Consider the following 56,631-nt stretch of genomic DNA (forward strand, 5'->3'; position numbering starts at 1 on the left):
CGCTCGGCGTGCCCTGGGGGGGGGCGGTGGCGGGCGGGGGGGCCGGTCCCTCGGGGGGGGGCGGGCGCGTCGGGGGGGGGGTGGGCGGCTCGTCGAGCGGCTCGTCCGCGGCCTCGGTGAAGGCATCGGCCCACCCGCGCGGCTCAGCGTGATGTGCCTGCTCCTGGTCGGCCTGCTCGGCGTCGTCGAGGGAGACGACCGCGGTCTCGGCGGTGACCGGATCATCGAAGGGGCTGGCGAAGACCGGCGGCTCGGGATGGTCGGGCTCGAAGATCGGCGTCATGCTGCTACGCGGTTGCTGGTGGGCGAACACCGACCACATCCCGGCATTCGCGGAGCTATTGTTCCCCGATTCGGTGCCCGAGCTGGTCAGCTCCTGGATCCGGGTCGCGTCGGCGCGCAAAGCCGGGCGTTCGGTCGGCAGATCGCCGTCGAACAGCCGCTGCAGGCTCTGCCGCAACACGGTGAGCTCCGCCCGTAGGGCCGCGAGTTCGGACGCGTCGGCGCCCACTTCCTCGCGTACCCGCGCCTCCACGCCGAGTTCGTACTCGCGCCGCGCGGTGACCTCCCGCTCCAGCTGCAACTCGTAGACGGTCTGCAGATCGCGGACCTTCGCCTTGTCGATCGTCGCCTCTTTGCGGTACTTCGTCGCAGCCAGAGCGCCGATTGCCGCCGCCCACAGGGCCGCGACCAGACCTACCCGTACGAACTCCACGCTGTTACTGAAAATCAGGAAAACGCTGGCAACCAGGCCGAGCAAGATCAAGACACCGACGGATAATTTTCCCGCGTCGTCCCGCCGTCGACGGGAAGTGCTGCTACGGGAGGGTGAAACCATGCCAGCCAGGGTAGCCAATAGCTCGTGCCGAGCCCAGATTCCGTTTTGTGATTCGGCTCGGGAAACTAGCTAGGTAGTTGCCGCATCATCGGTGGGATCCTCCGGCGCCCGGCAGCAGTACTCCAGCCACAGGGCCGCAGCAACCAAAGCGACGCCTGCCAGCATCCCGACGATCGCACCGGGGCTGTCGGCGGCGGCCGCGCGCAGCGTGCCGCGCTGCGGGAGGACCCAGCACAAGAAACCGAGCCAGATGCCCGCGGCGATCGAACCCACCTGAGCCGACGCCTTGGCCAACGCGACGGCGCGGGCCGCGGTGATCGGATGCAACTGGTGGCGGCCGTCCCCGATCTCGTGGTCGTTGACCCGCGCCCGGATGACGAAAGCGAGCACCGCTTCGATGGCCGCCACCGGGTACAGCGAGGCACCCGCGAAGACCGAGATCGGCGGGAAGCTGTCATAGGCCACCCGGGTGGCGATCCACGCGACGAGCGCGGCGATCAGCACGTTCGCCACGACGTCGAGGATGCGAGTCGGCTTCAGTTTCACGACGCCTCGCCCGTCAGCGAGAACGCGGTGCGGCGCACCCCGGTGCGTTCGGCCGGATCGATCCGCGCCAGCAGATCCGCCACGGCGCGTGGTACGCCGTCGACCTCGAGGACCGCGTCCGGCGCCACATCGAGCCACGGCACCAGCACGAAAGCGCGCCGGTGCGCCTGCGGGTGCGGCAGCAGCAGATCCGGGTCGGCGCTGCGGCACGCGACCGCCTGCCCGTCGCGCAGTTCGGCGCACCACACCACGTCGACGTCGAGTGTGCGTGCGCCCCAGCGCACTTCGCGAACTCGTCCCGCGGCCTGCTCCAGCTCCTGGCCGCGGCGCAGCCAGTCCGCGCAGCCGAAAGCCGGATCCTCTACCAGCACAGCGGCGTTGAGATAGTCCTCTTGCGGGACACCACCCCAGGGCGCCGTGGAGTACACGGCCGAGACGGCCAGCACACGATGGCCGAACCCGTCCAGGACACTGCGCAGATGCGCGAGCCGGTCACCCAGATTCGATCCGATGGACAGCACAGCACGGGTCATCGGCGTGCCTCCGCGGCACACGGCACGGTGAGAATGGCCGCGCCGCAAGGTAGCTCGCTCATTCGGCGGGCTCCTCCCGGTGCCGGGAGGTGACCACCCGCACATCGGCGAACGTGTGCGGAATCGGCGCGGACGGCTTGTGCAACACCACCTCGACCCCCCTGATCCGTGGATCGGTCATCACGTCGTCGGCGATCTCCGACACCACCGTTTCGATGAGATCGCGCGGCTCACCCTGAACGATGCGGACCGCATGCTCGGCCAGCGCGCCGTAGTCCACGGTGGCGGCCAGATCGTCGGACGCCGCGGCCACCGCGAAATCCATCCAGACCGTCAGGTCGACCAAGAACTCCTGACCGTCGCGACGCTCGTGGTCGAACACACCGTGATGCCCGTAGGCGCGCAGACCGCGCAATTCGATGCGGTCGGCGCCGCGCCGGATCAGCGGATCACCCGGCGGCGCATCGTGTTCGGCGTGGACCGGGGATCGGCTCATCGTTGAGCTCCTTGCGCACTGGGTCGGGCGGTGTCGTGCTGTGCGGCGCGCTGCCGTGCGGCATTGCGCCACGCGTCGGTGACCGTGATGGCGTCCAGCGAAGCGCGCACGTCGTGCACGCGCACGCCCCACGCGCCGTGCAGTGCGGCCAGCGCCGAGATGGTCGCGGTGGCCGTCTCCCGGCCGCCCGGTGGACGCGGACCCGCCTCGTCGGCGAGCAGCGAACCGAGAAAACGCTTGCGCGACGCGCCGATCAGGACCGGCAGCCCGTGCGCGACCAATTCGGGCAGCGCGCCGAGCAGTGCCCAGTTGTGCGCGGAGTTCTTCGCGAAGCCGAGACCAGGATCGAGGATCAGCCCGGACAGGTCGACGCCCGCTGCGACGGCCAAGTCCACCTGAGCGGTCAGTTCGGCGAGCACCTCCGCGACCACGTCGTCGTAGTGGTCCGCCGGCCCGGTGTGCCGGTAGTCGGCGCCCGCCCGCCAGTGCATTAGAATCCACGGAACCCGCGCGGACGCGACCACCCGCACCATGTCGGCATCGGCGCGGCCGCCGGAGACGTCGTTGACCACCGACACCCCGGCTTCGATCGCCGCGGCGGCCACGGCGGCGCGCATGGTGTCCACGCTGGTCGGCACGCCGGCTGCGACCAGCCCGCGGATGACCGGTACCACCCGCGCGGCCTCGGTCGCCGCATCGATGCGGACCGCGCCCGGCCTGGTCGACTCGCCGCCTACATCGATGATGTCCGCGCCTGCGGCGTGCAGCCGCACACCGTGCGCGATGGCCAATTCGGGGTCGAGGTAGCGCCCGCCGTCGGAGAACGAATCGCTTGTGACGTTCACCACGCCCATCACGGCGCAGGAGCGCCCGGCGCGGGCGAACCCGCGCACCGGCGCGGTGGATCGCGCTTCCGTCCGCGCGGTGGCAGTGTCCTCGCTGGTCGCGCCGGTCGCCACGCGCCCAGCGCCGCTCGGTTCGGACACCGCGGGCCCGTTCACTTCCGGAGGATCAGATCGAGCGCCTCGGCGCGCGAGGCGGCATTGGACTGCAGCAGTCCGCGCACGGCGGAAGTGGTCGTACTCGCGCCCGGCTTGCGGATGCCGCGCATCGCCATGCACAGGTGCTCGGCCTCGATCACCACGATCGCGCCGCGCGGGTCCAGTTTGCGCATCACCGCGTCGGCGATCTGGCTGGTCAGCCGCTCCTGCACTTGCGGGCGCTTGGCGTACAGGTCGACCAGCCGGGCGAGTTTACTCAGACCGGTGACCCGGCCGTGCGGGCCCGGGATATAGCCGACGTGAGCGACGCCGTGGAAGGACACGAGGTGGTGCTCACAGGTGGAGTACATCGGAATGTCCCTGACCAGCACGAGTTCCTGGTGACCCTCGTCGAACGTCGTGTTGAGCACGGAATCCGGTTCCACGTAGAGCCCGGCGAACGTCTCCCGATAGGCGCGCGCGACCCGGGCGGGCGTCTCGAGCAGGCCGGGCCGATCCGGGTCCTCACCGACGGCGAGCAGCAATTCCCGCACCGCCGCTTCGGCCCGCGCCTGATCGAATGATCTGCCCGTTTCCAGTGCGACGGGGCCGGGCTCCGTCACGCCGATGTCGACACCGTTGTGTTCAGCACTGTCCGCTTCGGCGAGGGTATAACCACCGCCGTACTCGTTGGCCGACAATCGAGGACACCTCCAAACTTCCGGGGTGCCGGCAATTTCTCGGCACCCCCACGATGGACGAGCCTAATCGTCACCGCTCAGTGACGACCGTTCGGTCCATCCCAATCGCCGTTGTCGCCCTCACCGTTCGGATCGGTCCGGCGCGGCTCGTCATAGCCGCCGCGATCGCCGTACCCGTCCCGGTCGTAGCCGCCTTCGGGCGCACCCTGCGGACCCCACTGCTGGTAACCGTGCCGCGGCTGCTGCGGGTCGCCCCAGCCCGGCTGACCGGGCTGCGGCTCGTCTCGCGGCGGCCAGCCGGGGGCCGACCAGCCCGCCGGAGCGCCGTAGTCCGGCCGCGAACCGTGCGTACCCTGACGCGGATACGCCGGCGCAGGCGCCTGGGGCAGCGGGTAACCCGACGCGGACGGGCGGCCGTACTGCGGCGGAGCGCCATAACCGCTCTCGTGCGGGGGGTATCCGTTGGCCGGCTGCGGCTCGCGCTGCGCGGACGCGGCGACCGGCTCGGCCACCGGCTCCGGCGGCCACGACTCACCGCGCTCGGCGGCCAGCTCGCCCGGGGTCTTCACCGGCGGCTTGTCCGAGGGGACGCGGTCGCCGAAATCGTTGAACGCCGTGATCCGCGGGCGCTTGTGCACCGACGCGAGGATCTGCTCGAGATCCTTGCGATGCAGGGTCTCCCGCTCCAGCAGTGCGGTGGCCAGGTCGTCGAGCACGTCGCGGTACTCGTTCAGGATCGCCCACGCCTCGGTGTGCGCGGCCTCGATCAGGTTGCGCACCTCCACGTCGATCGCGCCCGCCACCTCGTGCGAGTACTCCGAAGCCATACCCATCGAGCGGCCGAGGAACGGATCGCCCTGCTCCTGGCCGTAACGGACGGCGCCGAGCCGGGCGCTCATGCCGTACTCGGTGACCATCGCGCGCGCGATCTTGGTGGCCTGGTCGATATCGGAGGACGCGCCGGTGGTCGGCTCGTGGAACACCAGTTCCTCGGCCGCGCGGCCGCCCATCGCCATGACCAGGCGGGCGATCATCTCCGAGCGGGTCATCAAGCCCTTGTCGTCCTCGGGCACCGTCATGGCGTGGCCGCCGGTGCGGCCGCGGGCCAGAATGGTGACCTTGTAGACCGGCTCGATGTCCGGCATCGCCCAGGCGGCCAGGGTGTGGCCGCCCTCGTGGTAGGCGGTGATCTTCTTCTCGTGCTCGCTGATGATCCGGCTCTTGCGGCGGGGGCCGCCGATCACGCGATCGACCGACTCCTCCAGCGATTCGCCGGTGATCACCGCGCCGTTCTCGCGCGCGGTGAGCAGGGCGGCCTCGTTGATCACGTTGGCCAGGTCGGCGCCGGACATGCCGACGGTGCGCTTGGCCAGGCCGTCCAGGTCGGCGTCCGGGGAGATCGGCTTGCCCTGCGAGTGCACCCGCAGGATCGCGCGGCGACCGGCGAGGTCGGGGTTGCCCACCGGGATCTGCCGATCGAACCGGCCGGGACGCAGCAGGGCCGGGTCGAGGATGTCGGGGCGGTTGGTCGCGGCGATCAGGATGATGCCGGTGCGGTCGCCGAACCCGTCCATCTCGACCAGCAGCTGGTTGAGGGTCTGCTCGCGTTCGTCGTGACCGCCGCCGAGGCCCGCGCCGCGCTGGCGGCCGACCGCGTCGATCTCGTCGACGAAGATGATGCAGGGGCTGTTCTGCTTGGCCTGCTCGAACAGGTCGCGCACCCGGGAGGCGCCGACACCGACGAACATCTCCACGAAATCCGAACCGGAAATGGTGAAGAACGGCACGCCGGCCTCGCCGGCGACGGCGCGGGCCAGCAGGGTCTTACCGGTGCCGGGCGGGCCGTAGAGCAGGACGCCCTTGGGGATCTTGGCGCCGAGGGCCTGGTAGCGAACAGGGTTCTGCAGGAAGTCCTTGATCTCGTAGAGTTCCTCGACCGCCTCGTCGGCTCCGGCCACGTCGGCGAACGTCGTCTTGGGCATGTCCTTGGACAGCTGCTTGGCCTTCGACTTGCCGAAGCCCATCATCCCGCCGCGCCCGCCGCCCTGCATGCGAGCCATCACGAAGATGAACAGGCCGAGCAGGATGACCATCGGCAGCACGAACAGCAGGATCTGGGTGAACCAGCTCTCCTGCTTGACCACGGTGTTGTAGGGCGCGCCGGAGTTCCTCACGGCCTCGAAGACCTGAGCGGAGGTCTCGCTGCCGCCCGGATACTTCGCGATGATCTTGTCTTGCCCGCCGGTGGCGTCGTTGCCGTCCTTCAGCTCGATGCGCAGCTGCTGCTCGCGATCATCGATCTGAATGTTCTGGACGTTGCTCTTGTTCTCGAGCTGGCTGAGGGCAACCGAGGTATCGACGCTCTTCCAGCCCCGCGTGTCGTTGCCGAAGTAGCTGAACGCATAGATCACGAGCAGAATGCCCGAGACTATGGCCAGGGTGCGAAACACTGTCTTGCGGTTCATAGAGCGTCGGCCGGGGCGGCCAGTCCTTTCCGGTGTCTCCGGTTCTTGCCTAGCGATGCGTCTGGCGCGTCCGGTTCCGCGGGGGTTCGGATGCGGACAAGCCACGTTACCGCGTACGGTCTACTCGATACATCGCGCAGTTCGGCTGCAGGGTGCAGTTAACGAGGTAAACGGCCGGGGATCGACAGTGGTTCCCGATGTCTCCGGTCCGGCTTCCTCCAAGTGGCAACAATCATGGCATGTTCGGCCTATCGTGAGCGACGACACAACATCGCGGCGCGAGCGACGGGCACGTAGGCGGTAGCTCGCACACCACGAAGGCCCCGGGAGCGCCGCAGACCAGACACGAGCGCAGGGGGTATGGACATAGTCGAGTTGAGGACACCCACAGCGATACTGCGTCACGGCCGCGGCAGGTTGATCGTTTTGCGCCCCGGGTCCGACGGCGAGCGTGTGCTCGATGTCCCGGTCTCCGATCTGCTGAAGGTCCGGCTGAATCGGCGCGCGGACGACTCGGTCGTCATCGAGATCTATCTGCGCTACCCGACGCCTGTGCTCACCGGCGTGCCCGCGGACCGTACCCCGCTGCCGGTCCTGATCGCCGAGCACGACGTTCCGGCGGCCACCGAGATCGTCGACCGGATCAACGCGCACATCATGGCCACCCAGCGCATCGACGTCGCGGCGCCGGATCTGTGCCCGCCCGCACCCACCTGGGGCCGCGGCGGTCCCACCCGCGCTGACGTGGAGCGGGCGACGCGCAGGATGTCCCCGCGCCGCGAGGCGAAGCAGGCGATAGCTGCTCTGCATCGTTACGTGACGCCGGAGGAGTACGTCTTGGAGACCGCGATCGCGGTCGCCCACCCGCCCGCGGGCAACGGCCCCGGTCTGCTCGCCGCGACCACGGCGCGGCTGCTGTTCATCTCCATCGGCGACGGCCGCTACGCGCACGAACTCCCGATTCCCGTGGTCGTGTGGGCCCGGGTCACCGACACCCCTACCGCGGGCCGCGGCGAGATCGGTCCCGGACGCGGCGCGACCGGCATAGAGGTGCACGACGGCAGCCGGACGCTGCATTTCTCGGGCGCCGACCGCGCCGACACCGAGCGGGTCACCTGCGCGGTGAACTTCGCGGTGCGCCGGGAATCCGCCGACGGCGCCGCGGGCTCGGCCGATCCCGGTGTGGCCCAGCTGTACTCGGAGTGGGAACTGCTGGTCGAGCGGCACTCGCTCGGCATGGTCGACGACGCCCAGTTCCAGCGCTACGGTCGCGGAATCCTGCGCTCACTCCCCGACGGGAACTGAGTTCAGCGCGATCCGCCGCCACGGGCTGGTCGGGCGCAGCCACAGTCGCAGCAACTCCTTGCGGCGGTCGACGCCGCCGTTCTTCAGCTCTGCCAGGTCCTCGCAGGCCTGCCAATAGGTCCAGCCGGTGAGATAGGCGTCGCCGAACTGGCGCCAGTTGCGGTACTTGCTCTGCGCCAGCGGCAGGGCGCGCGCCAGATAGCTCCAGGCCGCGTCGGCGTCGAGGTACCCCGCCGTGTAGGCCATCCTGGCCACCGCGACCACCCGGGCCAGATCCCAGGCGTGGATGTCGCTGGGCAGCGGCCGGGTCAGATGGTCGGTGAATCCGATCTTGATCGCCTGCGACCAGATGTCGTAGTCGCGGACCAGCGCCTCCGGGTTGTCCATCCCGCGGAACGCGCCGACCTGCCGCAGAAACGCCCGGTGCCGGTCGGCGCGCTCACCGAAACGATCGCGCTCGCTGGCGTTGATCGAAGCCGTCACCAGCGGGTGCACCAGCGCGTAGAGCGGGGCGTGCATGCCGTCGAGCAACTGCTCCATCGAAGCCTGCGCCTCGGTGCCGTCGGTGATGCCCCATGCTCCGGTGAGCGTATCGATGGCAAGCTCGCGCCGATCGCCCAGCGGATGCGCGCGTTCCGGGCCGAGCAGCAGCGCGTCGTGGAAGGCGTCCCAGCGCGCCGAGTAGAAGGCGCCGAGGGCCAACGCCCGCAGTTCGTCGTCGGATACCGCGGCACCGGACCAGTGGTCTTCTTCCCGCTCGTCCAGCTCCGCGTACGGAAAGGTCGTCAAGGTGGGTACACCGCGCGAAGACATGCCCCGATTGTTCCCCATCCCGTACGGCGGACGCGTGGTATTCGCGGATGGGCGCTGATGTCCCCGGTGCGCACCGATGGCGCGTCCGCCGGGCGAATGGATTCGGGCCTCGATGACTTCTTGCCCTGACGCATGTCGTGATCTGGGGCTAGTGTGCTCGCATGTGTAGAAACATCACCGTCCTGCGTGGTCTGGAACCTGCCGCAACCGAGCAGGAAATCTATGCCGCCGCACTGCAGTACGTGCGCAAGGTCGGTGGCGTGTCCGGCCTGAGCTCGACCACCAAATCGGCCGTCGACAAGGCCGTCGCGGCCATCGCGGAGGCGACCACCACCTTGCTCGCCGAGTTACCCGATCGCCGGGTGGCGCCGACCACCGAGCCACCGCTGCGCCGCATCGCGGCCCGCGAAGCGGTCGGGGGCGAGTAGCCGGCGGTTCAGGGCAGGGCGTCCGTGCCGTAGACGGCGACGCACACCAGCGCGATCTCCAGCGGCAAGCCACGCTCTTCGATCGGATGTCCCAGTAGCTGTTCGATCCGCTGCACGCGGTAGCGGACCGTGTTCTTGTGCACACCGAGTACTTTCGCGGTGGCCTCCGGGCTGCGTTGGCTGCGCAGATAGGCGTGCAGCGTCTCGCGCAGCCGCGCGGCGTGCGCGTCCCGGCCGGCCAGCGCGACCAGTTCCCGCTCGACCAGCCCGCGCATGGCCGCTTCGTCCGCGCCGGCCAGATAGGCGATCTCCACCGTCCGATACCCGGTGACCCGCAGGCCGCCCGCGGGCGCGCGCTCGGCGACCTGCCGCGCGGCGACCGCCTCCCGGTGGCTACGGCGGAAACCCGCGATTCCCCCGGCAGGCACGCCGAACGCCACCCGCACCGGCGCCGCGATCTGCGCCGCGGCCAGCCGTTCCACTTCGCCCGGCGCCGCGAGTTCGGCGCCGTGTTCCCCGTCGTCCGAACCCGCCCACGCCCACATCGCGCTGGCCCCGGACGGGACGGTGAGCACTCGCGCGCAGCCCAGGGCCGTGGCCAGCCGCGCCGCGACCCGGTCCAGCAGACCGGTCGCCTCCGCGTCCGCACCGGCGGGCTCGCCGGTCGGCTCGTCGGTCCACAGCACGAAGGCCAGATGCCGCTGGGAGAGGCGGTATCCGAGCCGCACCGACGCCTGCTCGACCTCCACGTCGTCACCGTCCAGCAAGGCCCGCACGGTCTCGGCGCGCCGGTTGAGCGCGGCGCGCAAGACCTGTTCGCGCTCCTCCATGTAGGTGTCGGTGAGCAACTCGACCGAGGTGCTGATCCATTTGGTGGCCCGCTCGAACAGCCGCAGCAGCACCACGCGCTCGAGTTCCGGCGTGGCCCGCCGCTGCTCGACGATTTCGGTCATGTAGTCCAGGACGGCTTCCATGCCCACGTGATAGACCCGCAGCAGCAACCGCAGTTCGAAGCCGCGCCGGGCCACGCTGCGCGCGAACGCGTGTGCCTCCTCCGGCAGCGAGAACTCGAAGGCGTCGCTGGCCAGGCGGCTGAGCACGATCCTGGCGTGCGCCCGGGTGCTGGCCGCGAGGTCGCGGCGCATATCGCGATCGGCGAGTTCGGGGATGCGCGCGATGATCACGTCGTCGAGCCGGGTGACGATCCGCTCGAGTGCCTCCGCGCGCGTCGTCTCGTAGACGTACTCGGCGAGCCAGTCGCGCACTTCGTCGGGAGCCGGGTTCGGCCGGACCGCACCGCCCCCCGACGGACCACCGGTCATCGCCCTCTCCTCCGGCTCGGCGAATATTTCGCCATCCTTTGTATCAAGAAAACAAAATCACCCATTTTCCTTGACAATCTGGGCCAAGAAACTCTGAACAGATTGTGTCACGATCATAGTTCAGTGGCCTGCCTCACAGCAGTCAGCAGACCGCGGTTCAACACAACGTCAGTGGGAGAACAGCAGTGACCAACACCGAACCAGCGCCCGCGACCGAGGCGCAGGCACGCGAGACGACCGCGAAGAAGGACGGCCCCGCCGTCATCGAGGTGCGCAATCCCGGCACAGGCGAGGTCGTCGGCACGGTGCCGGACGAGACCGCGGACGCGGTCGCGGCCAAGGTCCGCGAACTGCGGCTGTACCAGCCGGAGTGGGAGGCGATCGGCCCCGAAGGACGCAAGGTCTGGCTGCTGAAGTTTCAGGACTGGTTGATCGACAACACCGATCGGCTGGCCACCGTGCTGCAGTCGGAAACCGCCAAGCCTCGGGTGGACTCCCTGATCGACCCCGGCTTCGCGACCGATCTGATCGGCTACTACGCCCGCCGCGCGGCCAAGTTCCTGGCCGACGATCACCCGTCGCCGCACAGTCCGCTGGCCCGCGTCAAGCGGCTGACCACGGTCTACCGGCCCTATCCGGTGGTCGGCGTCATCACACCGTGGAATTTCCCGCTGGCCATGCCGGTGATGGACGTCTTCCCCGCGCTCGCCGCCGGCGCGGCCGTCATCCTCAAGCCCTCCGAGGTAACCCCGCTCTCGGCGCTCGAACTGGCCAGGGGCTGGGCCGAGATCGGCGCGCCGCCGGTCTTCGCGGTGGTCACGGGGGCCGGCGCGACCGGAGGGGCGGTGGTCTCCAACGCCGACTACATCCAGTTCACCGGCTCCACCGCGACCGGCCGCAAGATCGCCGCCGCGTGCGTGGAGCGGATGGTGCCCTACAGCCTGGAGCTCGGCGGCAAAGACCCGGCCATCGTGCTGGCCGACGCCGACCTGGATCGCGCCGCGCACGGCATCGCCTTCGGCGGCATGTTCAACTCCGGCCAGGTCTGCATTTCGGTGGAGCGGGTGTACGTCGAGGCGCCGGTGTACGACGAGTTCGTCGCCAAGCTCACCGCCAACGTCCAGGCGCTGCGCCAGGGCCTCGACGGACGCGATTCGAAATACGACGTGGGAGCGCTGGCCAACGAGAATCAGGCGGCGATCGTGCAACGTCACGTCGAGGAAGCCGTCGCGGCGGGCGCCAAGGTCCTCACCGGCGGCAAGCGGGCCGGCTTCGGCACCGCCTTCGAGCCGACCGTGCTGGTGGACGTCGATCACACCATGTCCTGCATCACCGAGGAGACCTTCGGGCCGACGCTGCCGGTGATGAAGGTGGCCGACGAGTCCGAGGCGATACGGCTGGCCAACGACTCCGTCTACGGCCTCTCGGCGTCGGTGTGGACCGGTGACAAGGAGCGGGGCGAGCGGATCGCCCGGCAGCTGAACGCCGGCGCGGTCAACATCAACGACGTCTTCGCCAACCTGTTCAGCTACGCCCTGCCGATGGGCGGCTGGGGCCTGTCCGGCGTCGGGGCAAGGTGGGGCGGGGCGAACGGCGTGCGCAAGTACTGCCGTCAGCAGGCGATCACCGCGCCGATCCTGCCGACCCAGCAGAAGGAATTGTTCTGGTACCCGTACTCGATGCCGAAGCTGCTGTTCGCACTCGGCGCGATGCGTGCGGCGGGCGCACGCGGGCTGCGCCGCCTCGACCTTCCGGCCCTGCTGAAGCTGAAGGGAGACGACAAGTGACCGAAGCGAAGCAGATCCGCGGCAAGGTCGTCGTCATCACCGGTGGAGCTCGGGGCATCGGGCTCGCCACCGCGACCGCGCTGCAGGCCCTCGGCGCGCAGATCGCGATCGGCGACATCGACGAGACCACGGTCAAGGAGTCGGGCACGGCGCGCGGTTTCGAGCTCTACGGCAAGCTCGACGTGACCGATCAGGATTCGTTCGACGGTTTTCTGGACGAGGTGGAGCGCACCCTCGGCCCGATCGATGTGCTGATCAACAACGCGGGCATCATGCCGACCGGCAGGCTGGTGGAGGAGCCGGAGCCGCTGACCCGGCGCATCCTGGACATCAACGTCTACGGCGTGATCCTGGGTTCGAAACTGGCGCTGCGCCGGATGCTGCCGCGCGGCAGCGGGCACATCATCAACATCGCCTCGCTGGCCGGCGAGGCACACATCCCCGGTCTGGCCACCTACAACGCCAGCAAGCACGCGGTGCTCGGATTCACCGACACGCTGCGGGAGGAGTACCGCGGCACGGGCGTGCGTTTCTCCTCGGTGCTGCCCACGCTGACCAACACCGAACTGGGCTCCGGAGTCACCGCGCCCAAGCTGATGCGTGCCGCCGAACCGGAGGAAATCGCCGACGCCGTCGCGAAGCTGATCGTCGCGCCGAAGTCGAAGGTCAGGGTGACCGCGGTGGCCGGGTTCATCTCCCAGTTCGTCGGGCTGCTGCCAGAGGCGCTCGGGGACGGCATCGGCCGGGCGCTCGGGTCCGGCCGCGCCTTCCTCGCCGATGTCGACGCTGACAAGCGCAAGGCGTACGAGGAGCGCGCCCGCGGCGTGTGAACACTTGCGGAGCCGAGGCGCCGCGGCCGGGGTTCGTCTCGGTCGCGGCGCCTCGCCGTGTTCGGGGACCCACAGTGGCCGCCATGCCGAAGAGTCATGTGAGGAATATCACCCGAGGTCTCGATTACATCGACCATCCGCTCTGCGGCAAATTCTCAGCCGGTAGTCGGCGACCGGAAAGGTGTCCACAATCCGCCACAAAGCTTCCCCGAGTGACCCCATCTCTGCTGGTCAACTGCCCAACTGAGGTAGCTCTGCGGTAGATGCTGCGCGCATGCCGAGAATTCGCCAACCGATTGATGCGCAGCACCATCACAGGCAATATGCTGTCTCTAACAAACCTGCCGACTGTTTCGGCACCCGTATCCGAACTTTTCGGCCTGATAAGGCTGGAAATTCCGGACTGATTCTGATAGCAAGGGGCTATGGACCCGCACTTGCGCGACCTGCGGTATTTCGTCGCCGTCGCTGAGGAACTGCATTTCACCAACGCCGCTCAGCGGCTGCACATCGCTCAACCCACCCTGTCGCGTCAGATCCGTCAGCTGGAACGTCAGCTCGACGTGGTCCTGTTCGACCGCAACCAGCGCAGTGTCGCGCTGACCGTCGCGGGCAAGGAGCTGCTCGAAGGCGCCCGCAAGATCCTGGAGCTGTGGGAGGTCACCAACGTCTCGCTGCAGGAGGCGGGCGAGGTTCTCCGTGTCGGCATCCAATCCGCGCTCGGTCGCGGCCTGCTCAGCGATCTGGAGAGCGCGAGCGGACATCGCCTCGCACTGCACGCCGCTTCGTGGACCGATCCCTCCAGCGGGCTGGCGGGGCGCCAGGCAGATCTCGCGCTGGTCTGGCTTCCGCTGCCGGATCAGAGCCGCTACCGCTGGCAGGTGCTGCGCACCGAACCGCGCTGGGTGCTGCTTCCGGAGAACCACCCGCTGGCCGTATCGGAGACCATCGAGTTCGCCGATCTGCTCGACGAGCCGTTCGTCGCGCTGCCCACCGAAGCCGGTGCGGTGCGGGATTTCTGGCTCGGCAACGACGGACGCGGCGGCCGACCGCCGAAAATCGGCGCCGAGGCCGCGACCGCCGAGGACAAGCTGGAAGCCGTGAGCCTCGGCCTCGGCGTGTGCCTGCTCGCCGAGAACAACGTGCCGATGTACCGCTGGCCGGGGCTGACCGCGCGTCCTCTGTCCGGGCTCGCCCCGTGCGAGCTCGCCGTAGCGTGGCGGGCCGACGACAACCGGCCGACCATCCTCGAGTTCGCCGGCCGGGCCGTCGACGGCGGGTTCGCCGCCCAGCAATCACCGGTCAGCGTCTGAACCTGCCCGGCGTGGGTTCGGGAACGGTGCGCTCCCACGGGTAGCGGGTCTCCAGCTGCGCGGCCAGCCGTAGCAGGGTGGATTCGCTGCCGGGTGGCCCTGCGAGCTGGGCGGCCACCGGGGTGCCCGACCGGGAGTGCATGCCCATAGGGACGGACGCGGCGGGCCAGCCGACCAGATTCCACAGCGGAGTGAAGGGGGCGAACCGTGCGCCGGCGAGCAGAGTGGCAGGCCGATTGCGGAGGTGCCAGGCCCGCACCGGTGGCGGCGGGGCGGCGAGCGTGGGAGTGATCACCACGTCGTAACGCTCGAAGAACTCCAGTAGTCGCGCCTCGACCCGATCGATCTGGGCGGGCCGCGCGAGCCGAAACCGATGCACCGTTCGGCCCAGGGCCAGTCGACGTCGGGCGCTACGGGACAGCCGGCCGGGCTCGGGTAGCGCGGGAGCATCGCGTGCACCGAGGGCCAGCCATCGTAGGGATGCCGCGAACAGCGCGTTTCCGTACGGTAGCGCGGTCGGTTCGACCAGATGGCCCGCCGCCGCGGCCACCGAAGCCGCTCTGCGGGCCGCGGCCGTCCAGTGCCGGTCGACGCGCGTCAGGCGAGAAGGTGGATCCACGGCCAGTCCGATCCGTAGTCGGGCGGGTGGATCCACCTCGGCTAGGTCCGGCCGCGCCGCCAGCACCGACAGCGCCAGCGCGGCGTCGTCCACGCTGGTCGCGAGGACACCGCTCTCGACCAGTCCGGACCAGGCGCCCGCACCGGGAACCGTGTACTGCCCCGGCTTGATCCCGAAGACGCCGCAGCAGGCGGCGGCGACCCGCACCGCGCCCAAGCCGTCGCAGCCGTGCGCCACCGGGACCAGCCCGGCCGCGACGGCCGCGCCGGCCGCGCTTCCCGCGTTGCGTGCGGGGTTCCACGGATTGCGAACTACAGGTTCCGTGCCCGCACTCGTCATCCATGGGCTCAGCTCGGGCGACGTGACGAGGCCGACGACCACCGCGCCCGCGGCGCGCAGCCTGGCCACCACCGGGTGATCCTCGGCGGCTGCTGGGCCCCACGGCACCGGCTCGCCCGCGATCGGGACGCCGTGTTCGACCGCGACCGGGACCCCGGCCAGGGGTAGCAGGTCGAGGTCGTCGCGTTCCATCAGGCCGACCGACTCGGCCATCGCTTGTTCGGCCCGCAGGACGCTGAACGCGTTGCGTCCGCGGTCCGCCGCCGAGATCCGCGTCCCGGCATCCGCGGCCACCTGGCCGGGGTGCAGCAGGCCGTCGCGCACGCAGGCCGCGATCGTCGCGGCCGGGCCGCGTTCGAGACCGGACTCGGCGCTCTCCGGCCGCGCGTCGGCAGCGGCCCCGAGCGGCCGCACAAGGACCGGTTCGCTGGTCTTCGCATTCGGAATGGTTGTTCGCGGCACCGCGCGTCCCGCCGATATCGAGCCGTCCGCCACGATTGCGGCCTCGTCAGACATGTGCTGGTCATCCCCCGTCGCGTCGTTGTCGAAATCGGGTGATCCACTGTCGTGCCGCAAGTTATCATTTCGAATACGGCACGGGGGATGATGGTGTGGGGTGTGGCGGAAAATTCCGGCCATCCGACAACGACCGATGCGGATTCCGCGGCGTCCGCCGAGCCACTAGGTCCGAGCATGAGTGCGAACTCTGGAAGAAGATCCGATCCCGACACAGGTGTTTCCACCCGTCCGAGGGGTGGCGACCTCTCGCATGCCGAATCCGACGCGGTTGCGGCGTTCTCGGCGGCGTGGAAATCCACCCGGCGCCCACCGCCGATCGCCGAATACCTGCCCGACGCCACCACGTTGCGCCGCGAGGCATTGCTAGAGCTGATCCGCGTCGACTTGCGCCATCGCTGGTTGCGTGGCCCGGGGGCGGCCACGAGCCCCACACCGGAACCGGGCACGCGGCTGCGCTTGACCGATTACTGCGCCGAATTCCCCGAACTCGCGTCCGGCGATATTCCGGCCGGTCTGGTGTACGAGGAGTTCGTCATCCGCCGGCAGAGCGGCGAGCGGGTGGATCCGCGCGAATGCCTGCGCGAATATCCGCGGCAGGCGGAGCAACTGCGCGAGTTGTTGAACGCCGACGAGATCGATCAGAGCACCCGCCGCGCGACCCCGGAGGATTCCCCCCGGACCGTCCTGGCACGTCCCGATTCCGTTCTCGCCGCCACCGCATTGAACCGAACCGCGGAGTCCGATCGTGATTCCGAGGTGACCAGAACGACCGCCGCCGATCTGACGGGCACGGCCGCCGCGCCCACTGCGATCGGGACCGGGCCGGGTCGCGCCGACCCGCTCGACCGCATCGAGATCGGTCAGCGCATCGATGACTTCGATCTGCTGACCGGTCTGGGCAGTGGTGCGTTCGCCCGGGTCTTCCTGGCACGGCAGCGCTCGCTGCAACGGCTGGTCGCGGTCAAGATCTCCTTGGACCACGGCACCGAGCCGCAGACGCTGGCCCAGCTCGACCACGACTACATCGTGCGGGTCTTCGATCAGCGGCTGCTCGACGACGCCGAAGGCGCAGCACGCCGGCTGCGGCTGCTCTACATGCAGTTCCTCCCCGGTGGCACGCTGCTGGGCGTACTGCGCTGGGTGCGCGCCACCCCGCCCGCCGAGCGCAGCGGCCGGCTCCTGCTGGACGCCGTGGACGCGGCCATGGAGGAGAAGGGCGAGATCCGGCCGACCGACTCCAGTGTGCGCGCCGAGATCGCGAAGCTGAGCTGGCCGGAGACGGTGGCCTGGCTGGGCCGCAGGCTGGCCGAGGCGCTGGATTACGCCTCCTCGCACGGCGTGCTGCACCGCGATGTGAAACCGGCCAACGTCCTGCTCACCGCCGAGGGCGTGCCGAAGCTGGCCGACTTCAACATCAGCTTCAGCCGCAACGTGGAGGGCACCAGCCCGGTGGCCTATTTCGGCGGCTCACTGGCCTACATGTCACCGGAACAGCTGGAGGCCTGCCACCCCAGCTTCGGCCGCAGCGCCGCAGACCTGGACACCCGCGCCGACATCTATTCGCTGGGCGTGGTGCTGTGGGAGTTGCTCACCGGCGCGAAACCCTTCGACGACCGGACGGCGGGCGCGGGCAACCAAGGCGACGACACCACACTCGAGGCCATGCTGGAGCGGCGCAGCGCCGGCCTGAACGAGGCCGCGCTGGAGCGAGTACCGGCCGACTGCCCCGCCGCCTTGTGCCGCGTACTGCGGACCTGCCTCGCCCCGGATCGGGCCGACCGCTGGTCCAGCGGCACCATCCTGGCCAGGCAGCTGGAGATGTGCCTGGACGCGCGCGCACGCGAGCTGGTCGACCCGGCACAGAACAGCTGGCGGCGGCGGCTGCGCCCGCACATCGTCCCGGTGGCGCTGGCGGCGATGGCGCTGCCGAACGTGCTCGCCTCGCTGTACAACATCCAACACAACCAACACCTGATCATCAGCCGGATGACCGAGGACGCCCAGCAGACCTTCCTCATCATCACCGGCGTGGTGAACGCCATCTTCTTCCCGACCGGCATCGGCCTGGTGCTGTACATGGCGAGATACGTGCTGACGGTGCCGCGTGGCCTGCGCAAAGGGCGCCGATACGATCCGGGGACTTTGCGGCGTGCCAGACGCGACGCGCTGCTGATGGGCGACCGGGCCGTGGCCGTGGCCTTTTCGCTGTGGGTGCTGGCCGGACCGGTCTTCCTGATCGCGCTGCAGGTGTCGACCGGGGAGATATCGGCGCGCTCTGTGGTGCACTTCTTCTCCTCGTTGGTGGTGTGCGGTGCGATGGCGGTCGCGTATCCCTTCTTCCTGCTGACCTTCTACATGGTGCGGTGCGTCTATCCGCTGTTCCTGCGGCACGGTGACATCAGCCCCGAGGACGCGGTCTGGCTGCGCGGCCTGGACCGGCGCTGCAACGGGTACCTCGCGGTGGCCGCCTCGGTACCGCTGCTCGCGGTCGCCGGAGTGACCTTCCTGCCCCCGTCCGATATCCCGTCGGTCATCTTCGCGGTCCGGTTGCTGTGCGTGGGCGGCATAATCGCGTTCGTGGGGACCTACCTGATCTTCCGTGCGCTGGAAGCGGATCTGCGGGCGCTGGAGCGGGTGGTCGATCCCGAAGCCGCCGAAACGGAGCCCGCCGAGGGCAGGCCCGCCCGAGCGACCACGACCGCCGCGGAGACCACCACGTGAGCTTGCCCCGCACCCATGCCGTCGCCCGGTTCTCCGCCGACTGGCAGCGCAGTCTTCATGACGACCGGTTGCCACCGCAGATCCGCGACTATGTGCCGGACGGCACGCAGGTTCGGTTGGCGGTGCTCATCGACCTGATCCGGGTGGATCTGCGGCGACGCTGGGAACACCAAGGGCTCGGCAAACGCATCGCGGAGTACCGCGAGGAGTTCGCCGAACTGGCGGACAGCCCCGAACTGGTCGATCTGATGTGCGACGAATTCTTGGCGCGCCGCGAACGCGGGCCGCTGCCGTTGGAGGACTTCCTCGCCGAATACCCGGACCTCGCCGGCGCGGTCCGCGAACGCCTCGCCGATTTCGCCGCCGACGACGCCGGTATCGACGCCGAGTCGAGCGAAGCCGTCGCCGCGCTGGCCGACCTCGCGCCCGGGCTGCGGATCGACGACTTCGACCTGATCACCGACTTGGGCGCCGGGCTGCTCGGCCGCGTCTTCCTGGCCAGGCAGCGTTCCATGCAGCGGCTGGTCGCCGTCCGGTTCTCGGCGGGCCGGGCGGGCGCACCACGCACGATGGCCCAGCTCGACCACGCCCACATCGTGCGCGTCTTCGACCAACGGGTGCTCAGCGCCGACGCCGCACGCACCCTGACGGTCGCCGGTCCGCCCGCGAACGGCGGCCACGCCGTCGCAGGCACGTCCGACGCGGAGGCGACCATCGCCGCGCCACGGCCCGCCCGCGACGCGACGCTCACCGATTCGTCCGACCTCGAAGCCACCGTCGCGGCGCCGCCGGGCCGCCTCAATGACGACGCGACCATCGCCCGGCCCAGCGCTCGCCAGCCCCGACGAACCGGCGCAACTCCCAGCCGACGACCCACGGACGACCCGACAATCGCCCAGCCCGGCACTCCCCACACCCGACGAACCGACGCGACCCCCAGCCGACGACCCACGGACGACCCGACAGTCGGTGCATGCGCCGCGCGAGAAGACAGTGACGACACCGTCGTCTCCGGTACTCGCCGCGGCGGTGCCCCGATCTCCGAGCACGATGCCGGCCGATCCCGCCGATCGGGCGAGGGCACAGCGGTTCTCGCAGCACCGGACGCGACGGCGGTCGACCGGACGATCGATCCGGACGCGACCATCGCGAGCCCCGCCGACCACGGCGGCTCCGCGCCCGGCCGACCGCCGCTCGTACCGGATTCTCCAGCGACCGTCCCCCCGCGCCTGGTCTACATGCAGTACCTCCCCGGCGGCACGGCGGTCGGGCTCCTCGAGCAACGCCGTCGCGGCCCGGTGACCGACGGCGGCGCGCTGCTGCTGCGGGCGCTGGACACCGCCATGGAGGCCAAGGGCGAGATCCGGCCGTCGGATTCCAGCGTTCGCGCCGAAATCGCACGATTGACCTGGCCGGAGACCGTGGCATGGGTGGGCAGGCGGTTGGCCGATGCCCTGGACTACGCCGAGCACCACGGCGTCCTGCACCACGACATCAAACCGGCCAACGTGCTGTTCACCGCGGAGGGCATCCCGAAGCTGGCCGACTTCGCCCTCGGCGAGGGGGCCCGCGCTTCGGCGCCGCACGGTCCCGGCGCGACCGGTGCCCTGGCCTACCGCTCCCCGGAGCAGCTGGCCTGCTACCTCGATCCCGGCGCGCCCGCTCCCGGCAACGGCAGCGACGTGTACTCCCTCGGCGTGCTGCTGTGGGAGATGCTCACGGGCGCGCTCCCGTTCGACGATCCGCCGTTCACCGATGGCCCCGCCACCGAAACGTACGCGGCGATGCTCGCGGTGCGCCGCCGCGGCGTCTCGCCGGAGGCGCTCACACGCCTGCCGGAAGAAACCCCCGCCGCGCTGCGCCGCGTACTGCTGGACTGTTTGCACGCCGATCCGGAACATCGCTGGCGCGGGGGCGCGGAACTCGCGGGCCAACTCGACCTGTGCCTCGACGCGCGCGCTCGCGACCTGGTCGATCCCCCGCCCGACAGCCTCGCCTACCGAGCCCGCGGGTGGCTGCTCCCGGTCGCGGCGCTGTGCGTCGGCGTGCCGAACGTGCTGGCCAGCTTCTACAACATCCAGCTGAACCAGAGCCTGATCATCGACCGGATGTCGGCCGCCGACCAGGAGAAGTTCGCGGCGGTCGGATTGATCAACAATCTGGTCGCGTTCCCGGTCGCCGCACTGCTGTTGCTGTTCATGACCCGGCGGCCGCTCACCATCGCGTACCGCCTCGGCCGCGGTTCCGGGTACTCCGCGCGCACGCTCGCGAAAGCGCGCCGCGACACCTTGCTGATGGGCGACTGGGCGGTGTGGATACCCTTCGGCTTCTGGCTGGTCGCCGGGATCATCTGGCCGCTGGGGCTGGCCTCTTCCGGCGTCGCCCTTCCGCGCGGTACCTTCCTGCATTTCTTCGCGGCGCAGGTGGTGTGCGCGGCGATCGCATTGGCCTATCCGTTCTTTCCGATCATGGTCTACGCGGTGCGCTCGATCTATCCACAACTTCTGGTGCGCGGCGGTATCGGCCGCGACGACGAACGCCAACTGCGCGCGCTGGCCAGGCGCGGCAATCTCTATCTCGGTGTGGCGGCGTCGGTTCCACTGCTGGGCGTGGCGAGCGCGACCTTCGTCGAGGCCACCGACCTGGAGCTGGTGATCGTTCCGGTCCGCGTGCTGAGCGTGGGTGGCATCCTGGCATTCGTGCTGACCTATCGACTGTTCCGGCTCCTCGAAGCGGATCTGCTCGCGCTGGCCAGGGCGATCCCCCAGCGTCAGCGATGACCACACCGCGCCCGCTGGGGCAGCTGGTGAACCTGTCGCACGTGCACGATCCGGTCACCACCCCGCTGTACCCGGGCGATCCGGAATTCCGCGCCGACGTCGTGGCCACGATCGCGAACGACGGCTATTACCTGCGCTACATCCAGCAGGGCGAACACACCGGAACCCATTGGGGCGCACCGATTCATTTTCGTGCCGACGGGCTGGCCGCGCACGAACTGGAGCTGGACGATCTGCTGCTGCCCGCGGTGCGGATCGACGTCCGGCAGCGCTGCGCGAACGATCGCGACTACGCGATCACGGTCGACGATCTGACGCGATGGGAGGCGCAGCACGGCCGGATTCCGGACGACGCGGCCATAATCGCCTGGACCGGCTGGGACGCCAAGTGGGGTACGCCGGAGTTCATCGGCACGGGTGAATCGGCCGGTCGGCAACCGGGTTTCGCGGTGGAGACGGTGGAATGGCTGCTGCGCGGCGGCAGGCTCGGCCGCCGTGGCGCGCTCGGCATCGATACGTTCGGCCCCGACGTGGGCGCCGACGAGTCCTACGCGGTGTCCAAGCTGCTCTACGGCGAGCACCGGATCAGCTTGGAATGCTTGGCGAACCTGGCCGCGCTGCCCGCGACCGGGGCGTGGGTGCTGGTCGGCGGACCGCTCTACCGCGGCGGTTCCGGTTCCCCTGCAACGATCTTCGGCATCCTCACCGGCTGAGTCTCAGCCGCCGTAGACCTTCGGATCCAGGGTGCCGATGTAGGGCAGGTCGCGGTAGCGCTCCGCGTAGTCGAGGCCGTAGCCCACCACGAACTCGTTCGGGATGTCGAAGCCGACGTGCGCGACTTCCACGGGCGTGCGTAGCGCGTCGGGCTTGCGTAGCAGAGTGACCACCTCCAGCGACGCCGGATTGCGGGTGGACAGGTTGCGCTTGAGCCAGGACAGCGTGAGCCCGGAGTCGATGATGTCCTCGACGATCAGGACGTTGCGACCCGCGATGTCCTTGTCCAGGTCCTTCATGATGCGCACCACGCCGGAGGACGAGGTCGACGATCCGTAGGACGAGACGGCCATGAACTCCATCTGGGTCGGGATCGGCAGGGCCTTGGCCAGGTCGGTCATGAAGAAGATGGCGCCCTTGAGCACCCCCACCAGCAGCAGATCGCCCTCTGCAGCGTCGGGCGGATACCGCTTGGCGATGAGTTCGGCCAGCTCCTGGGTCTTGGCGGCGATCTGTTCCTCGGTGATCAGCACCGACGCGATGTCGTCCCCGTACACGTCAGCCGGATTCCCTTCCGTGGTGGTGAGCCCGTTGGGCCGGTTGGGTCTGCTTCATCGGTCCGATGCCATCCTCGCCCAGCCGCAGTGTCAGCCTGCCACGTTCGCGCCCGGCGACCAACCTGCTATCCGGACGTCCTCCACCGACCGCCACGCCGCCCTGCCCGCGCCAAGCCGTAACCAGTTCGTCGACTGCCTGTAAATGCTTAGTGGTCAGGGCTTTCGCTCCATTGTCGAGCAGCCATGCCCGAATTGCCCGTTTGCGAAGGGCGGCGGGCGCAGTGGCGAGGGTCTCGATCACCAGCGCCTGCCCATCACTCGCGGTATGCCGCAGCTCGGCGGCGAGCGCGTCCAGGACGGCGCCGTCCTCCTGCAACTGCTCGGCCGTGCGCGCCAACGCCGGAGCCACCCCGCCGCCGAGGATCCGCTCCAGCAGTGGCAATGCCTCGGTGCGCAGCCGGACCCTGGTGAACTGCGGCGCCGCGTTGTGCGGATCGTCGTGCGGTGTCACGCCCAGATCGGCGCACATCTGCCGGGTGGTTTCCCGGCGTACGCCGAGCAACGGCCGTCCCCACGGCTGCGTACAGGCGGCCATCCCTTGGATCGAGCGGCCACCCGAGCCTCGCCCGAGTCCGAGCAGCACCGTTTCGGCCTGGTCGTCGAGGGTGTGCCCGAGCAGCACCGGCAGGCCCGCGCGTGCCGCCTCCAGCGCGGCATAGCGCGCCCGGCGCGCGGCGGCTTCCATACCGCCCTCGGTGCCGACCTCGACCGCGAGTACCCGGGCGGACCGGCAGCCCAAGGCAAGAGCCTGTGCCGCCGCCGCGGCGGCGACCGCGCCGGAACCGGGTTGCAGGCGATGATCGACCACCAGAGCGTCGACCGCGTGCGTCTCGACCACCGCCGCCGCGGTGAGCGCCAGCGAATCCGCGCCACCGGACAAGGCGACCGCGACTGCCCGGTCTTCGGCTTCGCGCGGCCCGAAACCGCTCAGCCACTCCCGGACGGCCCTGCGGACGGCAAGCACTGCCGCGGTCTCCGGCAGCCGCCGCGCGGTGCCGGTCGCGGGCGCGGGCCCTCGCGCGGGACCGGATGACCCGGTCTCGAACCCGAAGCGCCCGGGTGTCGTTCCTGGCGCACGCCCCATGGGCGCAGCCTACCGGCCGATCGTGCTGCGTGATCCACCGCAGGGCCGGGAACCGGCGCGCTCGCCCAAGCCGACACGCGCTCGATCCAGCGCTGCGGAACCGGCATATTCACCCAGGCCGACACGCGCTCGATCCAGCGCATCGGGCCGGCATACTCGCTCAGGCCAGCACGCGCTCGATCCAGCGCTGCGGATGCTCGATCTCGTCGGTGCGCGGCAGGGTGTCGGCATCGGTCCACACCGTGTTGAACCGCGTCATCCCGACTGTGCCGACCACCTCGTCCACGAACTTCTTGCCGCGCACGTATTGGGCGACCTTCGCGTCCACGCCGAGCAGGGCGCGCAGGAGGCGTTGCACCGGGTTGGTCGGACGCCTGCGCCGCTGGTCGAACGCGGTGCGGATCTGCTCGACCGACGGAACCACCGCCGGACCGACCGCGTCCATGACGTGGTCGGCGTGCCCTTCCAACAGGGTTCCGAGCATGAGCAGCCGATCCAGCGCCTCGCGCTGCGGCGGCGCCTGGGTGGCGCGCAGCAGGCCGACCACACCGCGCGCGGCCGGGTCGTCGGAGGCCGCCCCGCGCCGACGGTCGCGCACCTCATCGACCAGCCGGGACAGCATCTCGCTCACCGGCTCGTCCGCGACCTCGCCGAGTACCTCGACGTTGGCGCGCATGTAGTCGCCGAGCCAGGGGGCGGAGGAGAACTGCACCCGATGGGTCACCTCGTGCAGGCAGACCCAGAGCCGGAAGTCGCTCGGCGACACACCGAGCGCCCGCTCGACGGCCACGATGTTCGGCGCGACCAGCAGCAAGGTGCCGTCCGATCCGGTGAACGGGTCGTACTGGCCGAGGATCGCGGTGGACAGGAAGGCGAGCATCGCACCCGCCTGCACACCGGCGGGTTTGCCCGCGAGAAGCGTGCGTTCGGGCCGCGCCGCGCCGGTCCCGGTGAGCTGGGCCATCGACTCGGCCGCGGCAGTGATCCACCCCGGCCGGTCCACGATCCTCGCCGCCGGAACCGGCCGGTCGTCCAGCAACCCGCTGACCTCACGTACCGGCGCTTCGGCCCGCACGGAGGAATCCGCGAGTTCGGCGACCACCTGTTCGGCCGAATAGCGCGACGTGCGCGGACCGGCGGGCACCAGGGCGGAACCGGTTCGCGCGGCCAAGCGCCAATCGACCACGCCGGACAGACCCGAGCGGACCTTTCGCCGCTCGTCCGCACCGGCGGAGCCGAATCCGGCTGTCTCGGAACCTTGCTGGGTCATGATCAACCACCCGTCAGGAGCATCCACAGTTTCGCAGCGTGCCTGCGATCGCGTCCAACGCGGGCCTGCTCGCCTCCGGCGGTCGATCGTTCGACATCAGAGCGAAGGTCAGCACCCGCCCGTCGGCGTCCAGCACATACCCGACCAACGCGCTGGACACCGACAGAGTTCCGGTCTTGGCCCGTACCCAGCCCGCGCCCTGACGGTCCCGGGCGACGTAGCGGCTGGTCAGTGAGCCCGTGGCGCCCGCGACCGGCAGATCGTCGAGCATCGGCGCCAAGGTGGCCGCGACCTGGTCGTTCTCCGGCTTGGCCTTGGTGCCGGCCGGTTGCACGGCCGTGGCGCCGGTGGGCTCGGCCGCGGTCGCCACGACCCGGTCGAGCAACCGCGCGGGAATCCGGTCGTCCACCGAAAGCCCACTGCTGTCGTGCATATCCAGGCCGGACAGATCGAAACCGGCCTTGCTCAGCGCCGCGCGCACCGCGGTGACCCCGCCGGTGAACGACGCGTCGCCGCCGGTGGCCGTGGAGATCTCCCGTCCGATCGTCTCGGCCAGCACGTTGTCGGAGTGCACCATCATGTCGCGCAACCGGTCGCGCAGCGGCGCCGAGCGCACGGAGGCGATCTCGGCCGCACCGGCGGGCGCGACGCCCGCGCGCACTCTGGCCGGGTCCAGCCCCAGATCGGCGGCCAGTCGCCGCCCCGCGTCGAGAGCGGGCGTGGCGGTGCGCGGCGAGTACTCGACGAGCGGTTGCAAGCGGCCGCCGTCGATCATCACCGGCTCGATCGGGGCGATGGAGCCTTCGGGGATGTCCACCGGGTCCCAGCCCTGCGCCATGGTGGGCCCGGTGTAGGCCGAGGTGTCGACGACGATCGTGTCCACCGGACGTCCCGCCGTCTTGATCTGCGTGACCAGGTCGGACATACGCGGCCCGTTCGGGTAGTACCCCTTGCCGTCCGGTTGCGCGGTGAGCGTCGGATCGCCGCCGCCGACCAGCACCAGTTCGTTCGGCGCCGAACCCGCGACCACCTTCGTGGTCACCCGATGCTCGGCGGGCAGCGTGAGCAGGGCCGCGGCGCCGGTGAGGATCTTCGCGGTGGACGACGGGATCATCGGCCGGTTCGCGTCGCCGCTCCACAGCACCATCCCGCTGTCGGCGTCGGTCACCTGGCCGGCGAACGCGCCGAGATCCGGATTGGCGATCACCGGAGCGAGCGCGGCGGCGATCTTCGCGGGGCTCGGCGCGGAATCGGTGGACCGGGCCGGACCGATCTGCGGGGACGGTGCGACCGGAGCGGGCGGGGCGGCGATGGTCAGACCGCCGTGCCGGAACTCGTCGGTCCACGGCCGCACCGCGAGCAGTGCCACGGCGGCAGCGACGATCAGGACGACCACCGCGCTCGAGATCCAGATCCACCTGTTGCGACGCCGCCGGGCGGCCAGCCCACCGATGTTCTCGTTGCCACCAAACACGTCGCCGCCGCTCTCCTGACCGATTCCCGCAGCAGCCGCCTGCCGCACCCATATCCCCGACGCCCACACTATCCTCGTTGCGCAACCGTTCCCCCGAACAACCTGGCGAGTCGGCACACTCCGCAGCGGCCGAGTCGGCAGTCGCCGAAAAGCAGCCGAGTCGCCGAACTCGGCACCGATGCACGAAGGAGATGGCGTGGAGTTCGACGTCACCATCGAGATCCCCAAGGGTTCCCGGAACAAGTACGAAGTCGATCACGAGACCGGCCGGGTCCGGCTCGACCGGTTCCTGTACACGTCCATGGTCTATCCCGCCGACTACGGCTACATCGAGAACACCCTCGGCGAGGACGGTGACCCGCTGGACGCGCTGGTCCTGCTGCCCGATTCGGTGTTCCCCGGCGTGATCGTGGAAGCCCGTCCGGTCGCGATGTACAAGATGACCGACGAAGCGGGCGGCGACGACAAGGTCCTCTGCGTGCCCGCGGGCGACCCGCGCTGGGACCACATCCAAGATCTGAAGGATGTGCCGGAGTTCGAACTGGCCGCGATCAAGCACTTCTTCGAGCGCTACAAGGACCTGGAGCCCGGCAAGTTCGTCAAGGGTTCGGAATGGGTCGGGCGGGCCGAGGCCGAGGCCGAGGTGGAGGCGTCCATCCAGCGCCTGAAGGACCAGGGCGGGCACTGAAAGCCCTCGGGCACAACGAAAGCGGGGAGTCCGGTAGGTACGGACTCCCCGCTCTGCTTTCCTGGCACGAAAGATGAAAAGGGACACCCGGAAACCGGATGCCCCTTCTCGGCGTCAGGTGGCTCAGTAGTAGATGTACAGGTCCCAGCCGTCCCAGGACTCGATGCACTCCCAGTAGTAGCCGCCGGTGCTCGGCGACTCGCCGTCGGCCCGGCAGGCGTACAGCGTGGCGTAGGTCCCGACGTAGGTGCCGCCGTAGGCGACCTCCTGGTAAACCGGCGCGGCCGAGGCCGAAGCAGCCGTCGACACCCCGGCGACGGCTGCGGTGGCCAGCAGACCAGCGGCGAGGAAAGACTTGATACGCATTGTTCTTGCTCCTGAATGCGAGGCGAAATTTCCGACGTCCCAAACGATATGGACGATCGGCGCCTCACACAGCCACCCCTAGGGTGATGGCAAGGCAACCCTGAGGCGAATCACCTTGCCCACCCTCGATACCCACCCTCGGGTGCTCGGACGGCGCACTCACCGGGGTACGGGCGCGCCGCCGGTATCACTGGCCGCGGAATTCGGGCGCGCGTTTTTCGAAGACGGCCTTGATCGCCTCGGTGAGGTCCTCCGAAGGCAAGAACGCGGAATTCCACGCGGAGACGTAGCGCAGGCCCGCCGCGATCTCGTCCTTACGCCGCTGATCCAGCACGTCCTTGACGCCCTGCACCACCAGCGGCGGGTTCGCGGCGATCTCGCGCGCGGTGGCATGCGCCGCGTCCAGCACCGCCTCCTGATCCGCGAAGACGTCGTTGACCAGGCCGATCTTCTCCGCGCGTGCGGCGTCGATGTCCTTGGCGGTGTACGCCAGCTCCCGCAGGTGCCCCTCGCTGATGATGCCGGGCAGCCGGTGCAGCGAGCCGACGTCGGCGACGATCGCGACCTTGGCCTCACGCAGGCTGAACTTGGCCTCCGCACTGGCATAGCGGATGTCGGCCGCCGCGATCAGATCCAGTCCGCCGCCGATGCACCAGCCGGACACCGCGGCGATCACCGGCTTGCGGCAGTCCGCCACCGCCGTGATCGAGCCCTGCATCTTGCGCAGGCTGGTGAGGAAGTCGGTGCGCGGCGCGGCCAGAGCGCGGTCGGCCATCAGCGGACCGAACGTGCCGCTCATCGCGGGCAGGTCCAGACCGTAGGAGAAGTGCTTCCCCGAGCCGGTCAGCACGATCGCGCGCACCTCGGGATCGGCGTCCAGCGCCTGGAACACCTCCGGCAACTCGCGCCAGAAATCGGGACCCATCGCATTGCCCTTACCGGGGCCGATCAACGTCACCTGCGCGACGTGATCCTTGGTTTCGACGGTGAAAGCCTGCCAATCTGTCATTTGTACAGCGTATCGAGACCACACCGGGCCGGTATTCCGGCCCGCGCGACCTCGGTATGCGAGGATTCGCCGTGCAGCCTCGCGATATGTAAATCCTGTGCAAACTAGCGACGGCGCACTGGTTCCCGGCAAGGGATACAGCGGATCATGGTCGAGTCAGCAAACCTCATCTGTCGGTTTCCGGAGGACACCATGCTGATGCATCGGGGAATCGGCCTGGGCCGATTCAACGGTTTGCCGCGCGGCCGCGCGATTCACGCCCTCTACGAATGCTGCTGCATCGTGACGTGGGCAGCAACGCTGGCCGACGCTCGCCCCTATCCGGATCGGGACGCGCTGCTGAGCAAGGCCGATGCCGAACTGCTCGCGTTGTCCGGGCAGGACGTCGACCGCGCCTTCGAAGCGATTGCGCACGAACCGGTCTCGTCACGCGACCCGGGTGAACTGGCGCGGATCACCCGCGAGCGAATCGCCGGAATGCTCGGGCCCGCCGAGGGCTATCCGGAATACTGAGCCCGCAGCGCGACTTGCCCGGCGTACCGACGGCAATCGCTCTACCCTGGTGAGATGCGCAGGTCGTCATTGCCACCGGTCGCCTGCCGGGTCGCGGACACCCTCATCTCCCGGGGTCATCACGGTCTCATCGTCGCCCAACCGGAACCGACCCACACCGCCGCGGACGCCGCGCGGGCACTCGGCGTCGACCTGGGGGCGATCACGAAATCACTGGTGTTCCTGCTCGACGACGACCCGGTGCTGTTGCTGGTCTCGGGGGCGCATCAGGTCGACTTGGTGAAGACCGGCGCGCGCCTGGAGGGGACGCTGACCCGCGCCCCCGCCGATACGGTGCGGGCGGTGACCGGTCAGCCCATCGGCGGCGTCGCACCGGTCGGTCACCCGACCAACCTGCCCACCTGGGTGGACAACGCGCTGGGACGCCACCGGGAGCTGTGGGCCGCGGGCGGGCATCCGAACACCATCTTCCGCACGTCCTTCTCGGAGTTGCTGCGGATCACCGCGGGTCTTCCGATCGACGTCGACTGACTCGGAATAGTCGCGGCGAGCCCGATACCGGCACGAGTGCGACCCACGCCACCCTCACGGCGGAGAGTCCGGGCGTAGGTTCGTGAGGTGACCGAAGCACCACGGCCCGAGACGGAACTACAGATCCCCGATGATCTGAGCGGCATCACCGCGGAGCAGTATCGCGCCTCCATGCGCCACTATCCGGCCGGCGTCACCGTCGTCACGCTGACTTCGCCGCAAGGGCCCGTCGGCTTCACCGCGACCTCCTTCGCCTCGTTGTCGCTGGATCCGCCGCTGGTGTCGTTCAATATCGCGCACACCTCCTCCAGCCTGTCCGCCATGCTGGACGCCGAGTCGGCCGTCATCCATTTCCTCGGCGAACACCAGCAGCACCTGGCTCACCGGTTCTCCCGGACCGCGCAGGAGCGCTTCACCGACCGTGCCCTGTGGACCACCCTGGACACCGGCGAACCGGTCCTGCACGGCACCCCGATCTGGATGCGCGTCACGGTGCACCAGCTCATCCCCATCGGCGACCACACCTTCGTCGTCGGCTTGGTCACCCGGGTCCACGACAACACCGACGAGAAGCCCGCCGCCGCGCCACTGCTGTACTACAACGGGCGCTACTACCGACCGATCGCCCTGAGCGACTGACCCGAGTTCGCAACCCGCGCGGATCGGGAAACCGCGGCTTCAGCCGACCAGGCAGGGGGCCGCGCCGGTGGGGGCGGTGGAGGTGAAGGGGCGCGTTTCGGGGATGGGGTTCCAGACGCCGTTCTCGGCGGCATAGTTCCACGTGGGGCCCGTTCGCGCGAGAGTGGCGATCGCCTCGATCAGGCGGTCCACGTCGGCGGAGGTGGTGCCGAGGCCGATGCTGGCGCGCAGTGCGCCGTCCAAGCCGAGGCGGGTGAGCAATGGGTGGGCACAGAAACGTCCGTCGCGCACACCGATGCCGTGTTCGGCGGAGAGATAGGCGGCGACGTGGCCGGGGGCGAAATCGTCCAGGGTGAAGGCGACGATGCCGACCGAGTCGGGGCTATCGATCCAGATGCGCAACAGCTGGACGCCGGGAATCGTGGCCAAGCCGTCGCGGAGACGGTCGGCGAGCAGGTGTTCGTGCGCGGCAAGGGTTTCGGCGTCGATGGCACAGAGCGCGTCACAGGCGGCGGCCAGCGCGGCGGCGCCGAGCACGTTCGGCGAGCCTGCTTCGTGCCGCTGCGGAGCGGGTGCCCATTCGGCGGCGTCGCTGCGCACCTCGCGCACCGCGCCGCCGCCCGCCAGGTAGGGCTGCGCCGCGTCGAGCCAATCCCGCTTGCCCACCAGCACACCCGCGCCGAACGGCGCGTAGAGCTTGTGTCCGGAGAACGCCAGGTAGTCGATTCCGGTGTCGCGCAGGCTGATCCGCCGATGCGGGGCCAACTGGGCCGCGTCCACCAGGATCCGGGCGCCGCACTGATGCGCGATGGTGGCCAGCCGCTCCAGCGGAAGCACCTCGCCGGTCACGTTCGATGCGCCGGTCACCGCGAGCAATGCGGCGGGCCTGCTGCACAGTTCGGCGACCAGCCTGCCGATGGTCTCCTCGACCGTGTCGGCGGCCTGCACCACGCGCCTGCCCCGCCTGGTCCATGGCAGGAAGTTGGCGTGGTGTTCGATGTCGAGCACCACGGTGTCACCAGGGACGCAGGAGGCGAGCAGGTTCAGCGAGTCGGTGGTGTTGCGGGTGAAGACCACCACCTGGTCGTCGGCGGCATCGAGGAACCGGGACACCGAACCGCGAGCGGCTTCGTAGCACTCGGTGGAGATCCGCGAGGCGTAGCCCGCGCCGCGGTGCACGCTCGCGTAGTACGGCAGCAACTGCTGTATACGGTCGGTGACCTGCGTCAATGCGGGCGCGCTCGCGGCGTAGTCGAAGTTGGCGTAGGCCGCCGTTCCGCCGTGCACCAGCGGCACACGCAGTTCGTCACCGGATACCCGGGCGAAGGCGGCACAGGGGTTGTCGACAGCAGTAGTCATCACGTGAATCCCGTCGGCTCAGGGACCCGCGATCGAATGATTCGTCGAGTCCGCGCTTGCCGCGCCCGGTTGGGCGGCGGCCGGGTCGTCACCCGGAGCACCCCACCGCGGAGGAGGGTTGCCGGCCAGCAAGCCGGGGCTTTGCGCTGGCACTCGTGACCAGACCCGAGAGTGGCAGAAGCGCCCCGGCGCTGTCAACCACATTCCGCCCGAGTCCCCACGAGCACCGCGTGGACATAACCACCACGCGTCGGCCATTACAAGCACCCCTACGACGACAGGCGAGCCGCGCCCGCCTCGGGATTTCGCACGCCCGCCGGCAACCGGCTCCCGCTCTCGGGCGGGCCCGCCTCGGTTCGCCCGGCGGTTACCGCCGGGCCGGTCCGCCGCCGATGCGACTCGACGCCGGCTCCGGCGCCCCGCTCGTCTCCGTAGAGGCAGAGCTTCTCCGGCGCCATCCGTATCGAACGCGCTGAGCCCGATCGCGGCGGCCCGCTACGGCTCCCTCCATGACCGGCCGGAGCGAGCAGCCTCCCCACGCACCCCGTTGTCGGCGCCCTCGCGGGAACCAGTTCGGGATCACTGTGATGAGCCGAATCACACCCCCGGTTCAGCGATCTTCTGGCGAACACGACAGGCGAGTCGCCAACCAGCAATTTGCCTTGCCGGAGTGGCGAATATCTATCCCACCTGCAACAACACGCACCGCGCCTGCCGATCCGGCATCCGGTCCGGTGAACAACAAGCGACGACAACCCCGAGTACCGTGGACAGCTGGCCATAGCGCTGTTTGCCCTTTGGTAACCCAGCTATGACACAACAACGGGAAAGTGTGAGGCAAGTCGATGGGAGGTGCGCAGAGCACCATGCTCGAGACAGACGTCGACGCGCCGGCGGGCCCGTTGTCACGCGGCGATCGCGCGCCGGAGGCCAGGACGCTCGTCGACATCCTGACCGCGACGGCACTCGCCCATCCCGACGCCCCCGCCATCGATGACGGTCACCTCGTGCTGTCCTATCTGGAACTGGTCGTCGAGATCGAGAAGATCATGGCCCGTCTCGCCACGGCGGGCGTGCGGCCGGGCGATCGGGTCGGCGTGCGCATGCCGTCGGGCACCCGCGGGCTCTATGTGACCATCCTCGCCATCCTCTACGCAAGCGCCGCTTACGTACCGGTCGACGCCGACGACCCGGACGAGCGCGCGCAGCTGGTCTTCGGGGAGGCGCAGGTCACCGCGATCGTGACCGCCGATGGCATCGAGACCACGGCCGCGGGCATTCGCGCCGCGGAGCAGCAGCGCGAGCAGACCTGGTCGACGCTGCCCGCTCCCGGCGACGACGCCTGGATCATCTTCACCTCCGGTTCCACCGGCACGCCGAAAGGGGTTGCCGTCACCCACCGCAACGCCGCCGCCTTCGTCGACGCCGAAGCCGACCTGTTCCTCCACGACGCCCCGATCGGTCCGGGTGACCGGGTTCTCGCGGGCCTGTCGGTCGCTTTCGACGCGTCCTGCGAGGAGATGTGGCTGGCCTGGCGCAACGGCGCCTGCCTGGTGCCCGCCCCGCGTGAGCTGGTGCGCACCGGAGCCGATCTCGGTCCGTGGCTGGTGCGGCGGGAGATCAGCGTGGTCTCGACCGTCCCGACCCTGGCGGCGACCTGGCCGGTGGAGGCGTTGGAGGCGGTGCGCCTGCTCATCTTCGGCGGCGAGGCCGTCCCGCCGGAACTCGCCGAGCGACTCGCCGGGAACGGTGCTGCGGCTCGCGAGGTCTGGAACACCTACGGCCCCACCGAAGCCACGGTCGTCGCGTGCGCCGCGCGCTTGGACGGCCGGTGGCCGATCCGGATCGGCCTGCCGCTCAACGGTTGGGACCTGGTCGTCGTGGACCAGGCGGGTAATCCGGTGGCCGAGGGGGAATCCGGCGAACTGGTGATCGGCGGCGTGGGACTCGCCCGCTATCTCGACCCGGTCAAGGACGCCGAGAAGTACGCGCCACTGCCCTCCGTCGGCTGGGAGCGGGCCTACCGCAGCGGCGACCTGGTTCGCAACGACAGCGCCGGACTGATCTTCCTCGGCCGCGCCGACGATCAGATCAAGCTGGGCGGGCGGCGCATCGAACTCGGTGAAATCGATAACGCCCTGCAGCACCTGCCGGGAGTCACGGGCGCCGCGGCAGCCATCCGGACCACCACGGCGGGTAACAAACTTCTGGTCGGCTATCTGACCGGACCCGGCCCGGACTTCGATGTCAAGGCCGCCCGCGCCGTCCTCGGCGGACAACTTCCGGCACCGCTGGTGCCCAGGCTCGCGGTGGTCGACGAGCTACCCACCCGCACCTCCGGCAAGGTCGACCGCGACGCGCTGCCCTGGCCGCTGCCGAATGCCACCGAAGACGACGACGACAACGACCTGACCGGCACCGCGCAGTGGGTCGCCGGACTATGGGATGCCATCCTGGGCGCCGAGGCCGGCGATCTCGATGCGGACTTCTTCGACCTGGGCGGCGGCTCCCTCGCGGCGGCACAGCTGGTCAGCGCCTTGCGCGAACGGTATCCGCAGATCGCCGTCGCCGACGTCTACGACCATCCTCGCCTCGGCGCGCTGGCCGAGTTGCTGGAGCAGACCACGCCCACGGTGGCCGTCGCCGAACGGACGGTGCGGCCGACGCCGCTGCCCGCGCAAGCGACGCAGGTGCTCGCCACCATCCCGCTCACCACCCTGACCGGACTGCAGTGGTTCACCTGGCTGGCGATAGTCGGCAATATCGCGGCCTGGTCGGGTTCGCTGCCCTGGCTGCCCCAGCTGTCCTGGTGGTGGACGCTGGTCGCGTTCCTGCTGTTCATCTCTCCGCCCGGCCGCATGGCGATCTGCGTGGCCGGCGCGCGGCTGCTGCTGCGCGGCATCCGGCCGGGCAGCTATCCGCGCGGCGGCTCGGTGCATCTGCGGCTGTGGGCGGCGGTCCGTCTCTCCGAGGCCAGCGGCGCCGAGAACCTGTCCGGAGCGCCCTGGATGGTGCCGTTCGCCCGCGCCCTCGGCGCGAAGATCGGCAAGGGTGTCGACCTGCACAGCCTCCCGCCGGTGACCGGCATGCTCGAACTCGGTGACGGGTGCAGCGTGGAGCCGGAAGTCGACCTGTCCGGCTACTGGATCGACGGCGACGTGGTGCGTCTCGGCCCGATCACCATCGGCCCAGGGGCGGTGGTGGGCTCGCGCTCGATCTTGTTGCCCGGCACGAAGATCGGCAAGAACGCCGAGGTGGCGCCCGGCTCCGCGGTTTCGGGCAAGGTGAAGGCGGATCAGGAGTGGGCCGGTTCGCCCGCGGTGAAGGTCGGCAAGGCCCAGCACCGCTGGCCCGCGCACACGCCCGATCGAGCCCGGCACTGGGTGGGCATCTTCGGGATCACGTCGATGGCATTGGCCGCCGTGCCGATTCTCGGTATCGGCGCCGGTGGCGCGTTCCTCGCCTGGTTCGTTCGCAATACCCGCACGCTCGCGGGCGGCGCGGCGCGCGCGTTCGCCGTGCTTCCCGTCGCGACTCTGCTCAGCCTGGGTGTCTACGCCGCGACGACCGTCATAGCGGTCCGGCTGCTGAGCATCGGCCTGACCGAGGGCTACCACCCGGTGCGCAGCCGGGTGGGCTGGCAGGCATGGGCCACCGAGCGGCTGCTGGATTCCGCGCGTACCTTCCTGTTCCCGCTGTACGCCAGCCTGCTCACCCCCGTGTGGCTGCGCTTGCTCGGCGCGAAGGTGGGTAAGAGCGTCGAGGCGTCGACCGTGCTGCTGCTGCCGAAGTTCACCACCGTCGCCGACGGGGCGTTCCTCGCCGACGACACCATGATCGCCGGTTACGAACTCGGCGGCGGCTGGCTGCACATCGGGGAGGCGAAGGTCGGCAAGCGCGCCTTCCTCGGCAACTCCGGGATGACCGCGCCCGGCCGCCGTGTCCCGAAGAACGGGCTGGTCGCGGTGCTGTCGGCAGCGCCGTCCAAGGCGAAGCCCGGCTCGTCCTGGCTGGGCAGCCCACCGGTCCGGCTGCGCCGCGCCGCGGAGAACGCCGATACCGCGCGTACTTTCGACCCGTCCGCGCGCTTGCGCATAGCCCGCGGCATCGTCGAAACCTGTCGCTTGATCCCGGTGCTGGTGACCTTCGCGATCGGGCTCGGTGTGCTTTTCGCCATCGCCTGGCTCGCGCAAACGTTCGGCCATCTGGCCGCAGGGCTGCTCAGCGGGCTGGTACTGCTGGCAGCCGGCGCTGTCGCGGGGGCGAGCGCGGTAGCCGCCAAATGGTTGCTGGTGGGGCGGATACGCACCGGGGAACATCCGCTGTGGAGTTCGTTCGTCTGGCGCAACGAGGTCTCCGACACCTTCGTGGAAACGGTTGCCGCCCCGTGGTTCGCACGCGCGGCCACCGGAACGCCCGTCCTGAACCTCTGGCTTCGCGGTCTCGGCGCCCACATCGGGCGCGGGGTATGGTGCGAGTCCTACTGGCTACCGGAGGCGGACCTGGTGACTCTCGGCGATGGCGCGACCGTGGAACGCGGCTGTGTGGTGCAGACCCATCTGTTCCACGACCGGATCATGGCCATGGACACCGTCACCATCGGTGCGGGCGCCACCCTCGGTCCGCACTGCGTGGCGCTGCCCGCCTCGGCGCTCGGCGACGGCGCGACCATCGGCCCGGCTTCCCTTGTCATGCGCGGTGATTCGGTGCCCGCCTCGACGCGCTGGTGGGGCAACCCGATCGCGCCCTGGTTCACGGGCGACCCCGGGGCGCGCTGATGACGGGCAAGTTCTACGAAGCCCCCATCGACGAGTACCTCCCGCAGAACGGCAACCGGGGGTATCGGGTCACCCGGTACGAGCTGGAACTGGCCTACCGGGTTGCCGCCAACCGACTCGCCGGCCGCGCGGCGATCACCGCGGTGACCACCGAAGTGCGAACCAGGTTCGCGCTCGATCTCGCCCAGGCGCTCAGCGTGTCGAAGGTGTCCGTCAACGGGATCAAGGCCGCGAAATTCGCCCATCAACACGGCAAATTGATCGTCACGCCGCAGCAGCGGATTCCGGCGGGCGGCGTGCTCGCGCTGGTGGTGCAGTACGGCGGCACCCCGAAACCGGTGCGCGGGCCGTGGGGCGAGGTCGGGTGGGAAGAACTCACCGAAGGCACGCTCGTGGCCAGCCAGCCCAACGGCGCCGCGTCCTGGTTCCCCTGCGACGACCACCCGAGTTCCAAAGCGAGCTATCGGATTTCGATCACCACCGATTCGCCGTACTACGCGGTAGCGAACGGAACCCTGCTGCGCAAGCAGACCAAGGCCAGCCAGACCACGTGGGTGTACGAGCAGCCCGAACCGATGTCGAGCTACCTGGCAACCATCCAGATCGGTCACTATCGCAAGCACCGCATCGGTTCCTCGCACTCCGTGGTGCCGATGCATGCCGTGCTGCCACCGCGGCTGCGCGCCAACTTCGACCACGATTTCGCTCGTCAGCCGCAGATGCTCGAGGTTTTCAGCGAGAAGTTCGGCCCCTATCCGTTCGAGGACTACACCGTGGTCGTCACCGACGACGAGCTGGAGATACCGATCGAGGCGCAGGGTATCTCCGTTTTCGGCGCCAACCACTGCGACGGCAGGCGCGGCGCCGAACGGCTGGTCGCGCACGAGCTGGCCCATCAATGGTTCGGCAACAGCCTGACCATCCGGCAGTGGCGGGACATCTGGCTGCACGAAGGTTTCGCCTGCTACGCGGAATGGATCTGGTCGGAGGCCGCGGGCGGACCCACCGCCGACCAATTGGCCCGCGCCGCGCGGCACAATTTGTTCCGCGAGCCCCAGGACATCGTCATCGGCGATCCGGGGCCGCACCGCATGTTCGATGATCGCGTCTACAAGCGGGGCGCGCTCACTCTGCACGCCCTGCGCCTGGAACTCGGCGACTCGACGTTCTTCGACCTACTCCGGGAGTGGACTATCCGCTACCGTCACTCGTCGGTGACCACAGAGGAGTTCACCGACCTGGCGGGGCACTACAGCCTGGTGTCCCTGCGCCCTCTGTGGGACAGCTGGCTGCTCGCCGAGCGACTACCGCAGCTGCCGCCTTACGGCGGCGCGTAGCGGCTCGATCAGAACACCAGATAGCGCGCGGCGAGTTCCTCGACGAGCGGATCGTCCTCCGCGACGTTCGCCAGCGCGTCCAGATCGGTTTCCACGGCGATCTGCCGAGGATCGTCGTGCTCGGTGTCCCGCGGATCCTCGATGAGCTGGCGCAGCAATTTCTCCCGCACCCGGGTCTTCAGCGAATCGTTCATACCTGGGGGTGCCCCCACATCGGCGTGTTACACGGGTGTGAACAGGGTCCCCCACGGCGTATTGCGCACGACGGTGTAGATCGCCAGCAAGGCGAAGAATGTCCACATGGTGGTCCGGCTGATCGACGGCAGCCGCATCTTCTGCCCACGCCAGGCCTGGCGCGTCCAGTCCGTCACCCACACCGCGAACGCCAGGACCAGCGGAATCGCGAGCAGGTTACTGTGCATGGCATCGAGCACGTGCCCGTCGGTGAGATTGTGCACGGCGCGCATCCCGCCGCAGCCGGGGCAGTACCAGCCGGTCAGCGCGTAGACCGGGCAGGTGCCGTAGGAGCCTTCGACGTGCGGGTCGCGCACATGCAGCAGCACGCCGACGCCTACGCCGACTCCCGCGACGAGGAGGGGAAGTCCGATGCCGCGCCAACCGGTCCTCGGCTCGGATCGCAGGTCCGTCGCGGGGCCGGGTGCAGGTTGCGCGATGTCCACGAAGTCAACCGTAACCGTGTGGCGATCGGGGACGCCACAGTAGCGCCGCCTATTTCGGCTGCGCGAATCGGAGCACGTTGCCGGACGGGTCGACCAGCTCGAACCCCGGCCCACCCGGACCGTCCTCCGGGCGACCGGGTTCGGCATAGCGGTAATTCTCGGCGCTCAGCTCGGCATGCCAGGCGAAGACGTCGCCGACCGCGATCCACACGACGCTGCCCGGCGTGCCGTCCCCGTGGTGCTCGCTGAGGTGAAGCGTCGCCTCGGCCCGGGAGAGCTGGGCATAGAGCGGGAACTCCGCGCCGAACCGGTGCTCCCAGTCGACCGTGAAGCCCAGGTAATCCCGGTAGAACTCATAAGCCCGCGCGACATCGAACATGCGCAGGACGGGCACCGGCGGGGCGAAGTGCATGGCGGTCATGCCGTGATCTTGGCATCGCACCGCGACAAGTCCGATACCCCGCGCAACGGTTCATTCCGAAATGATCTTTTGCGGTAGCGATTCCGGGGGTACTCCCCGATATACACCAGGAATGCCGTCGTGCAGCGCTAGCACTAGCAAGCACTTTGCTTGCACTGTACGGTGACGGTGGACACAAAGGAGTGCTCATGCTGGCGAAGTCGATGAGGACGCTGGCGGACGCGCACAACGGTGCGCTGACCGCCGACTACCGTGCCGGACTGCGGTCCCGCACCTTCCGGACCGCGTCGTTGAACGCGCCCACCGCCCGACACGCGGTCATCCCCGTCACCACCAAGGACGGCGCTCGCCTGCGAGTACACGCGTACGGTCCCGCCGAGGGCGATGTCATCGTCCTGATCCACGGCTGGAGTTGCAGCATCGAGTACTGGAACCCGCAGATCAACGCGTTCGCCGACCGGTATCGCGTGGTCTGCTACGACCAGCGCGGCCACGGCGCGAGCGAACTCGGAAGGTCGGTTCCCAGCAAAGAGTCGCTGGCCGACGACCTCTCGGTGGTCCTGAAAGCCACGCTCCGCCCCGGGCAGCGGGCCGTTCTGGTCGGCCACAGCATGGGCGGAATCACAGTGCAGGCGTGGGCCGCTCGCTATCCGGAGCAGGTGCGCAAGCAGGCCGCCGCCGCAATCCTGTTGAATAGTTCCTCGGGCAACATCCGCTACGACACCGATCTGCTTCCACTGCTGAACAAGCCGCTGACGCTGGCGGACCGGCCGATCACCGTGCTCGGCGCCACCGTGCGGATGCCGATGATCGTCGCGGAGACGCTGCTCACCGCCCCCGTCCCGCTGCCGGGCGGCTGGCCCGTCAGCGCGCTGCTCAAGGCGCGTGTGATGACTCCGCACGCCACCGCCGACCAAGTGGAATTCGCGCTCGGCATCGTGCGCTCCTGCCGCCCGCTCACTCGCGGCAGGCACGCCGCCGCGCTGGCCGACATGGACCTCGCCGAAGCCGCCGCTTCACTCACCGTGCCCACCACGGTGATCGCGGGTGCGCACGACCGCTTGCTGCCCGAACGTATGTCGCGCCGCATCGCCGACGCCCTCGCCGAGAGCGGCCATTTGGCCGCTTACCACGTGTGGCCCACCGGCCACCTGGGCAATATCGAAGCCGCCGACCGCTTCAACGCGGAATTGGCCGCTATCGCCGAGACGGCCCACCTGCGCTCGGCAGCCGCGGGCTGACCTGGAGACCGATCTCCTGGGCCGGTCGACGACGCCCGGTCCAGGGGCAACGATCTCCCGCGAGGGTGGTCCGATCGGTCTCCGGTCTGCTCGTCGCCCCCTTTCGGTTGCTAACTAGATACTGCACCGACAGCTCTTCAGGAAGCCATCTGTCCCTCACCTCGAATTTCCGGCGTTTCTACGCCGAATTCCCTGCGTTCAGCTAGATCGCCGGACACTCTCGTTAACATTCGGCGAACTCGAGTCGACTCAGAGGGCAGACAGTTCGGGTTCCGACGAAGGGAGCAGCGGTGAGTGTCTGGCGTGGCGTGGCGGTCTTGGCTCTGGCGATCGGCGCATCGGGTGTGATAACCCCGGCGGCCTCCGCGCTTCCCCTCGGCGTCCCCCCTGCGCGAACGCTCTGCGGCGGTGACGGTGCCGGCATCGGCATGATCGCCGCCTTTTACGACCCCGACCGCAACTACTCCGGTGTTCCGACGCTGTGGATCCACCCGGAGTTCGTCTTCACACCCAGCCGGCCCGGCGGCTCCTGCGGCGTCACGGTCACCGTTTCCTGGCGGAACTCCGATACGGGCGTGCTGGGGACCCTTCCCCCGATCCGGGTCGACGACAGCACCCCGGCCGAGGAGAACGTCGCAGGCTCGTGGATACCGGTCGGCATTCCCTCCGGCCTCGGCCGAGTGGAAGTCCTGATCGCGACCGACTCTCCCCACGTACCGGGCAAGGGAGTCTTCGTAGTCACGTAGTCCTGGCGCACCGCCTCCGACACGACCGGTCGGTTTCCGGAGAGGTCCGAACGCTTGCTCCGAGCGCGATCTCGGCGAGTGCCGGGGCGGGAATGAAAATATCGGCCGAGCGGTAGAACAACACATGAAACTCGATGACGACGCCCGCGCACTCATCGGGCCTGGTGCCGACGCGACGCTTGTGACCATCAATCCGGACGGCAGCCCCCAGGTTTCGGTCGTCTGGGTGGCATTGCAACCGACACCGGACGGCGATGAACTCGTCACCGCCCATCTCGGCGTCTATCAGAAGATCCGGAACGTCCGCCGCGACCCTCGCGTCGCGGTGACCATCCTTTCCCCGGAACGGGGTGAGGTTATGCGCCCGTATCTCTCGATCGCCGGCACCGCGAGGGTCGTCGAGGGGGGCGCACCGGAGCTGCTCGAAGAACTCGCCAAGACTCTTGCCGGTCCGAACGTCGAGTTCCCCCCGGCAGATGCCCCGCCGGGATACCTCACCCGGATCCGCATCGATAAAGTCGGTGGCATCGGACCCTGGGCCTCCTGACGCCGCCGCAGGCCCCGTGCTCCGGCTGAGCCGAACTCAGCCGGAGCGACGGCGTAACTTCATGCGCCGCACCCATTGCGCGATAGCCGCCACGGCCGAGAACATCGCCGTCGCGCCCGCCAGCAACGCGGTGCTCGTGAGTTTCGCGGTGGAGAACTCCACTTTCCGCAGTCCCGGCAGCGGGTATTGCCCGTTGCCCGAGGCCCATCGGATCACGTAGCCGACCTGAGTCCCGAGATCGGTGGGAGGGCCGGACCCGATCATGGAGCGCAGCTCCGGTCCCTTTCCATTCAGATAGACCAGCGTGAAGGCGATGAAGAGCGCCGCCGCCACCGCGGAACCGGTCGTCAAGCGAGCAAGCGCTTCAGTGCGGGCCCAGAGATTGATCACCGCGGCAAGGACGGTGAGGAAGATCGCGATGGTGGCGAGAATGGCCCACTTGCCGCTGAGGTTGGAATGCGCCGGCGGACTCTTCGACCAGAGGCCGACGAGCGTGGTGGTGATATGGGTCTGGCCGAAGGCATTGCTCCAGATGGTGCCATCGGGCCCTCCGGTGGTGAGCCACGGCTTGAACAACAAAGTGAAGGTGATCAAGCTCCCCACCGCGGCACACAGGAAGCCCGCGTTGTCCCGGAGCGAGATCACCAGCGGCCGCATCAGCGCCCGTAGTTTCTCGACGGCGACTCGGCGTTTGCGGGCACCCTCCGCTGACCGGCGCGGTGCGGCTGCCTGTCGATCCTTGCTCGTCCGCCACGGAGTCGGCTGCACCATTTCGCTAATCCCTGTTCGTTGCATCGATACTCGACGGCCCGTCGGATATCGGCTCACTGATCAAGGACGTGGACACTTGTCCCACCGAAGCGGGCTTCTGCCCGGCATCGACTTCCGGAGCCTGCGAGGCGCTGCTTTTCGAGCCGCCGCCGGGCGCGTCGGATGCCGTTTCGGTGGGTTTCGCCACCGACAGTGGGTCCGCGATGTCCTCCAGCGACTGCCCTTCGGCATCGACTCCGAAGAACCAGGCGACCAGACCGCCGACGATCATGAATCCGGCACCGATCAGGTACCCCACCGTGAGCGGGAAGCGGTCGGGATCCGGGTTGTCGGCGCCGCCTACCAGGTGCCCGAACAGGAACGGGGCGACCACCCCACCGGCGCCCTGCGCGATGGCGAAGAAGAACGAGATGGCCTGTCCGCGCAGTTCCAGCGGGAAGATCTCGCTGACCGTGAGATAGGCAGAGGAAGCGCCCGCCGAGGCGAAGAAGAAGATGACGCACCAGAAGATAGTTTGCGTGGTGGCGTCGAGCATGCCCGCATTGAATGCCCAGGCGGAGACGAAAAGCAGGAAACCTGATATCGAGTACGTCGCGCAGATCATCTTCCTGCGGCCGATGCTGTCGAAGAGCGGGCCGAGCACCAATGGGCCGATCAGATTGCCGACCGCGAAGGGGAAGAAATAGTAACCGGTGTGATGGGCCGGCACGTTGTAGAAATTGATCAGCACCAAGCCGACCGTGAAGAAAATCGCATTGTACAGAAATGCCTGGGTGGCCATCATCGTGAATCCGAGGAAGGAACGGGAGGGATACCGGCCGAAGAATATCCGGCCCATCTGCACATAGGAGAGCCGATCGGTGTCCACGATATCCAGAGCTTTGCTCTGGTCGACCGGGGGGAGTTCGATTCCTCGGCTCCGGACCTGCGCTTCGATCTCGTCGACGGTCCGCTCGGCTTCGTCGGCCCGCCCATGGGTGAGCAGCCAGCGAGGACTCTCCGGGATGTGCCTGCGCAGGAAGATGATGACGAGCCCGAGAACGGGTCCTATGAAGAATCCGAGTCGCCATCCCCAGCCGGTCGGGATGAAACGCTCGTTGAACAGGATCAGACTGGCTGCCGCCCCCAATGCCGCACCACCCCAATAGGTGCCGTTGATCGCGATGTCGACCCGGCCCCGATACTTCGACGGCATGATCTCGTCGATCGCCGAATTGATCGCCGTGTATTCTCCGCCGATTCCGGTGCCCGCGATGAAGCGGAAGAAATACAACGACCACGCATTCCAGGAGAAACCGGCCAAGCCACTGCCGATCAGATAGATCGCCAGGGTCAGGATGAACAGTTTCTTGCGGCCGAGCCGGTCGGTGAGGCGGCCGAAGACGAGTGCGCCGACGACTTGGCCGGCCAGGTACCACGACGCCATCGCGCCGACCTGACCGGAGGTGAGATGCAGCGTTTCGGCATCCTGCAGCGGTCCACCCATGCTGCTGACGATCTGGATCTCGATTCCGTCCAGAATCCAGGAGACGCCCAGCCCGACGACGATGAGCCAGTGGAAGCCGGTCCACGGAAGCCGGTCCATCCGGGCGGGAACCAGACTTCGGACTACCTTGGTTCGGTTTTCCGACACTTGATGATCACCTCGATTTCAGAAGAAGCCGGTTCGTCCGCGGGCCCGCATGGTCGTCGGCCGGATCGGACCGCATCGGCGCCGGGCAACGGTAGGTCCCCGCGGGAGGTAAGCCTCGATCACGTCTCGGCCTCTGCACTGGCGTCGCTCCTCACCACCCCGAGCGAACCTGGTTACGCCAGGGTTACATGAATATTGGTTCGTTGTGAATTGTGCCACCATATGGCGGCTCATTGAAGCCGCAACATATTCCCGGCTCCGCGAAGAGACGTTTCAGCAGGTGATGGTTCGAGGTCCGGTCGCAGGGTCCAGTGGCGGCGGGCCACCCCCGAGCGCGGTGTCCTCAGGCCGAGATCAGGGCGTCGAGCCCTGAGATGGGAGGTAGCGCGTGGATGGCGAGGACGGCGGTGTCGTCTTCCACTCCAGGGCCGAAGGATTCGAGCAGTTGTCGGACCGCCTCGATGCCGCCGGAGGCGGTGACCGGCGCCAGCGCATGAGCGAATTCCAGAAGCGCGCGGTCGCCGTAACGATCGCCGTTCGCCGTAGTGCGGGCTTCGGTCAGCCCGTCGGTGTAGAGAAGAAGCGTGTCGCCGACCTCGAGCCGCTCTTTCCTGGTGACGATCTGGGCGTGCCGGATCGCCCCGATGAGCTGACCGCCCCAGGTGTGCATTTCCTCCACGCTTCCGTCGGAGCGCAAGAGCAGGGCCGGCGGGTGCCCGCCGCCTGCCAAGGTGATGTCGCAACCCCCGCGATCGGGTGTGGGCTCGATCAGTCCGAAGATGATCGTGCAGAACCGTGGATTGTGGCCGTGGTGTCGCTCGGTGAGCGTGGTGTTGAGCATGTCGAGGACGGCGGCCGGATCCTGGGTGTAGGCGGTGGCCGTGCGCAGGGTATAGCGGGACAAGGAGGTGAGGGCCGCGGCGGGAGCGCCTTTGCCGCAGACATCGCCCAAGAACATCCCCCAACTGCCGCCGGTGATCGGGAACAGATCGTAGAAGTCGCCGCCGACCTCGTCGGCGGAGGCGATGTGGTAGTACGCGGCGACCTCGAGGCCGGGAACCTCGGGTAGTTCGGGTGGTAGCAGTGTGGTCTGCAGAGTGGCGTTCAGACGCTGGAGACGTTCACGCTCCTGCTCGGCTTCCCGCCGTGCCCGCAGCAGCTCGGTCTCGTAGTCGCGGCGCTCACGGGCATCGAAGATGGTGGTGCGGATCAGTAGCGGTTGTCCCTGGCTGCCCGTTTTGACCAGCGAGCTCACCAGGACGGGTAGTCGGCGACCGTCGGTGGTCTTCATCTCCAGGGCGATGCCGCGGATCTGCCCCTGCATGCGCAGCAGTGGAGCGAAATGGGTCTCGTGATAGAGGCGGCCACCCACGGTGAGCAGGTCGGAGAAGTGCTTACGGCCGACCAGTTCGTCGCGCCGCCAGCCCAGCCAGTCGAGCAGTGTGGCATTCACCTTGGCGATGCGACCGTCCAACGAGGTGGAGAGGTATCCGCAGGGCGCGTTCTCGTACAGGTCCTCGGCGCTGTCCTCGAGCAACGCGGCGAATGCCGCGTCGTCATCAGTCCCCGCTCCGAGAGCACTGCCACAGTCTCGGTCGCCCGCGGCGCCCGTCATCCGGTCTCGGCGGCGAAAGCGGCTATGGCGGCGGCGGTCTCCGCCGGAGCACTGAGCTGGGGACAGTGGCCGGTCGCCGTCAGCGTGACCAGTCTGCTGCCCGGAATCCGCTCGTGGACGAAGGCCCCGACCTCGAGTGGGGCGATAGCGTCATCGGAACACTGGAGTATCAGAGTCGGTACACCCACCGCCTCGAGATCGGCCCGGTTGTCGGCGAGGAAGGTGACGCGGGCGAAGACGCGCGCGATCTCCGGGTCGGTACGGCAGAAACTGTTGTTGAGTTCCTCGGCCAGTTCCGGGCGGTCGGGGTTGCCCATGATCACCGGCGTTATCGCACCCGACCAGCCCAGATAGTTCGCATCGAGCGCTTCCAGGAGTTCCTCGATGTCGGCGGCGCTGAAACCGCCCCGGTATCCGGTGGCCGGATCGTCGATGAAGCACGGCGAAGGAGCCACCAACACCAGTCCGGCGAAGGCCGCGGGCTCGCGGGCGGCGGCGAGCACTCCCATCGTCGCACTCACCGAGTGCCCGACGAAGATCACCGGCCCCAGATCGAGTTCGCGAAGCAGCGCAAGCACATCCTCGACGTACCCGTCCATGCTGGAATAACGCTGCGGGCTCCACGCCGACAGATCCGAGCGGCCCGCACCCACGTGATCGAACAGCACAACGGTGAAGTCACGCTCCAGCACCGGGACGACCAGCCGCCACATGTGCTGGTCGCAACCGAAGCCGTGGGCGAGCACGACCACCGGTGCACCGGTCTTGCCGCTGACGGTCACATGGTTCCTGCTCAGCACCTTCACACAGACACCTTCGCAGAAAACTCGCGCGAACGCCCGCCGCCGGTCGTTCTGCCTGGCAGCGGGAAGGTGCCCGCCGTCTGCGCAAGCCCGACCGGGTGAGCGCATCGGAGCGGATCGCCGCTTCGTGAGCCGGTCACTACGGAGCAGGCGGCGCGCACGCCGTGGACCGCGGTGCACGCGTGCAGCGTCAGGTCTGGGGTGGCCAGCGCCCTCGGCCACCCCAGACCCAACACCTTTCAGTGTGCGAAGAACGCATGCTCTGACGGCGGAAATTTGCAGGGTTTGCGCACCCAATAACCGGGCCGGCTCAGATCGCGAATATTTCCGACCGAACGACTCGATACCGGGCGTGCCTGCGGCCCGAACTACGTTTCAGCGCGCGGATGTCTCCGGCGGGAGCCCGGACGGTCGCTGGGTTCGCGTCGCCTCCGCGGCAGGCGCCTCTCCGGTGAGACGTCCGGTCCGGCTCATCCCTAGGAACATCGAACCGAGGCCGAGCAGTACCGCGAATGCGCCGGCGACCACGTTGTTCCAGATCGTCGATGTCGTATCAACGTCGCCGCTGACCACCCAAGGAGCCAGGATCGTCCACAGGCCGATCAGTGGCGCGGCCCAGACGATGCCGTGGGTCCGGCCGTATACCGAGGCGAATCCGAGGGCCAGCATCGCCAAGGCGATGCCGACGACGAGGTTGTTGACGGTCAACGTCGAAAAGCCGTTGAATCCCACAACCCACGGGGAGATCGCGATGTAGAGCCCGGTCAGGAACATCAGGCCGGTGACCGCTTGGGCGTCGGGCGCCTCCGAGGCGCGCTCGTACTTCTCCCGCAACTCCACGATGTCGGGATGCCGACTCATCATGGTTTCACTACTCATATTCTCCACCACCCTTCAGACGTAGTGGCGAATCGAAGCTCTCCCGAGCCGGGCAGCCCGCGATCGGTCCCGCAACGCGGCCCGTCCTGATCGCCGCTCACTTCTATATCACTCTGTGATAGTATCACTTCATGATGCATGAGTCGATGCCATCACCCGAACATCCCAGCGACCAGGAGTATTCGCGACTGCTGGCGTTCCGGGCCGGGCTTCGCCGGCTCCTGCGTTGGAGTGAGCGTCGGGCAGCCGAAGTGGGACTCACCGACACTCAGCATCAGCTGCTACTGGCGATCCGTGGGCATTCCGCCCTGGACGGTCCCAGCATCGGAGACATCGCCGGCTACTTGTCCGTCCGCCACCACAGCGTGGTGCAACTGATCGATCGCACCGAGCAACTCGGTCTCGTCGCCCGCAAGCGGGGGCAGAGCAACGACCGCCGCGTCGTCCACCTCACGCTGACCGAGGCAGGCAAGGAAACCTTGGCCCTCCTCGGCGCCACCCATCTGGAAGAACTCCGGCGACTGACCCCACTCCTCGGCGCGCTCGACGACCTGCCCGCCGTGCCGCAGGCAGGATGAGCACGACCGGCCACCCGAGTCGGTGCACCGCTGAACCGGTGTTCATCGCAGGGTGAGCGGGGTTTCGGAATCGACGTGGGTCAGTTTCTGCGGGTTGCGGACGTAGTAGAGGCCGGTGATGTGGGTGTCCTCGACGCGCATCGCCATGACGCCGTCGAGTTCTCCGTCCACATACAGAGCCAGTGCGGCGCTGCCGTTGACCGTGGTCGCCTCGACGGTGAGCGCGACGTCGTTCCCGGTGAGGCCGCCGACGATGAAACGGGCCACCTTGCCCGCACCGATGATCGGACGCGGTGTGGCCTGCTTGATACCGCCTCCGTCGCTGATCGCCACGACGTCGGGTGCGAGTACGTCGAGCAGGCCTCGCAGATCCCTGGTCTCGAGCGCGCGCCGGAAGCCGCTTCGACCTCGCGCGGGGTGACCGAACGGCGCGGTCGCCGGGCTTCGACGTGGCGACGGGCGCGGTGGGCGATCTGATGGACGGCGGCGGGGGTCTTGTCGACGGCGGCCGCGATCTCGTTGGTGCGATTCGCGCCGACCCGCCGTTTCGCCGCTGTTCGAGATTCGGCCGACCGGATTCCAGCTGAGAAAACGAGTGCTCGCGGACAGCGGCGTTGCCCCGGCCTGGCGCACACCAAGGCCGCTGCCGTCGCCGCGAGGCCGCGGAAGGAGGCCTGGCTTCGCGTGGAACCGCCGAGGCATCGAACCCGACGTCCCCACGAGCCCGAAGTCCGACGACCGTAAGTGGCACTCGCGCCGGCGCTCTCGGTGACAACGGACGGCGCCGACCCGGTTGCACCGAGAGCTCCGCATGCCCGGCGCCACACGCCGCTCAGTCGTCGAATTCCGAAGGCGCATCGAGATCTACCGGCAGAACTCGGGGCCGACCGCAACTCTGTAACGTGTTGCGGCGTAACGCCGAATGATCCCATGACTCAGCCCGTACAACACTTTGGAGTTCATATGCGAACCTCGGCTCGAGCGATAGCGATGTGCCTGGCCGCTCCCGCTGTGGCAGTCGTCCTCACGGGAATGGTTACCGGAACGGCTGCCGCCGAGCCCGGCTGCTCAGGATCGATGAACGGCCCATGGTCCTACAACGGGACCTGCCAGGGCGATGCGGGCAGCTACCGACTCGAGATCGACTGCGTCGGATACGACTTCACCGCCAATCCGCCGATCTTGGGCCAGTACACAACGCGCAAAGACCTGCCTGTCGGACAGGCGGGCACGGTGGCTTGTTTCGGGCCCAACTGGTCCAGCGCCGGATGGGGAGTCGGCGCGCGCATCTTCCGGCTCTGACTCGAGAAGATCCGACGACCGCCCGCAGGCCGGCCTCCACTTTTCGACACCGCACCATCAGTGACCTACGACACCTGACCGTCCTGTTACGGAGCTCGGGTCGCCGGCGTCTTGTTTTCGTCCGATAGACGACGAGAAGGCGAGGAGCCGACCATGAGCGGGCCCACCACACACAAGACAGTTGCGCTGATCACCGGCGCGAACAAGGGGATCGGCCGTGGGGCCGCCGAACAGCTCGCCGCGCTGGGTACGACGGTCCTGCTCGGAGCCAGGGATCCGCGGCGCGGAGAGGAGGCAGCGGCGGCACTGCGCGCGTCAGGCGGCGACGCGCACGCCATCGTCCTGGACGTCACCGATCCGATCACCATCGGGGAGGCGGCAAAGCGGATCGCGGAGCGTTTCGGACGGCTCGACGTGCTGATCAACAACGCCGGAATCACCGGCTCCGGGCAGGTCTCGCCGCAGGACGCCTACGATCAAGTGCCCAGTACTGTCGACCTGCAGATGGTCCGGACGGTGTTCGAGACCAACGTTTTCGGGGTGATCGCGGTGACCAACGCAATGCTGCCGCTGCTGCGGCGGTCGTCGGCGCCGCGCATCGTGAATGTCAGCAGCCACGCCGCTTCGCTCACCCTGATCAGCGACCCGAACGGCCCCTTCGCGGGGTTGCTGCCGTCGGCCGCCTACAGCCCTTCCAAGTCCGCGCTGGCCGCGCTGACCGTCAACTACGCCAATGAACTACGCAAGGACGGCTTCCTCGTGAATGCCGCCTGCCCGGGCTACGTCGACACCGACAGCAACAATCACACCGGGTTCCTCACGGTCGCGCAGGGGGCCGCGGTTCTGGTGCGCCTGGCCACGCTCGACGCCGACGGGCCGACCGCGGGCATGTTCAGCGAGGACGGCCCCGTGCCCTGGTGAAGCCGAATCGGACCGGTGCGACAGCCCGCACAGCGCGGGCGCGACCCTGACCAACGACGGGTGATCCATGGCTTCGCTCCGAGGAGAGCTTGTCTTCTGTCCGGGCGTGCACGCGCAGGCGCTGTCAGCCGAGGTCGTCGCGTACCTCGATCCCCAGCGACTCCAGAGCCGGCCGCTTGTCGTGGAGTTGACTCCGCAACTCTCCCGCAAATTGCCTCGGAACAGGAGATCAGTCGACGCCCCGCCCCCCGTTTTCGCACGAATTCATCAACGCGGCGACTTCTGGAGTGCGGGGAAACAGCGTAGTATTCAACTAGGTCGGGACTGTATCTGGAGCCCTATCATGTTCAAGAGAAAGAATTCACACACGAAGTTCGCCCGGTTGGCGGCTGCCACCGGTATAGCCGCAGTTGCTGCGATTCCGGTCGTCGCATCCGCGGCGCAAGCGCCTACCGCGCAAGCGACCACGCCCACGTCTGCAACCCAATTCGTCGACAGCCCTGGTTGGGGTAACGGCGGCGGTTGGGGTCGCGGCGATGGTTGGGGTCGCGGCGGCTGGGGTCGTGGCGACGGTTGGGGTCGCGGCGGCTGGGGGAATGGCGGCTGGGGTAACGGCGGCTGGGGCTGGGGGAATTGGTGGAACCCACCCGGCTGGGGTGGCTGGGGCAGCTTCTAGCGCCGGTGACCGAGCCCGGACACGCACAGCGTGCCGGGCTCGGTTGCATCGAGTACCGATCATGTGAAACCAGATTCGACCAACCGGGCTGGAGCTGGTGACGTTGAAAATCGTGTGTGTCGGTGGCGGGCCGGCGGGCCTGTACTTCGCTATTTCGATGAAGCGGCGCGACCCGGCCCATGACATCACGGTGATCGACCGCGATCCCCCCGGGTCCACGTATGGCTGGGGCGTCGTGTACTGGGACGACCTGCTCGATATTCTGTATCGGAATGACCCCGACAGCGCCCAGGCGGTGCGTGCCGGGTCGGTCCTATGGCGGGAACAGGCAATCCATTTACGGGACGACCAGACCGCACATTTCGGGGGCTACGGGTTCAGCATGGGGCGCGCGGCATTGCTCGACGTACTTTCCCGACGGGCGCGCGAACTCGGCGTCGATGTCCAGCACGGGCGAGAGGTTCACGATCTGTCCGGCTTCGGCGACACCGATCTCATCGTCGCCTCCGACGGCGCGAACAGCCGGGTACGGCAGCTGGGTGATCATCGTTTCGGCACGTCGGTCACACTCGGCGAGAATCGGTATATCTGGCTCGGTACGGACAAGGTCTTCACCCGATTCACCTTCGCCTTCGAACACACCTCAGCCGGCTGGATCTGGTTCCATGCCTACCCGTCGGTTGCCGAAAAGATCAGCACCTGCATCGTTGAGTGCCAACCGCAGACCTGGAATGGACTGGGATTCGATTCCCAGGACAATCTGGAGAACTTGCGTGTTCTGGAGAACATATTCACCCGCCTTCTCGACGGTCACTCGTTGATCAGCAAGACACGTGGCGAATTCGCAAGGTGGAGCCGCTTTCCTGAGGTAATCAACAAAACCTGGTATCACGACAACGTGGTGCTGCTCGGCGACGCAGCGCACACGACGCACTTCACCATCGGTTCTGGCACCCGGCTGGCAATCGTCGACGCCGTCGTGCTTGCACAGAGTCTGTACGAGCACTCCGAACTCGCCGACGCGCTGGAGAACTACGACGCGCAGCGGCGCGCTGCGCTGCGCCCGATCCAGGCCGCCGCCCGGACCAGCATGGTCTGGTTCGAACACGCCGACCGGTATCTCGACCGCAGCGCCGTGCAGTTCGCTTACGCGATGGCGGCTCGGCACGGGCTACAAATGCCGTGGCGATATCAGCGACACCTGCTCACACAGGTGCCCACTGTGCGCAAGATCCAGCGTGCCATCGACTCCGGACAGCGGTGGTTGCGGGCTGTCCGACGGGGGGAACTCGCGATGTATCAGGCGCGCCGGTCATGACGGGACTCCGGCAGGTGCGGTCTACCACTCGCTAGTTCCGATAGGGCCCCTTGACGTCCAATCGGTACCGATTCGTCCAGCCTGTATCCGCCCGTCTCGGCACACTGTCGGCACGCTGGAAATAATGGCTGACCCAGGCATCGACCATTGATTCGGCACACTCACCGCCGCCGTCATGCCCAGCCGCCTTGATGTCCGATGAACGCCGATGAGATTCGAGCGCGCAGGAGGTCTACCCGGTTATGAGGAAACTTGTCTACGGGTTCAGCGTGTCCCTGGACGGCTACATCAACGACCGCGACGGCAGCATCGACTGGACCGACCCGGACGAGGAGCTACACCAGTTCCACAACGACCGCTACCGCGAGATCGAGGTCTCGCTGCACGGCCGTCGCCTGTACGAGCTGATGGCCGAGTACTGGCCGCACGTGCCCGAGGACGCGCCGCGCATCGAGCGTGAATTCAGCAGGCTCTGGACGGAGAAGCCGAAGTTCGTCTTCTCCCGGACGCTCACCGATGTCCACTGGAACAGCACGCTGATCAGCGAGAACGCGGTCGAGGAAGTCCGCAGGCTCAAGGCCGGAGGAGATGGCGTCATGGAGGTCGGTGGCGCGAGCCTCGCGGCCTCGTTGATGCCACACGGGCTCATCGACGAGTACCAACTGTTCCTTATTCCCGTGGTGCTCGGCGGCGGCACACCGCTGTTCCCATCGCTGAGCACCCGCGTCCAGCTCCGATTGGCCGAGACAAGGCACTTCAACACCGCGGTGATGCTGCGCTATCTCACCGACTGAGGCGGCGCAGGCCGCACTCTTCGGGTGATTCGAGGGGATGTTCTCCGCACGTCGGCACACTGGCCGAGCCAATCGTTCGCGCAGAGAGCTGGATACAGCCTCTGACTTGGAGCCGCCTGGGGGAATCGAACCCCCGACCTTTTCATTACGAGTGAAGCGCTCTACCGACTGAGCTAAGGCGGCGTGCCTTTCGGCCAAGCGAGTCTATCGTCTCGCGGGCCGATCACGAAAACAGGTGGTCACGGCTACTGTGCGCGGGCCGCGATGAGGGCGGCGGCCATGGCCGCGAGGGCGAAGCGGGGTTTGACGTTCAGGTCGAGCGCGTTACGGCAGGCCAGAACGGCCTCGATCGACTTCAGCAGGCCTTCGGGGCGCACACGGTCGGCCAGATCGTGGATCTCGTCGGACAGGTCGGGGTGGGTGAGCGCGATACCGGAGCCGAGCCGGGTGGCGCCGAAGCGGACGGCGAGCGCGTCCCGGTAGACGCCGGCGACGTCGATCAAGGCGCGATCGAGTGCGTCGCGGCCGGTGCGGGTCGCGCGAGACTTCTGCCGCCGCTCCAAGTCTTTGAGCACGCCGGCGGAGCCGCGGGTCGCGCTCGCCGCGCCCTTGCCGGTGCCGCCCGCACCCATCGCGGTCGCGAGTTCCTCGCGTTCGCGTTCGTCACGGGCCGCGCTCATCTGCTTGGCCTCGTCGTCGGCCGCGCGCACCAGCTCGTCGGCGGCGGCGTAGGCCGCACCGGGCTTCCCGACCGCGGTGACCAATGCGAGCGCGCGCCTGCGGCGGGTTCGCGCCTCCTCGTCGGTGGCGAGCCTGCGGGCACGGCCGACATGCCCGCCGCTGATCGAGGCGGCCCAGTTCGCGGTCTTCTCGTCCAGGTCGTCCCGTTCCCGCAGTACCCGCGCGATGGCGGGCACTGATGGCGTCACAAGGTGCACGTGCCGGCAGCGGGAGCGCAGCGTGATCGAGATGTCCTCGGGATCGACCGAGGGCGCGCAGAGCAGGAAGACCGTCCGGTCCGGCGGCTCCTCGACGACCTTGAGCAGGACGTTTCCGGCTGCCTCGGTCAACCGGTCGGCATCCTCGATGACCACCACCTGCCAGCGCCCGGTACTCGGCCTGCGCGAGGCCACCTGCACGATTTCGCGCATCTCCTTGGTGCTGATGCTCAGCCCCTCGGGCACCACCCGGCGCACATCGCCGTGTGTGCCCGCCATGGTGGTAGTGCAGGCGTGACACCTGCCGCACCCGGGTGTCCCCGAGTCGGTGCACTGCAACGCCGCCGCGAAACACAGCGCCGCAACGGATCTGCCCGAGCCGGGCGGACCGGTGAACAGCCACGAATGCGTCATCGCGCCTTCGACCGCTCCCCCGCGAGCTGCGACGGCGGCAGCCGTCAACTCGGACTCGACCACCTCCTGGCCGACCAATCGATCGAAGACTCCCGCCACGCCGTACACCCTATCGGCCCCTCCCGACAGTTTCGGGCCGATACCGGAGGGCTCGCGCCACAACAGCGACGTGCGTACTCCCACGCACACCCAGCTCTCCCCAACTGGTGTTTCGAGCCGACACCGCAAGGCTCCCGCCGCGACAGCGACGTGCGTACTCCCACGCACACCCAGCTCGGCCCGCAACAGCCGTGCTGGTCCGCCGCCGTCCCCGGATCGCGCCCACCGTCGCGGTGGATCGGAACGTCGCGCCGCCCGGACCGGCCGGGGAGACGGCGCTCGTGCCGCCCCGAAGAGCTTTGCGCGCTGGATGATGTGCCGGAGGACACCTTCAAGACCCCAAGCGTCGACGAGATCTCACGGCGGCCGCGACGAGTCGGACGCACTCGACCGCCCTGTCCGAGACTAGGAAGCGCGCTGCTGCGTGCTGTTCGCCCCGTCCAGCGCCTCACGGATGATGTCGGCGTGCCCGGAGTGATGCGCGATCTCGCGCAGGATGTGCAGCACCGTGTAGCGCACCGACTGCCAGATGCGCTCCGGCACCCACGGCGACGTCGGCGTGGGGATCGAGGTGTCGAGGCTGTCCGCCGAGCGGATCAGTTCGGCCGTCGCCGCGGCCACCTCGTCCCAAGTGGCCAACAGCCCGGTCACGGTCTCCTCGGCACCCATTACGTACTCGGCGCCGAACTTCGAGATATCCAGTTCCGCGTTCTCGTCCCGCTGCACGATCACCGAGGTCCAGTGCCGTTCACAGCTGACCAGGTGGTGCAGCAGCCCGCCCAGGGTCAGCTCGCTCACCGTGGTCCGCTGTCGCGCCTGCTCGTCGTCGATGCCGCGCAGGGTGATACGGAAGAGCTCGCGCTGGTCGGCGAGCATCGCGATCAGATCCTCGCGCTCCTGTTCGGTACTCATGGCGCTCAGGCTACGGGTGTCGCCACGCCTCGGAAACTCACGACTTCCCGACGCCGGTCTTCTTCGCCGCCGTCTTCTGCGCCGCGGTCTTCTTGGCCACCGTCTTCGTGGTGGTCGCCTTCTTGGCTGCGGTCTTCTTGGCCGCGGCCTTCTTGGCAGGGGCCTTCTTCGCCGCGGCCTTCTTGGCGGTCTTCTTCACCGGCCCGCGGGCCCGCCGGTCGGCGAGCAGTTCCATGGCCCGCTCCGGCGTGATCGACTCGATCTCGTCGCCCTTGCGCAGCGTCGCGTTGGTCTCGCCGTCGGTGACGTACGGGCCGAAGCGGCCGTCCTTGATCACCATCGGCTTGCCGCTGGCCGAGTCGTTGCCGAGTTCACGCAGCGGGGCGGCGCTGGACGCCTGCCGCCCACGGCGTTTCGGCTCCGAGTAGATCTTCAGCGCCTCCTCCAGCGTGACGGTGAAGATCTGGTCCTCGGTGCTCAGCGAACGCGAGTCGGTGCCCTTCTTCAAGTACGGCCCGTAGCGTCCGTTCTGCGCGGTGATCTCCTCGCCGCCTGCCGGGTCGGTACCGACCACACGCGGCAGCGACAGCAACTTCAGTGCGTCGTCGAGCGTGATGGTGGCCAGGTCCATGGACTTGAAGAGCGAGCCGGTACGCGGTTTCGGCGCAGCGGCCTTCTTCGCGGTCTTCTTGGCGGGTTCCTTACCCTGCTCGACCTGCGGTTCGGGCAGAACCTCGGTGACGTAGGGACCGAAACGCCCTTCTTTGGCGACGATCTCGTGACCCGACTCGGGATCGACGCCGAGCGAACGACCCTCCTGCGGCGTCGCGAACAGTTTTTCGGCGACTTCGGGGGTCAGCTCGTCCGGCGGGAGATCGTCCGGCAGGTTGGCCCGCTGCGACACCGGATTACCCTCGGGGTCGTCGGGATTCGCGACCATCCGCTCGAGGTACGGCCCGTACTTGCCGACCCGGACGACGACGTCGCGTCCGTCTGCATCGCTGAACAGTTTGATGGAGTTGATCTCGCGGGCGTCGATGTCGTCGAGCCGCTCCCCCACCATCTTCTTCAAACCGCCGGAGCGCGCGACCGACCCTTCCACGCCGTGATCGCCGCCGAAGTAGAAGCTGGACAACCAGTTTCCGCGCTGCTCGCGCCCACCGGCGATGGCGTCGAGATCGTCTTCCATCGCGGCGGTGAAGTCGAAATCGACCAGGCGGCCGAAATGCTCCTCCAGCAAGCCGATCACGGCGAACGCTACCCACGACGGCACCAGCGCGCTGCCGCGCTTGTACACATAGCCGCGGTCGAGAATCGTCTTGATGATCGACGAATACGTCGAAGGGCGGCCGATGCCGAGCTCTTCGAGCGTCTTGATCAGCGACGCCTCGGTGTAGCGCGCGGGCGGGTTCGTGCTGTGCCCATCGGGATTCAGCTCGACCGCGGTAACCGCCTGGCCTTCCTCCAGCGCGGGCAGCCTGGACTCGGCGTCGTCGGACTGGCCACCCGCCTCCTCGTCGACGCTCTCCACATAGGCCTTCAGGAAGCCCGGGAAGGTGATGGTGCGGCCGGAAGCGGAGAACACGCACTCCTCGCCGGTGCCCGCGACGCCGGTGATGCGCAGCGTCA

At 68.5% G+C, this 56,631-nt stretch carries 51 protein-coding genes, 1 tRNA gene and 1 riboswitch (1 of these 53 only partly in view); of the genes, 22 read left to right on the forward strand and 30 right to left on the reverse strand.

Annotated features, from left to right (window positions below):
• The 7 genes from ACFU5M_RS16990 to ftsH form a co-directional block, all read right to left on the reverse strand.
• Positions 1-715 (reverse strand): DUF6779 domain-containing protein (locus ACFU5M_RS16990; protein ID WP_379049796.1); only part of this gene is annotated, 715 nt, incomplete at its 3' end.
• 192 nt (positions 716-907) lie between these two features.
• Positions 908-1,378, reverse strand: coding sequence for a DUF3180 domain-containing protein (locus ACFU5M_RS16995; RefSeq protein ID WP_379049918.1), 471 nt, complete (start codon positions 1,376-1,378; stop codon positions 908-910).
• 2 nt (positions 1,379-1,380) lie between these two features.
• Complete coding sequence (folK, locus tag ACFU5M_RS17000; RefSeq protein ID WP_379049797.1) at positions 1,381-1,917, reverse strand: 2-amino-4-hydroxy-6-hydroxymethyldihydropteridine diphosphokinase; 537 nt, start codon at positions 1,915-1,917, stop codon at positions 1,381-1,383.
• A gap of 58 nt (positions 1,918-1,975) precedes the next feature.
• Positions 1,976-2,413, reverse strand: coding sequence for a dihydroneopterin aldolase (gene folB, locus ACFU5M_RS17005; protein WP_379049800.1), 438 nt, complete (start codon positions 2,411-2,413; stop codon positions 1,976-1,978).
• Entirely contained in the window at positions 2,410-3,267 is an 858-nt protein-coding gene (gene folP / locus ACFU5M_RS17010; RefSeq protein ID WP_379049921.1) for a dihydropteroate synthase, read from the reverse strand. Before folP ends, folB begins: the two co-directional genes overlap by 4 nt.
• Positions 3,268-3,410: 143 nt before the next feature.
• Positions 3,411-4,022 carry a GTP cyclohydrolase I FolE gene (folE, locus tag ACFU5M_RS17015; protein ID WP_357043799.1) on the reverse strand — a complete coding sequence of 204 codons (612 nt, stop codon included), beginning with the start codon at positions 4,020-4,022 and terminating at the stop codon, positions 3,411-3,413.
• 149 nt (positions 4,023-4,171) lie between these two features.
• The gene (gene ftsH, locus ACFU5M_RS17020; protein ID WP_379049802.1) at positions 4,172-6,559 is read right to left on the reverse strand and encodes an ATP-dependent zinc metalloprotease FtsH; all 2,388 of its coding nucleotides are present in this window, start codon (positions 6,557-6,559) and stop codon (positions 4,172-4,174) included.
• A 360-nt stretch (positions 6,560-6,919) separates the two neighbouring features.
• Between ftsH and ACFU5M_RS17025 the strand changes: the two genes are divergently transcribed.
• Positions 6,920-7,864 carry a hypothetical protein gene (locus ACFU5M_RS17025; RefSeq protein ID WP_379049805.1) on the forward strand — a complete coding sequence of 315 codons (945 nt, stop codon included), beginning with the start codon at positions 6,920-6,922 and terminating at the stop codon, positions 7,862-7,864.
• Here the strand turns inward: ACFU5M_RS17025 and ACFU5M_RS17030 are convergent.
• On the reverse strand, positions 7,844-8,677 hold the full coding sequence (locus ACFU5M_RS17030; RefSeq protein ID WP_379049807.1) for a DUF1266 domain-containing protein: 834 nt from the start codon (positions 8,675-8,677) through the stop codon (positions 7,844-7,846). The two genes, ACFU5M_RS17025 and ACFU5M_RS17030, sit on opposite strands and share 21 nt — an antisense overlap.
• Before the next feature lie 161 nt (positions 8,678-8,838).
• Here ACFU5M_RS17030 and ACFU5M_RS17035 point away from each other — a divergent pair, with 161 nt between their 5' ends.
• Complete coding sequence (locus tag ACFU5M_RS17035) at positions 8,839-9,105, forward strand: DUF2277 domain-containing protein (protein WP_379049810.1); 267 nt, start codon at positions 8,839-8,841, stop codon at positions 9,103-9,105.
• A gap of 8 nt (positions 9,106-9,113) precedes the next feature.
• Here ACFU5M_RS17035 and ACFU5M_RS17040 read toward each other — a convergent pair whose 3' ends face one another.
• A complete protein-coding gene (locus tag ACFU5M_RS17040) occupies positions 9,114-10,427 on the reverse strand; it encodes a PucR family transcriptional regulator (protein WP_379049813.1) in 1,314 nt (437 codons plus the stop codon).
• Between the two features lie 185 nt (positions 10,428-10,612).
• Here ACFU5M_RS17040 and ACFU5M_RS17045 point away from each other — a divergent pair, with 185 nt between their 5' ends.
• The 3 genes from ACFU5M_RS17045 (at position 10,613) to ACFU5M_RS17055 (ending at position 14,357) form a co-directional block, all read left to right on the forward strand.
• Positions 10,613-12,214, forward strand: coding sequence for an aldehyde dehydrogenase family protein (locus ACFU5M_RS17045; protein ID WP_379049815.1), 1,602 nt, complete (start codon positions 10,613-10,615; stop codon positions 12,212-12,214).
• The gene (locus tag ACFU5M_RS17050) at positions 12,211-13,044 is read left to right on the forward strand and encodes an SDR family oxidoreductase (protein ID WP_379049817.1); all 834 of its coding nucleotides are present in this window, start codon (positions 12,211-12,213) and stop codon (positions 13,042-13,044) included. Before ACFU5M_RS17045 ends, ACFU5M_RS17050 begins: the two co-directional genes overlap by 4 nt.
• Before the next feature lie 425 nt (positions 13,045-13,469).
• Positions 13,470-14,357, forward strand: a complete 888-nt coding sequence (locus ACFU5M_RS17055) for a LysR family transcriptional regulator (protein WP_379049820.1) — start codon at positions 13,470-13,472, stop codon at positions 14,355-14,357.
• On the opposite strand, the gene ACFU5M_RS17060 is transcribed toward ACFU5M_RS17055, so the two are convergent.
• On the reverse strand, positions 14,347-15,831 hold the full coding sequence (locus ACFU5M_RS17060) for an amidase family protein (RefSeq protein WP_379049822.1): 1,485 nt from the start codon (positions 15,829-15,831) through the stop codon (positions 14,347-14,349). The genes ACFU5M_RS17055 and ACFU5M_RS17060 overlap by 11 nt on opposite strands.
• Before the next feature lie 177 nt (positions 15,832-16,008).
• On the opposite strand from ACFU5M_RS17060, the gene ACFU5M_RS17065 reads away from it, so the two are divergent.
• From ACFU5M_RS17065 to ACFU5M_RS17075, 3 genes are read left to right on the forward strand one after another with little or no spacing between them, the layout of a single operon-like run.
• Positions 16,009-18,555 (forward strand): serine/threonine-protein kinase, encoded by a 2,547-nt coding sequence (locus ACFU5M_RS17065; protein WP_379049824.1) that lies wholly within the window; start codon positions 16,009-16,011, stop codon positions 18,553-18,555.
• Entirely contained in the window at positions 18,552-21,335 is a 2,784-nt protein-coding gene (locus tag ACFU5M_RS17070; RefSeq protein WP_379049827.1) for a protein kinase, read from the forward strand. The genes ACFU5M_RS17065 and ACFU5M_RS17070 overlap by 4 nt, the downstream gene beginning before the upstream one ends.
• The gene (locus ACFU5M_RS17075) at positions 21,332-22,048 is read left to right on the forward strand and encodes a cyclase family protein (protein ID WP_379049829.1); all 717 of its coding nucleotides are present in this window, start codon (positions 21,332-21,334) and stop codon (positions 22,046-22,048) included. Before ACFU5M_RS17070 ends, ACFU5M_RS17075 begins: the two co-directional genes overlap by 4 nt.
• A gap of 3 nt (positions 22,049-22,051) precedes the next feature.
• Here the strand turns inward: ACFU5M_RS17075 and hpt are convergent, their stop codons facing one another.
• The 4 genes from hpt to dacB all read right to left on the reverse strand — a co-directional run bounded on the left by hpt (position 22,052) and on the right by dacB (position 26,473).
• On the reverse strand, positions 22,052-22,606 hold the full coding sequence (gene hpt / locus ACFU5M_RS17080; protein ID WP_379049832.1) for a hypoxanthine phosphoribosyltransferase: 555 nt from the start codon (positions 22,604-22,606) through the stop codon (positions 22,052-22,054).
• Between the two features lies 1 nt (position 22,607).
• A complete protein-coding gene (tilS, locus tag ACFU5M_RS17085) occupies positions 22,608-23,750 on the reverse strand; it encodes a tRNA lysidine(34) synthetase TilS (protein WP_379049835.1) in 1,143 nt (380 codons plus the stop codon).
• A 160-nt stretch (positions 23,751-23,910) separates the two neighbouring features.
• Positions 23,911-25,020, reverse strand: coding sequence for a zinc-dependent metalloprotease (locus tag ACFU5M_RS17090; RefSeq protein ID WP_379049838.1), 1,110 nt, complete (start codon positions 25,018-25,020; stop codon positions 23,911-23,913).
• Positions 25,021-25,033: 13 nt separating this feature from the next.
• Positions 25,034-26,473, reverse strand: a complete 1,440-nt coding sequence (dacB, locus tag ACFU5M_RS17095; protein WP_379049925.1) for a D-alanyl-D-alanine carboxypeptidase/D-alanyl-D-alanine-endopeptidase — start codon at positions 26,471-26,473, stop codon at positions 25,034-25,036.
• A gap of 217 nt (positions 26,474-26,690) precedes the next feature.
• On the opposite strand from dacB, the gene ACFU5M_RS17100 reads away from it, so the two are divergent.
• Positions 26,691-27,182, forward strand: coding sequence for an inorganic diphosphatase (locus ACFU5M_RS17100; RefSeq protein WP_379049841.1), 492 nt, complete (start codon positions 26,691-26,693; stop codon positions 27,180-27,182).
• A gap of 123 nt (positions 27,183-27,305) precedes the next feature.
• Here the strand turns inward: ACFU5M_RS17100 and ACFU5M_RS17105 are convergent, their stop codons facing one another.
• Both ACFU5M_RS17105 and ACFU5M_RS17110 read right to left on the reverse strand, forming a co-directional pair.
• Entirely contained in the window at positions 27,306-27,548 is a 243-nt protein-coding gene (locus ACFU5M_RS17105; protein ID WP_379049843.1) for a hypothetical protein, read from the reverse strand.
• Between the two features lie 187 nt (positions 27,549-27,735).
• Positions 27,736-28,557: a crotonase/enoyl-CoA hydratase family protein gene (locus ACFU5M_RS17110; protein WP_379049846.1), complete on the reverse strand. Its 822-nt coding sequence runs from the start codon at positions 28,555-28,557 to the stop codon at positions 27,736-27,738.
• A gap of 198 nt (positions 28,558-28,755) precedes the next feature.
• On the opposite strand from ACFU5M_RS17110, the gene ACFU5M_RS17115 reads away from it, so the two are divergent.
• From ACFU5M_RS17115 to ACFU5M_RS17125, 3 genes are all read left to right on the forward strand, one after another.
• A complete protein-coding gene (locus tag ACFU5M_RS17115; protein ID WP_379049928.1) occupies positions 28,756-29,070 on the forward strand; it encodes a 2-oxo-4-hydroxy-4-carboxy-5-ureidoimidazoline decarboxylase in 315 nt (104 codons plus the stop codon).
• Positions 29,071-29,124: 54 nt separating this feature from the next.
• On the forward strand, positions 29,125-29,601 hold the full coding sequence (locus ACFU5M_RS17120) for a YbaK/EbsC family protein (RefSeq protein ID WP_379049849.1): 477 nt from the start codon (positions 29,125-29,127) through the stop codon (positions 29,599-29,601).
• Positions 29,602-29,688: 87 nt separating this feature from the next.
• A complete protein-coding gene (locus ACFU5M_RS17125; protein ID WP_379049852.1) occupies positions 29,689-30,240 on the forward strand; it encodes a flavin reductase family protein in 552 nt (183 codons plus the stop codon).
• A 39-nt stretch (positions 30,241-30,279) separates the two neighbouring features.
• On the opposite strand, the gene ACFU5M_RS17130 is transcribed toward ACFU5M_RS17125, so the two are convergent.
• Complete coding sequence (locus tag ACFU5M_RS17130; RefSeq protein WP_379049854.1) at positions 30,280-31,599, reverse strand: aminotransferase class V-fold PLP-dependent enzyme; 1,320 nt, start codon at positions 31,597-31,599, stop codon at positions 30,280-30,282.
• Between the two features lie 47 nt (positions 31,600-31,646).
• Positions 31,647-31,760, reverse strand: a riboswitch (SAM riboswitch).
• A gap of 705 nt (positions 31,761-32,465) precedes the next feature.
• Between ACFU5M_RS17130 and ACFU5M_RS17135 the strand changes: the two genes are divergently transcribed.
• Positions 32,466-36,377, forward strand: coding sequence for a Pls/PosA family non-ribosomal peptide synthetase (locus ACFU5M_RS17135; RefSeq protein ID WP_379049857.1), 3,912 nt, complete (start codon positions 32,466-32,468; stop codon positions 36,375-36,377).
• The gene (locus tag ACFU5M_RS17140; RefSeq protein WP_379049859.1) at positions 36,377-37,714 is read left to right on the forward strand and encodes a M1 family metallopeptidase; all 1,338 of its coding nucleotides are present in this window, start codon (positions 36,377-36,379) and stop codon (positions 37,712-37,714) included. Before ACFU5M_RS17135 ends, ACFU5M_RS17140 begins: the two co-directional genes overlap by 1 nt.
• Positions 37,715-37,722: 8 nt before the next feature.
• On the opposite strand, the gene ACFU5M_RS17145 is transcribed toward ACFU5M_RS17140, so the two are convergent.
• Genes ACFU5M_RS17145 through ACFU5M_RS17155 form a run of 3 tightly spaced genes read right to left on the reverse strand, consistent with a single transcriptional unit; the run spans position 37,723 to position 38,815 of the window.
• Positions 37,723-37,908, reverse strand: coding sequence for a hypothetical protein (locus ACFU5M_RS17145; RefSeq protein ID WP_379049863.1), 186 nt, complete (start codon positions 37,906-37,908; stop codon positions 37,723-37,725).
• 27 nt (positions 37,909-37,935) lie between these two features.
• Complete coding sequence (locus tag ACFU5M_RS17150) at positions 37,936-38,394, reverse strand: DUF2752 domain-containing protein (protein WP_379049865.1); 459 nt, start codon at positions 38,392-38,394, stop codon at positions 37,936-37,938.
• A 49-nt stretch (positions 38,395-38,443) separates the two neighbouring features.
• The gene (locus ACFU5M_RS17155) at positions 38,444-38,815 is read right to left on the reverse strand and encodes a glyoxalase superfamily protein (RefSeq protein ID WP_379049867.1); all 372 of its coding nucleotides are present in this window, start codon (positions 38,813-38,815) and stop codon (positions 38,444-38,446) included.
• Between the two features lie 188 nt (positions 38,816-39,003).
• Between ACFU5M_RS17155 and ACFU5M_RS17160 the strand changes: the two genes are divergently transcribed.
• From ACFU5M_RS17160 to ACFU5M_RS17170, 3 genes are all read left to right on the forward strand, one after another.
• Positions 39,004-40,056 (forward strand): alpha/beta fold hydrolase, encoded by a 1,053-nt coding sequence (locus ACFU5M_RS17160; RefSeq protein WP_379049870.1) that lies wholly within the window; start codon positions 39,004-39,006, stop codon positions 40,054-40,056.
• A 290-nt stretch (positions 40,057-40,346) separates the two neighbouring features.
• Positions 40,347-40,802, forward strand: coding sequence for a hypothetical protein (locus ACFU5M_RS17165; RefSeq protein ID WP_379049872.1), 456 nt, complete (start codon positions 40,347-40,349; stop codon positions 40,800-40,802).
• A 124-nt stretch (positions 40,803-40,926) separates the two neighbouring features.
• Positions 40,927-41,349 (forward strand): PPOX class F420-dependent oxidoreductase, encoded by a 423-nt coding sequence (locus ACFU5M_RS17170; protein WP_379049875.1) that lies wholly within the window; start codon positions 40,927-40,929, stop codon positions 41,347-41,349.
• A gap of 36 nt (positions 41,350-41,385) precedes the next feature.
• Here the strand turns inward: ACFU5M_RS17170 and ACFU5M_RS17175 are convergent, their stop codons facing one another.
• The 5 genes from ACFU5M_RS17175 to ACFU5M_RS17195 all read right to left on the reverse strand — a co-directional run bounded on the left by ACFU5M_RS17175 (position 41,386) and on the right by ACFU5M_RS17195 (position 47,050).
• Positions 41,386-42,006 (reverse strand): hypothetical protein, encoded by a 621-nt coding sequence (locus ACFU5M_RS17175; protein WP_379049878.1) that lies wholly within the window; start codon positions 42,004-42,006, stop codon positions 41,386-41,388.
• Positions 42,007-42,124: 118 nt separating this feature from the next.
• Positions 42,125-43,753 (reverse strand): MFS transporter, encoded by a 1,629-nt coding sequence (locus ACFU5M_RS17180; protein ID WP_379049880.1) that lies wholly within the window; start codon positions 43,751-43,753, stop codon positions 42,125-42,127.
• Positions 43,754-44,096: 343 nt separating this feature from the next.
• Positions 44,097-45,368 carry a PP2C family protein-serine/threonine phosphatase gene (locus ACFU5M_RS17185; protein WP_379049883.1) on the reverse strand — a complete coding sequence of 424 codons (1,272 nt, stop codon included), beginning with the start codon at positions 45,366-45,368 and terminating at the stop codon, positions 44,097-44,099.
• Positions 45,365-46,174, reverse strand: coding sequence for an alpha/beta fold hydrolase (locus tag ACFU5M_RS17190; RefSeq protein WP_379049886.1), 810 nt, complete (start codon positions 46,172-46,174; stop codon positions 45,365-45,367). Before ACFU5M_RS17190 ends, ACFU5M_RS17185 begins: the two co-directional genes overlap by 4 nt.
• A 372-nt stretch (positions 46,175-46,546) precedes the next feature.
• Entirely contained in the window at positions 46,547-47,050 is a 504-nt protein-coding gene (locus ACFU5M_RS17195) for an SPW repeat protein (RefSeq protein WP_379049889.1), read from the reverse strand.
• A gap of 131 nt (positions 47,051-47,181) precedes the next feature.
• Between ACFU5M_RS17195 and ACFU5M_RS17200 the strand changes: the two genes are divergently transcribed.
• Positions 47,182-47,628, forward strand: a complete 447-nt coding sequence (locus tag ACFU5M_RS17200; RefSeq protein ID WP_379049892.1) for a MarR family winged helix-turn-helix transcriptional regulator — start codon at positions 47,182-47,184, stop codon at positions 47,626-47,628.
• Positions 47,629-47,670: 42 nt separating this feature from the next.
• Here the strand turns inward: ACFU5M_RS17200 and ACFU5M_RS17205 are convergent, their stop codons facing one another.
• Positions 47,671-47,961, reverse strand: coding sequence for a hypothetical protein (locus ACFU5M_RS17205; RefSeq protein WP_379049895.1), 291 nt, complete (start codon positions 47,959-47,961; stop codon positions 47,671-47,673).
• A gap of 744 nt (positions 47,962-48,705) precedes the next feature.
• Here ACFU5M_RS17205 and ACFU5M_RS17210 point away from each other — a divergent pair.
• The 4 genes from ACFU5M_RS17210 to ACFU5M_RS17225 all read left to right on the forward strand — a co-directional run bounded on the left by ACFU5M_RS17210 (position 48,706) and on the right by ACFU5M_RS17225 (position 52,639).
• On the forward strand, positions 48,706-48,930 hold the full coding sequence (locus tag ACFU5M_RS17210) for a hypothetical protein (protein ID WP_379049897.1): 225 nt from the start codon (positions 48,706-48,708) through the stop codon (positions 48,928-48,930).
• 153 nt (positions 48,931-49,083) lie between these two features.
• Complete coding sequence (locus tag ACFU5M_RS17215; RefSeq protein WP_379049900.1) at positions 49,084-49,851, forward strand: SDR family oxidoreductase; 768 nt, start codon at positions 49,084-49,086, stop codon at positions 49,849-49,851.
• A gap of 833 nt (positions 49,852-50,684) precedes the next feature.
• A complete protein-coding gene (locus ACFU5M_RS17220; RefSeq protein ID WP_379049903.1) occupies positions 50,685-51,845 on the forward strand; it encodes an FAD-dependent monooxygenase in 1,161 nt (386 codons plus the stop codon).
• A gap of 242 nt (positions 51,846-52,087) precedes the next feature.
• Entirely contained in the window at positions 52,088-52,639 is a 552-nt protein-coding gene (locus ACFU5M_RS17225; protein ID WP_379049906.1) for a dihydrofolate reductase family protein, read from the forward strand.
• A 107-nt stretch (positions 52,640-52,746) separates the two neighbouring features.
• On the opposite strand, the gene ACFU5M_RS17230 is transcribed toward ACFU5M_RS17225, so the two are convergent.
• The 4 genes from ACFU5M_RS17230 to topA all read right to left on the reverse strand — a co-directional run.
• A tRNA-Thr gene (locus ACFU5M_RS17230) sits at positions 52,747-52,822 on the reverse strand.
• 62 nt (positions 52,823-52,884) lie between these two features.
• On the reverse strand, positions 52,885-54,090 hold the full coding sequence (locus ACFU5M_RS17235) for a DNA polymerase III subunit delta' (protein ID WP_379049931.1): 1,206 nt from the start codon (positions 54,088-54,090) through the stop codon (positions 52,885-52,887).
• Positions 54,091-54,495: 405 nt separating this feature from the next.
• On the reverse strand, positions 54,496-55,002 hold the full coding sequence (locus ACFU5M_RS17240) for a DUF664 domain-containing protein (RefSeq protein WP_379049908.1): 507 nt from the start codon (positions 55,000-55,002) through the stop codon (positions 54,496-54,498).
• Between the two features lie 37 nt (positions 55,003-55,039).
• On the reverse strand, positions 55,040-56,631 hold the 3' portion of the coding sequence (gene topA, locus ACFU5M_RS17245) for a type I DNA topoisomerase (protein ID WP_379049933.1). It continues 1,255 nt past the right edge of the window; only the last 1,592 of its 2,847 coding nucleotides appear in the window; the start codon falls outside the window, past its right edge — the gene reads right to left on this strand; the stop codon is at positions 55,040-55,042.

The organism is Nocardia sp. NPDC057455 (assembly GCF_042802775.1).
Classification (GTDB): domain Bacteria; phylum Actinomycetota; class Actinomycetes; order Mycobacteriales; family Mycobacteriaceae; genus Nocardia.

What these genes read in the sequence shown, in the direction of transcription:
- ACFU5M_RS17110 (WP_379049846.1), bottom strand. Translation starts at nt 28,557, where the DNA reads ATGACAGATTGGCAGGCTTTCACCGTCGAAACCAAGGATCACGTCGCG.
- ACFU5M_RS17120 (WP_379049849.1), top strand. Translation starts at nt 29,125, where the DNA reads ATGCGCAGGTCGTCATTGCCACCGGTCGCCTGCCGGGTCGCGGACACC.
- ACFU5M_RS17185 (WP_379049883.1), bottom strand. Translation starts at nt 45,368, where the DNA reads ATGACGGGCGCCGCGGGCGACCGAGACTGTGGCAGTGCTCTCGGAGCG.
- folP (WP_379049921.1), bottom strand. Translation starts at nt 3,267, where the DNA reads ATGGGCGTGGTGAACGTCACAAGCGATTCGTTCTCCGACGGCGGGCGC.
- ACFU5M_RS17115 (WP_379049928.1), top strand. Translation starts at nt 28,756, where the DNA reads ATGCATCGGGGAATCGGCCTGGGCCGATTCAACGGTTTGCCGCGCGGC.
- tilS (WP_379049835.1), bottom strand. Translation starts at nt 23,750, where the DNA reads ATGGGGCGTGCGCCAGGAACGACACCCGGGCGCTTCGGGTTCGAGACC.
- ACFU5M_RS17035 (WP_379049810.1), top strand. Translation starts at nt 8,839, where the DNA reads ATGTGTAGAAACATCACCGTCCTGCGTGGTCTGGAACCTGCCGCAACC.
- folK (WP_379049797.1), bottom strand. Translation starts at nt 1,917, where the DNA reads ATGACCCGTGCTGTGCTGTCCATCGGATCGAATCTGGGTGACCGGCTC.
- ACFU5M_RS17195 (WP_379049889.1), bottom strand. Translation starts at nt 47,050, where the DNA reads ATGAGTAGTGAAACCATGATGAGTCGGCATCCCGACATCGTGGAGTTG.
- ACFU5M_RS17060 (WP_379049822.1), bottom strand. Translation starts at nt 15,831, where the DNA reads ATGTCTGACGAGGCCGCAATCGTGGCGGACGGCTCGATATCGGCGGGA.
- ACFU5M_RS17090 (WP_379049838.1), bottom strand. Translation starts at nt 25,020, where the DNA reads ATGACCCAGCAAGGTTCCGAGACAGCCGGATTCGGCTCCGCCGGTGCG.
- ACFU5M_RS17140 (WP_379049859.1), top strand. Translation starts at nt 36,377, where the DNA reads ATGACGGGCAAGTTCTACGAAGCCCCCATCGACGAGTACCTCCCGCAG.
- ACFU5M_RS17135 (WP_379049857.1), top strand. Translation starts at nt 32,466, where the DNA reads ATGCTCGAGACAGACGTCGACGCGCCGGCGGGCCCGTTGTCACGCGGC.
- ACFU5M_RS17145 (WP_379049863.1), bottom strand. Translation starts at nt 37,908, where the DNA reads ATGAACGATTCGCTGAAGACCCGGGTGCGGGAGAAATTGCTGCGCCAG.
- ACFU5M_RS17225 (WP_379049906.1), top strand. Translation starts at nt 52,088, where the DNA reads ATGAGGAAACTTGTCTACGGGTTCAGCGTGTCCCTGGACGGCTACATC.
- ACFU5M_RS17155 (WP_379049867.1), bottom strand. Translation starts at nt 38,815, where the DNA reads ATGACCGCCATGCACTTCGCCCCGCCGGTGCCCGTCCTGCGCATGTTC.
- ACFU5M_RS17200 (WP_379049892.1), top strand. Translation starts at nt 47,182, where the DNA reads ATGATGCATGAGTCGATGCCATCACCCGAACATCCCAGCGACCAGGAG.
- ACFU5M_RS17160 (WP_379049870.1), top strand. Translation starts at nt 39,004, where the DNA reads ATGCTGGCGAAGTCGATGAGGACGCTGGCGGACGCGCACAACGGTGCG.
- ACFU5M_RS17030 (WP_379049807.1), bottom strand. Translation starts at nt 8,677, where the DNA reads ATGTCTTCGCGCGGTGTACCCACCTTGACGACCTTTCCGTACGCGGAG.
- ACFU5M_RS17220 (WP_379049903.1), top strand. Translation starts at nt 50,685, where the DNA reads ATGAAGCGGCGCGACCCGGCCCATGACATCACGGTGATCGACCGCGAT.
- ACFU5M_RS17215 (WP_379049900.1), top strand. Translation starts at nt 49,084, where the DNA reads ATGAGCGGGCCCACCACACACAAGACAGTTGCGCTGATCACCGGCGCG.
- folB (WP_379049800.1), bottom strand. Translation starts at nt 2,413, where the DNA reads ATGAGCCGATCCCCGGTCCACGCCGAACACGATGCGCCGCCGGGTGAT.
- ACFU5M_RS17025 (WP_379049805.1), top strand. Translation starts at nt 6,920, where the DNA reads ATGGACATAGTCGAGTTGAGGACACCCACAGCGATACTGCGTCACGGC.
- ACFU5M_RS17075 (WP_379049829.1), top strand. Translation starts at nt 21,332, where the DNA reads ATGACCACACCGCGCCCGCTGGGGCAGCTGGTGAACCTGTCGCACGTG.
- ACFU5M_RS17130 (WP_379049854.1), bottom strand. Translation starts at nt 31,599, where the DNA reads ATGACTACTGCTGTCGACAACCCCTGTGCCGCCTTCGCCCGGGTATCC.
- ACFU5M_RS17055 (WP_379049820.1), top strand. Translation starts at nt 13,470, where the DNA reads ATGGACCCGCACTTGCGCGACCTGCGGTATTTCGTCGCCGTCGCTGAG.
- ACFU5M_RS17040 (WP_379049813.1), bottom strand. Translation starts at nt 10,427, where the DNA reads ATGACCGGTGGTCCGTCGGGGGGCGGTGCGGTCCGGCCGAACCCGGCT.
- ACFU5M_RS17210 (WP_379049897.1), top strand. Translation starts at nt 48,706, where the DNA reads ATGAACGGCCCATGGTCCTACAACGGGACCTGCCAGGGCGATGCGGGC.
- ACFU5M_RS17105 (WP_379049843.1), bottom strand. Translation starts at nt 27,548, where the DNA reads ATGCGTATCAAGTCTTTCCTCGCCGCTGGTCTGCTGGCCACCGCAGCC.
- ACFU5M_RS17170 (WP_379049875.1), top strand. Translation starts at nt 40,927, where the DNA reads ATGAAACTCGATGACGACGCCCGCGCACTCATCGGGCCTGGTGCCGAC.
- ftsH (WP_379049802.1), bottom strand. Translation starts at nt 6,559, where the DNA reads ATGAACCGCAAGACAGTGTTTCGCACCCTGGCCATAGTCTCGGGCATT.
- ACFU5M_RS17175 (WP_379049878.1), bottom strand. Translation starts at nt 42,006, where the DNA reads ATGCGGCCGCTGGTGATCTCGCTCCGGGACAACGCGGGCTTCCTGTGT.
- ACFU5M_RS17065 (WP_379049824.1), top strand. Translation starts at nt 16,009, where the DNA reads ATGAGTGCGAACTCTGGAAGAAGATCCGATCCCGACACAGGTGTTTCC.
- ACFU5M_RS17240 (WP_379049908.1), bottom strand. Translation starts at nt 55,002, where the DNA reads ATGAGTACCGAACAGGAGCGCGAGGATCTGATCGCGATGCTCGCCGAC.